This is a genomic window from Bacillus sp. FSL W8-1141, assembly GCF_038593205.1.
Lineage (GTDB): Bacteria > Bacillota > Bacilli > Bacillales > Bacillaceae > Bacillus > Bacillus altitudinis.
Genome location: NZ_CP151973.1, coordinates 3,436,682 through 3,492,722 on the forward strand (window position 1 = coordinate 3,436,682; position 56,041 = coordinate 3,492,722).

Annotated in this window: 65 protein-coding genes and 1 pseudogene (2 of these 66 cut by a window edge); 21 read left to right on the top strand and 45 right to left on the bottom strand. The window is 42.3% G+C overall.

The window, feature by feature from the left end; genetic code table 11:
* Positions 1 to 75, top strand: partial view of a S66 peptidase family protein gene (locus NSQ52_RS17670; RefSeq protein ID WP_163116002.1) — the end only. The gene continues 894 nt to the left of window position 1, outside the view; 75 of the gene's 969 nt are visible here — the last part of the coding sequence; its start codon lies beyond the left edge, outside the window; it ends in the stop codon at positions 73 to 75.
* Between the two features lie 526 nt (positions 76 to 601).
* On the opposite strand, the gene argS is transcribed toward NSQ52_RS17670, so the two are convergent.
* The 5 genes from argS to speE form a co-directional block, all read right to left on the bottom strand.
* Positions 602 to 2,275, bottom strand: coding sequence for an arginine--tRNA ligase (argS, locus tag NSQ52_RS17675; protein WP_008343507.1), 1,674 nt, complete (start codon positions 2,273 to 2,275; stop codon positions 602 to 604).
* Positions 2,272 to 2,694, bottom strand: coding sequence for a DUF1934 family protein (locus tag NSQ52_RS17680; RefSeq protein ID WP_008343509.1), 423 nt, complete (start codon positions 2,692 to 2,694; stop codon positions 2,272 to 2,274). Before NSQ52_RS17680 ends, argS begins: the two co-directional genes overlap by 4 nt.
* 124 nt (positions 2,695 to 2,818) lie before the next feature.
* Positions 2,819 to 3,166: a hypothetical protein gene (locus NSQ52_RS17685; RefSeq protein ID WP_342473673.1), complete on the bottom strand. Its 348-nt coding sequence runs from the start codon at positions 3,164 to 3,166 to the stop codon at positions 2,819 to 2,821.
* 76 nt (positions 3,167 to 3,242) lie between these two features.
* Complete coding sequence (gene speB / locus NSQ52_RS17690; protein WP_017360073.1) at positions 3,243 to 4,115, bottom strand: agmatinase; 873 nt, start codon at positions 4,113 to 4,115, stop codon at positions 3,243 to 3,245.
* Between the two features lie 69 nt (positions 4,116 to 4,184).
* Positions 4,185 to 5,015 carry a spermidine synthase gene (gene speE / locus NSQ52_RS17695; RefSeq protein ID WP_342473674.1) on the bottom strand — a complete coding sequence of 277 codons (831 nt, stop codon included), beginning with the start codon at positions 5,013 to 5,015 and terminating at the stop codon, positions 4,185 to 4,187.
* Positions 5,016 to 5,240: 225 nt separating this feature from the next.
* On the opposite strand from speE, the gene NSQ52_RS17700 reads away from it, so the two are divergent.
* A complete protein-coding gene (locus NSQ52_RS17700; protein WP_342473675.1) occupies positions 5,241 to 7,310 on the top strand; it encodes a transglycosylase domain-containing protein in 2,070 nt (689 codons plus the stop codon).
* 125 nt (positions 7,311 to 7,435) lie between these two features.
* On the opposite strand, the gene NSQ52_RS17705 is transcribed toward NSQ52_RS17700, so the two are convergent.
* Positions 7,436 to 7,954 (bottom strand): YwhD family protein, encoded by a 519-nt coding sequence (locus NSQ52_RS17705; RefSeq protein WP_007497712.1) that lies wholly within the window; start codon positions 7,952 to 7,954, stop codon positions 7,436 to 7,438.
* Positions 7,955 to 7,966: 12 nt separating this feature from the next.
* A complete protein-coding gene (locus NSQ52_RS17710; RefSeq protein WP_034738184.1) occupies positions 7,967 to 8,629 on the bottom strand; it encodes a site-2 protease family protein in 663 nt (220 codons plus the stop codon).
* Between the two features lie 107 nt (positions 8,630 to 8,736).
* Here NSQ52_RS17710 and NSQ52_RS17715 point away from each other — a divergent pair, with 107 nt between their 5' ends.
* Positions 8,737 to 8,922: a 2-hydroxymuconate tautomerase gene (locus tag NSQ52_RS17715; protein WP_008343530.1), complete on the top strand. Its 186-nt coding sequence runs from the start codon at positions 8,737 to 8,739 to the stop codon at positions 8,920 to 8,922.
* Between the two features lie 50 nt (positions 8,923 to 8,972).
* Here NSQ52_RS17715 and NSQ52_RS17720 read toward each other — a convergent pair whose 3' ends face one another.
* A complete protein-coding gene (locus tag NSQ52_RS17720) occupies positions 8,973 to 9,791 on the bottom strand; it encodes a zinc-dependent metalloprotease (protein ID WP_327859381.1) in 819 nt (272 codons plus the stop codon).
* 374 nt (positions 9,792 to 10,165) lie between these two features.
* Here NSQ52_RS17720 and NSQ52_RS17725 point away from each other — a divergent pair, with 374 nt between their 5' ends.
* A complete protein-coding gene (locus tag NSQ52_RS17725; protein ID WP_144679086.1) occupies positions 10,166 to 11,494 on the top strand; it encodes an LLM class flavin-dependent oxidoreductase in 1,329 nt (442 codons plus the stop codon).
* Positions 11,495 to 11,533: 39 nt separating this feature from the next.
* On the opposite strand, the gene NSQ52_RS17730 is transcribed toward NSQ52_RS17725, so the two are convergent.
* A complete protein-coding gene (locus NSQ52_RS17730; protein WP_008343536.1) occupies positions 11,534 to 12,418 on the bottom strand; it encodes a LysR family transcriptional regulator in 885 nt (294 codons plus the stop codon).
* A gap of 150 nt (positions 12,419 to 12,568) precedes the next feature.
* Between NSQ52_RS17730 and ssuE the strand changes: the two genes are divergently transcribed.
* The 8 genes from ssuE to NSQ52_RS17770 are packed head-to-tail and all read left to right on the top strand — an operon-like array spanning position 12,569 to position 18,083.
* The gene (ssuE, locus tag NSQ52_RS17735; RefSeq protein WP_058337044.1) at positions 12,569 to 13,120 is read left to right on the top strand and encodes an NADPH-dependent FMN reductase; all 552 of its coding nucleotides are present in this window, start codon (positions 12,569 to 12,571) and stop codon (positions 13,118 to 13,120) included.
* The gene (locus tag NSQ52_RS17740) at positions 13,104 to 14,129 is read left to right on the top strand and encodes an LLM class flavin-dependent oxidoreductase (protein WP_039165233.1); all 1,026 of its coding nucleotides are present in this window, start codon (positions 13,104 to 13,106) and stop codon (positions 14,127 to 14,129) included. Before ssuE ends, NSQ52_RS17740 begins: the two co-directional genes overlap by 17 nt.
* A complete protein-coding gene (locus NSQ52_RS17745; protein WP_024719443.1) occupies positions 14,129 to 14,383 on the top strand; it encodes a glutaredoxin family protein in 255 nt (84 codons plus the stop codon). The genes NSQ52_RS17740 and NSQ52_RS17745 overlap by 1 nt, the downstream gene beginning before the upstream one ends.
* A 34-nt stretch (positions 14,384 to 14,417) precedes the next feature.
* Complete coding sequence (locus NSQ52_RS17750; RefSeq protein WP_008343543.1) at positions 14,418 to 14,981, top strand: GNAT family N-acetyltransferase; 564 nt, start codon at positions 14,418 to 14,420, stop codon at positions 14,979 to 14,981.
* 13 nt (positions 14,982 to 14,994) lie between these two features.
* Positions 14,995 to 15,756 (top strand): amino acid ABC transporter permease, encoded by a 762-nt coding sequence (locus NSQ52_RS17755; RefSeq protein WP_008343545.1) that lies wholly within the window; start codon positions 14,995 to 14,997, stop codon positions 15,754 to 15,756.
* A gap of 17 nt (positions 15,757 to 15,773) precedes the next feature.
* A complete protein-coding gene (locus tag NSQ52_RS17760) occupies positions 15,774 to 16,616 on the top strand; it encodes a transporter substrate-binding domain-containing protein (protein WP_058337045.1) in 843 nt (280 codons plus the stop codon).
* A 16-nt stretch (positions 16,617 to 16,632) separates the two neighbouring features.
* Positions 16,633 to 17,343, top strand: a complete 711-nt coding sequence (locus NSQ52_RS17765; protein ID WP_135009577.1) for an ABC transporter permease subunit — start codon at positions 16,633 to 16,635, stop codon at positions 17,341 to 17,343.
* The gene (locus NSQ52_RS17770; RefSeq protein ID WP_144679082.1) at positions 17,340 to 18,083 is read left to right on the top strand and encodes an amino acid ABC transporter ATP-binding protein; all 744 of its coding nucleotides are present in this window, start codon (positions 17,340 to 17,342) and stop codon (positions 18,081 to 18,083) included. The genes NSQ52_RS17765 and NSQ52_RS17770 overlap by 4 nt, the downstream gene beginning before the upstream one ends.
* Positions 18,084 to 18,187: 104 nt before the next feature.
* Here the strand turns inward: NSQ52_RS17770 and NSQ52_RS17775 are convergent, their stop codons facing one another.
* The 3 genes from NSQ52_RS17775 to NSQ52_RS17785 all read right to left on the bottom strand — a co-directional run bounded on the left by NSQ52_RS17775 (position 18,188) and on the right by NSQ52_RS17785 (position 20,412).
* Positions 18,188 to 18,688, bottom strand: a complete 501-nt coding sequence (locus tag NSQ52_RS17775) for a YwgA family protein (RefSeq protein ID WP_007497715.1) — start codon at positions 18,686 to 18,688, stop codon at positions 18,188 to 18,190.
* A gap of 30 nt (positions 18,689 to 18,718) precedes the next feature.
* Positions 18,719 to 20,020: an HD domain-containing protein gene (locus tag NSQ52_RS17780; protein ID WP_007497716.1), complete on the bottom strand. Its 1,302-nt coding sequence runs from the start codon at positions 20,018 to 20,020 to the stop codon at positions 18,719 to 18,721.
* Positions 20,021 to 20,190: 170 nt separating this feature from the next.
* Positions 20,191 to 20,412: a DUF1450 domain-containing protein gene (locus NSQ52_RS17785; RefSeq protein ID WP_003215259.1), complete on the bottom strand. Its 222-nt coding sequence runs from the start codon at positions 20,410 to 20,412 to the stop codon at positions 20,191 to 20,193.
* Positions 20,413 to 20,654: 242 nt separating this feature from the next.
* Here NSQ52_RS17785 and NSQ52_RS17790 point away from each other — a divergent pair, with 242 nt between their 5' ends.
* A complete protein-coding gene (locus NSQ52_RS17790; protein WP_045033901.1) occupies positions 20,655 to 21,455 on the top strand; it encodes an RsfA family transcriptional regulator in 801 nt (266 codons plus the stop codon).
* Positions 21,456 to 21,490: 35 nt separating this feature from the next.
* Here the strand turns inward: NSQ52_RS17790 and NSQ52_RS17795 are convergent, their stop codons facing one another.
* From NSQ52_RS17795 to pta, 20 genes and pseudogenes are all read right to left on the bottom strand, one after another.
* Positions 21,491 to 21,724: a DUF5970 family protein gene (locus tag NSQ52_RS17795; RefSeq protein ID WP_008343557.1), complete on the bottom strand. Its 234-nt coding sequence runs from the start codon at positions 21,722 to 21,724 to the stop codon at positions 21,491 to 21,493.
* Complete coding sequence (locus NSQ52_RS17800) at positions 21,721 to 23,997, bottom strand: glycosyltransferase (RefSeq protein ID WP_342473679.1); 2,277 nt, start codon at positions 23,995 to 23,997, stop codon at positions 21,721 to 21,723. Before NSQ52_RS17800 ends, NSQ52_RS17795 begins: the two co-directional genes overlap by 4 nt.
* 103 nt (positions 23,998 to 24,100) lie before the next feature.
* The gene (locus tag NSQ52_RS17805; RefSeq protein ID WP_047945776.1) at positions 24,101 to 24,586 is read right to left on the bottom strand and encodes a tetratricopeptide repeat protein; all 486 of its coding nucleotides are present in this window, start codon (positions 24,584 to 24,586) and stop codon (positions 24,101 to 24,103) included.
* A 35-nt stretch (positions 24,587 to 24,621) separates the two neighbouring features.
* Positions 24,622 to 25,467, bottom strand: a complete 846-nt coding sequence (locus NSQ52_RS17810; protein ID WP_342473680.1) for a biotin/lipoate A/B protein ligase family protein — start codon at positions 25,465 to 25,467, stop codon at positions 24,622 to 24,624.
* A gap of 236 nt (positions 25,468 to 25,703) precedes the next feature.
* Positions 25,704 to 26,099 (bottom strand): SMI1/KNR4 family protein, encoded by a 396-nt coding sequence (locus NSQ52_RS17815; RefSeq protein ID WP_144679079.1) that lies wholly within the window; start codon positions 26,097 to 26,099, stop codon positions 25,704 to 25,706.
* A gap of 32 nt (positions 26,100 to 26,131) precedes the next feature.
* Positions 26,132 to 26,407, bottom strand: a complete 276-nt coding sequence (locus NSQ52_RS17820; RefSeq protein ID WP_008343569.1) for a hypothetical protein — start codon at positions 26,405 to 26,407, stop codon at positions 26,132 to 26,134.
* Between the two features lie 65 nt (positions 26,408 to 26,472).
* Complete coding sequence (locus NSQ52_RS17825) at positions 26,473 to 26,745, bottom strand: hypothetical protein (RefSeq protein WP_017368246.1); 273 nt, start codon at positions 26,743 to 26,745, stop codon at positions 26,473 to 26,475.
* Between the two features lie 114 nt (positions 26,746 to 26,859).
* Positions 26,860 to 27,195: a hypothetical protein gene (locus tag NSQ52_RS17830; protein WP_024719455.1), complete on the bottom strand. Its 336-nt coding sequence runs from the start codon at positions 27,193 to 27,195 to the stop codon at positions 26,860 to 26,862.
* Between the two features lie 14 nt (positions 27,196 to 27,209).
* Positions 27,210 to 28,916, bottom strand: coding sequence for a T7SS effector LXG polymorphic toxin (locus tag NSQ52_RS17835; protein ID WP_342473681.1), 1,707 nt, complete (start codon positions 28,914 to 28,916; stop codon positions 27,210 to 27,212).
* 84 nt (positions 28,917 to 29,000) lie between these two features.
* Positions 29,001 to 29,327, bottom strand: coding sequence for a hypothetical protein (locus tag NSQ52_RS17840; protein WP_342473682.1), 327 nt, complete (start codon positions 29,325 to 29,327; stop codon positions 29,001 to 29,003).
* A 12-nt stretch (positions 29,328 to 29,339) separates the two neighbouring features.
* Positions 29,340 to 29,735 carry a hypothetical protein gene (locus NSQ52_RS17845; protein ID WP_342473683.1) on the bottom strand — a complete coding sequence of 132 codons (396 nt, stop codon included), beginning with the start codon at positions 29,733 to 29,735 and terminating at the stop codon, positions 29,340 to 29,342.
* An 11-nt stretch (positions 29,736 to 29,746) separates the two neighbouring features.
* Positions 29,747 to 29,983 (bottom strand): annotated as a pseudogene (locus NSQ52_RS17850) (T7SS effector LXG polymorphic toxin); the annotation flags it as partial.
* 68 nt (positions 29,984 to 30,051) lie between these two features.
* A complete protein-coding gene (locus NSQ52_RS17855) occupies positions 30,052 to 30,330 on the bottom strand; it encodes a YwqI/YxiC family protein (RefSeq protein ID WP_008343583.1) in 279 nt (92 codons plus the stop codon).
* Positions 30,331 to 30,334: 4 nt separating this feature from the next.
* Positions 30,335 to 30,733, bottom strand: coding sequence for a DUF5082 family protein (locus NSQ52_RS17860; RefSeq protein ID WP_041507929.1), 399 nt, complete (start codon positions 30,731 to 30,733; stop codon positions 30,335 to 30,337).
* A 171-nt stretch (positions 30,734 to 30,904) separates the two neighbouring features.
* Positions 30,905 to 31,171 carry a hypothetical protein gene (locus tag NSQ52_RS17865; RefSeq protein WP_327878511.1) on the bottom strand — a complete coding sequence of 89 codons (267 nt, stop codon included), beginning with the start codon at positions 31,169 to 31,171 and terminating at the stop codon, positions 30,905 to 30,907.
* Positions 31,172 to 31,184: 13 nt separating this feature from the next.
* Complete coding sequence (locus NSQ52_RS17870) at positions 31,185 to 32,519, bottom strand: TRAP transporter large permease subunit (protein WP_135009571.1); 1,335 nt, start codon at positions 32,517 to 32,519, stop codon at positions 31,185 to 31,187.
* Positions 32,520 to 32,562: 43 nt separating this feature from the next.
* The gene (locus NSQ52_RS17875; RefSeq protein ID WP_342473686.1) at positions 32,563 to 33,441 is read right to left on the bottom strand and encodes a prephenate dehydrogenase/arogenate dehydrogenase family protein; all 879 of its coding nucleotides are present in this window, start codon (positions 33,439 to 33,441) and stop codon (positions 32,563 to 32,565) included.
* A gap of 11 nt (positions 33,442 to 33,452) precedes the next feature.
* A complete protein-coding gene (locus NSQ52_RS17880; RefSeq protein WP_146270936.1) occupies positions 33,453 to 34,124 on the bottom strand; it encodes an RraA family protein in 672 nt (223 codons plus the stop codon).
* Positions 34,125 to 34,265: 141 nt separating this feature from the next.
* Positions 34,266 to 35,117 (bottom strand): MurR/RpiR family transcriptional regulator, encoded by an 852-nt coding sequence (locus tag NSQ52_RS17885; RefSeq protein ID WP_041507933.1) that lies wholly within the window; start codon positions 35,115 to 35,117, stop codon positions 34,266 to 34,268.
* A gap of 136 nt (positions 35,118 to 35,253) precedes the next feature.
* Complete coding sequence (pta, locus tag NSQ52_RS17890; RefSeq protein ID WP_008343597.1) at positions 35,254 to 36,225, bottom strand: phosphate acetyltransferase; 972 nt, start codon at positions 36,223 to 36,225, stop codon at positions 35,254 to 35,256.
* A 239-nt stretch (positions 36,226 to 36,464) separates the two neighbouring features.
* Between pta and hemQ the strand changes: the two genes are divergently transcribed.
* Both hemQ and NSQ52_RS17900 read left to right on the top strand, forming a co-directional pair.
* The gene (hemQ, locus tag NSQ52_RS17895) at positions 36,465 to 37,235 is read left to right on the top strand and encodes a hydrogen peroxide-dependent heme synthase (RefSeq protein WP_342473689.1); all 771 of its coding nucleotides are present in this window, start codon (positions 36,465 to 36,467) and stop codon (positions 37,233 to 37,235) included.
* A 67-nt stretch (positions 37,236 to 37,302) separates the two neighbouring features.
* Positions 37,303 to 38,463: an MFS transporter gene (locus NSQ52_RS17900; RefSeq protein ID WP_342473690.1), complete on the top strand. Its 1,161-nt coding sequence runs from the start codon at positions 37,303 to 37,305 to the stop codon at positions 38,461 to 38,463.
* Positions 38,464 to 38,478: 15 nt separating this feature from the next.
* Here the strand turns inward: NSQ52_RS17900 and NSQ52_RS17905 are convergent, their stop codons facing one another.
* Entirely contained in the window at positions 38,479 to 38,958 is a 480-nt protein-coding gene (locus tag NSQ52_RS17905; protein ID WP_342473691.1) for an Lrp/AsnC family transcriptional regulator, read from the bottom strand.
* 145 nt (positions 38,959 to 39,103) lie between these two features.
* On the opposite strand from NSQ52_RS17905, the gene NSQ52_RS17910 reads away from it, so the two are divergent.
* From NSQ52_RS17910 to NSQ52_RS17935, 6 genes are all read left to right on the top strand, one after another.
* Positions 39,104 to 40,336 carry an MFS transporter gene (locus tag NSQ52_RS17910; RefSeq protein WP_251210548.1) on the top strand — a complete coding sequence of 411 codons (1,233 nt, stop codon included), beginning with the start codon at positions 39,104 to 39,106 and terminating at the stop codon, positions 40,334 to 40,336.
* Positions 40,337 to 40,485: 149 nt separating this feature from the next.
* The gene (locus tag NSQ52_RS17915) at positions 40,486 to 41,091 is read left to right on the top strand and encodes a bacilysin biosynthesis protein BacA (protein WP_047945786.1); all 606 of its coding nucleotides are present in this window, start codon (positions 40,486 to 40,488) and stop codon (positions 41,089 to 41,091) included.
* A 1-nt stretch (position 41,092) separates the two neighbouring features.
* Positions 41,093 to 41,800: a cupin domain-containing protein gene (locus NSQ52_RS17920; protein WP_173408379.1), complete on the top strand. Its 708-nt coding sequence runs from the start codon at positions 41,093 to 41,095 to the stop codon at positions 41,798 to 41,800.
* Positions 41,797 to 42,558, top strand: coding sequence for an SDR family NAD(P)-dependent oxidoreductase (locus NSQ52_RS17925; protein WP_008343608.1), 762 nt, complete (start codon positions 41,797 to 41,799; stop codon positions 42,556 to 42,558). Before NSQ52_RS17920 ends, NSQ52_RS17925 begins: the two co-directional genes overlap by 4 nt.
* A gap of 15 nt (positions 42,559 to 42,573) precedes the next feature.
* Positions 42,574 to 43,995, top strand: a complete 1,422-nt coding sequence (locus NSQ52_RS17930; protein WP_274660493.1) for an ATP-grasp domain-containing protein — start codon at positions 42,574 to 42,576, stop codon at positions 43,993 to 43,995.
* 14 nt (positions 43,996 to 44,009) lie between these two features.
* Positions 44,010 to 45,206 carry an aminotransferase class I/II-fold pyridoxal phosphate-dependent enzyme gene (locus NSQ52_RS17935; protein ID WP_274660492.1) on the top strand — a complete coding sequence of 399 codons (1,197 nt, stop codon included), beginning with the start codon at positions 44,010 to 44,012 and terminating at the stop codon, positions 45,204 to 45,206.
* 15 nt (positions 45,207 to 45,221) lie between these two features.
* On the opposite strand, the gene NSQ52_RS17940 is transcribed toward NSQ52_RS17935, so the two are convergent.
* The 12 genes from NSQ52_RS17940 to NSQ52_RS17995 all read right to left on the bottom strand — a co-directional run.
* Positions 45,222 to 46,013, bottom strand: coding sequence for an SDR family oxidoreductase (locus tag NSQ52_RS17940; RefSeq protein WP_342473694.1), 792 nt, complete (start codon positions 46,011 to 46,013; stop codon positions 45,222 to 45,224).
* 92 nt (positions 46,014 to 46,105) lie between these two features.
* The gene (locus NSQ52_RS17945) at positions 46,106 to 46,561 is read right to left on the bottom strand and encodes a dTDP-4-dehydrorhamnose 3,5-epimerase family protein (RefSeq protein WP_008343612.1); all 456 of its coding nucleotides are present in this window, start codon (positions 46,559 to 46,561) and stop codon (positions 46,106 to 46,108) included.
* A complete protein-coding gene (gene rfbD, locus NSQ52_RS17950) occupies positions 46,554 to 47,408 on the bottom strand; it encodes a dTDP-4-dehydrorhamnose reductase (RefSeq protein ID WP_039165197.1) in 855 nt (284 codons plus the stop codon). The genes NSQ52_RS17945 and rfbD overlap by 8 nt, the downstream gene beginning before the upstream one ends.
* Positions 47,409 to 47,411: 3 nt before the next feature.
* Positions 47,412 to 48,377 (bottom strand): dTDP-glucose 4,6-dehydratase, encoded by a 966-nt coding sequence (gene rfbB, locus NSQ52_RS17955; RefSeq protein WP_024719470.1) that lies wholly within the window; start codon positions 48,375 to 48,377, stop codon positions 47,412 to 47,414.
* Positions 48,374 to 49,114 carry a sugar phosphate nucleotidyltransferase gene (locus tag NSQ52_RS17960; RefSeq protein ID WP_041507940.1) on the bottom strand — a complete coding sequence of 247 codons (741 nt, stop codon included), beginning with the start codon at positions 49,112 to 49,114 and terminating at the stop codon, positions 48,374 to 48,376. Before NSQ52_RS17960 ends, rfbB begins: the two co-directional genes overlap by 4 nt.
* Positions 49,115 to 49,116: 2 nt before the next feature.
* On the bottom strand, positions 49,117 to 50,145 hold the full coding sequence (locus tag NSQ52_RS17965; RefSeq protein WP_327871977.1) for a glycosyltransferase: 1,029 nt from the start codon (positions 50,143 to 50,145) through the stop codon (positions 49,117 to 49,119).
* Entirely contained in the window at positions 50,142 to 50,882 is a 741-nt protein-coding gene (locus tag NSQ52_RS17970) for a glycosyltransferase family protein (RefSeq protein WP_342473697.1), read from the bottom strand. The genes NSQ52_RS17965 and NSQ52_RS17970 overlap by 4 nt, the downstream gene beginning before the upstream one ends.
* The gene (locus tag NSQ52_RS17975; RefSeq protein WP_342473699.1) at positions 50,872 to 51,996 is read right to left on the bottom strand and encodes an N-acetylneuraminate synthase family protein; all 1,125 of its coding nucleotides are present in this window, start codon (positions 51,994 to 51,996) and stop codon (positions 50,872 to 50,874) included. Before NSQ52_RS17975 ends, NSQ52_RS17970 begins: the two co-directional genes overlap by 11 nt.
* Position 51,997: 1 nt before the next feature.
* The gene (locus NSQ52_RS17980) at positions 51,998 to 52,873 is read right to left on the bottom strand and encodes a GNAT family N-acetyltransferase (RefSeq protein WP_342473701.1); all 876 of its coding nucleotides are present in this window, start codon (positions 52,871 to 52,873) and stop codon (positions 51,998 to 52,000) included.
* Positions 52,870 to 54,048: a DegT/DnrJ/EryC1/StrS family aminotransferase gene (locus NSQ52_RS17985; protein WP_342473703.1), complete on the bottom strand. Its 1,179-nt coding sequence runs from the start codon at positions 54,046 to 54,048 to the stop codon at positions 52,870 to 52,872. The genes NSQ52_RS17980 and NSQ52_RS17985 overlap by 4 nt, the downstream gene beginning before the upstream one ends.
* 21 nt (positions 54,049 to 54,069) lie before the next feature.
* Entirely contained in the window at positions 54,070 to 55,482 is a 1,413-nt protein-coding gene (locus NSQ52_RS17990; protein WP_268372578.1) for a CDP-glycerol glycerophosphotransferase family protein, read from the bottom strand.
* Positions 55,483 to 55,488: 6 nt separating this feature from the next.
* Positions 55,489 to 56,041 carry the 3' portion of a glycosyltransferase family 2 protein gene (locus NSQ52_RS17995; protein ID WP_039165390.1) on the bottom strand. Its footprint extends 218 nt past the window's final position, so only the last 553 of its 771 coding nucleotides appear in the window; its start codon lies off the right edge, out of view — the gene reads right to left on this strand; its stop codon occupies positions 55,489 to 55,491.

Consider the following 56,041-nt stretch of genomic DNA (forward strand, 5'->3'; position numbering starts at 1 on the left):
TTCACCTTGCCGATTGGCGGGAGTGCCGAGCTCTCCTGCGACGGCGGACAAATCCAATGGCGTGTTCATGCATAAATAAAACCTAAAAAGCACCCACATATGAGGGTGCTTTTTAGGTTTTATTTCTTTTTTAAAATTTTTTTAGAAAAAGTGATCCAACCCTTCATCCCCTTCGTTAAGTAGATGTAAAAAGAAAAGAGAGGAGGCAAAAACATGTTCTCTGATGTACTTAGCCAATTATTCGATTCTATCTCTAACATTATTAATACACTTGGATAATCCCATTAACGCACACATACTACATGCTTGCCGAAGGGAGGATACAAACTATGTTCTCTGATGTACTTAGCCAATTATTCGATTCTATTTCTAACATCATTAACACACTTGGGTAATTCCTATGACACGCACATACTACATGCTTTCTGAAGGGAGGATACGCTCTATGTTCTCTGATGTACTTAGTCAATTATTCGATTCTATTTCTAACATTATTAATACGCTTGGTTAATGTTCAAAACCCGCTATCTCTCGAGAATAGCGGGTTTTTTATATAAAGAAGCCCCGCTCATAAAATAGAGCGGGGCTTTCCTTCATTCCACTACATCTTCTCTGGCGCAGATACGCCGATAAGTTTTAATGCATTCGCAAGCGTGATTTGTGTTGCTTTCATGAGCGATAGACGTGCTGTTGTTTTTGTTTCATTTTCAACATCAATGACCTTTTCGGCATTGTAGAAGCTGTGAAGGGCTGATGCTAGATCATAGATATAGTTTGTAACGCGGTGCGGAATACGTTTTTCTGCTGCTTCTGCTACAACTTCTGGGAAGCTGCCGATGATTTTCAGAAGATCGTATTCTTTATCCGACTGAATGTGAGAGAAATCTGCTTTTTCAAGGTTTGGCTCGTAGCCTTTTTCTTCCCCTTGACGAAGCATGCTGCAAATTCTCGCATGTGCATATTGTGCATAGTACACAGGGTTTTCGTTAGACGTAGAAATCGCTAAGTCTAGGTCAAAGTCCATATGTGTCGCCGCACTTCTCATCGCAAAGAAATAACGAGTAGCATCTAAGCCCACTTCTTCAATCAAGTCACGCATTGTGACGGCTTTACCTGTACGTTTACTCATCTTCATCTTTTCACCGTTTTTGTAAAGGTGAACGAGTTGAATGATTTCGACCTCCAGTTTGTCCGCTGGATATCCGAGTGCTTGGATCGCCGCTTTCATTCGAGGAATGTAGCCGTGATGGTCGGCCCCCCAAATGTTGATGAGCTGGTCAAAACCTCTGTCTAATTTGTCTTTATGATATGCGATATCTGGAAGCAAGTACGTAAAGCTGCCATCTTTTTTAATCAGGACACGGTCCTTGTCATCACCAAAATCAGTTGAACGTAACCATGTTGCGCCGTCTTCTTCAAAGACATAGCCTTTAGCGCGAAGTGTTTCTAGCGCTGGTTCGATTTTTCCGTTTTCATATAAAGACGTTTCAGAATACCACACATCAAATGGGACACGGAAATTCTCTAGGTCGACACGTAGTTTTTCTAGTTCATATTTTAAACCGTACTCACGGAAAAATTTCATACGCTCTTCTTCTGATTCATGCACGAAACGGTCACCAAATTCATCCGCAAGTTTCTGCCCGATGCCTTTGATGTCTTCTCCTCTGTACCCGTCCTCTGGCATTTCTTTTTCAAGACCGAGCGCCTCAAAGTAACGTACTTCTACAGATAGAGCAAGGTTATTGATCTGATTGCCTGCATCGTTGATATAGTATTCACGGCTCACGTCGAAGCCTGCTTTATCAAGGATGTTGCAAAGAGAATCTCCTACAGCTGCGCCACGGGCATGTCCAAGGTGAAGGTCACCTGTTGGGTTGGCTGAGACGAATTCGACTTGCACTTTTTGACCGCCGCCTGTATTCGTTTCGCCATAAGCCTCTTTTGCTTCAAGAACTGCCGGAATCAGTTTCGTTAAATATTGATTGTTCATATAAAAGTTGATGAATCCTGGACCTGCAATATCCAGTTTTTCAATTGACGCTTTGCCTTTATCAAACGCATTGACGATGTCCTCGGCGATTTGACGAGGTGCTTTTTTCGCAATGCGGGCAAGCTGCATCGCCATATTGGTGGAATAATCACCGTGAGTTTTGTCTTTTGGCACTTCCAAAAGAACATCCGGCACCTGGCTTTCATCAGCAAGTCCTGCTTTGACGACTGCCGCAATGATTTCTTCTTTTAACGCATCTTTGACCTGTTCTGCGATATTCATGAACGTAAATCCTCCTTATATGAAATCGATAATGTATGTAAATGCTTTTGATCTTCACCTGTCAGCATATCGTACGTAATGTGTAGAAGCCCATTGTCTACATCAAGATCAATACCATGTGTGTGTACATCGAGCTGAAGTGTGCCAAATGGCATCGTGTAATGTGTCACGGTCGTTTCTCCAGTGAGAAAGCGCTGCTTCATTTGAATTGCACCTGATCTCATGACAAAAATTTCTTTTTCACTTATTTTGACAACAGTTTTTACTTGACCCATTTCATGTTCTTCATGGTAAGTGAGATACGTTTTGTCATTCTTCTCTTGATACGTTCCAGTTGTTCGGAATTCGATCGTTTCAGCCGGTTCCGTCTCTGGTTTCATCACTGACTTTACATGAATTGAAATTTGGTTTTGTGTCATTTTGCACTTCCTTTGCTAAGACCCGTTTAACTAAAATAGTATACCATAATCCCGATTGCCTATCATCCCATCATTTCTCATCTTCGTGTGGATGAAACCCCCTTTTTGATCTTCACATGTCTCTTTAGAATAAAAGAAAAATGAAGCTCACCCCTATCACGAGTCCAGTCTTGAGCCCTGCGCTTTTTCGATTGATGAGATAAAACAGTGCTTGGATACCTGAACTTGCCAAAAATGCCTGAAAGAAATCAAATGGGAGAAGATGCCCTTGCTTATAAACAAACTGCATCAACAGCGCTATGCCAGTAAGATAGAAAAAGCCTCGATCCTGAAACAGATGAACCATCTCATCTTTTGCCTCTTTTTTCGAGGTGAACGTGGGCGTACTCGCTGCAAGCTCTCTTTTCAGCGTAAGAAAGCCTGCCGCTAACACACATAAAGCGAGTAATACCATCAATACAGAAGAAAACACGACCTGCCTCCTTTATCATGTCACCAATGTAAAAAAAGAGCTTGTCCATATGAGATGACAAGCTCCTCTATCAATGTTATTTCACAAATCCAAGCAGCATTTCACGTAAAAGTTTGCTTGCTGTATTCGCCGTTTGATCGGAATGATCATATACAGGCGCTACCTCTACAAGGTCTGCACCGACGACATGCACATCAGAACCAGCAATGGCATGAATAGATGCCAGCAGTTCTTTTGACGTAATACCGCCAGCATCTACCGTTCCTGTACCAGGTGCATGAGCTGGGTCAAGTACATCAATGTCAATCGTCACATACACTGGACGCCCTTTTAGCTTTGGCAATACTTGCTTCAATGGCTCGAGTACTTCAAATTTAGAAATGTGCATGCCTGCTTCTTTTGCCCATTCAAATTCTTCTTTCATCCCAGAACGGATGCCGAAAGAGTATACATTTTCAGGTCCAATAAGTCCTGCAACTTTACGAATCGGTGTCGAATGTGAAAGCGGCTCACCCTCATATTCCTCACGAAGATCTGTATGTGCGTCCATATGGATGATTGCCAAATCAGGGTATTTCTTATACATCGCACGGAAAACCGGCCAAGACACAAGATGCTCGCCGCCCATTCCTAATGGAAACTTCCCTTTTTCTAAAATGCTGTCGACATACTCTTCAATTAAATCTAAGCTTTTCTGTGCATTGCCAAATGGAAGCGGGATGTCGCCAGCATCAAAGAATGGCACCTCGTGCAGTTCACGATCTAAATAAGGACTGTATTCCTCTAATCCAATGGATACTTCACGAATACGGTTCGGGCCAAAACGTGAGCCGGGACGGTAACTGACGGTCCAATCCATCGGCATCCCGTATAAAATGACTTTCGCATCTTCCCATGTCGGATGACTTCCAATAAACACTTTTCCTGAATAAGCCTCGTCGAATCTCATGCAAGATTCCTCCTTTTACGCTTCAAAAAATGCGCAAACGGTCATTTGCGCATTTCCACTTCGCTTGATTTATTTGATTAAGTCGCTCACAAATTTCGGCAGAACGAATGCCGCTTTGTGCAATTCTTTTGTGTAATATTTCGTATCGATATCAAAGAAGCGGCTGTCTTCTACAGCAAGTGGATCATACTTCTTAGAACCGATAGTAAATGTCCAAAGACCGCTTGGATATGTTGGGATATTCGCTGTATATAGCTTGGTAATCGGGAAAATTTCTTTTACATCACGCTGTACATTTGTAATTAACTCAGGTGTGAACCAAGGGTTGTCCGTTTGTGCAACGAAAATACCGTCTTCTTTGAGTGCTTTTGAGATTCCTGCATAGAAACCTTTAGAGAACAGGTTCACAGCTGGTCCAACTGGCTCAGTTGAGTCAACCATGATCACGTCATATTCGTTGTCGGCTTCCGCAATGTGCATAAAGCCGTCTCCGACTTTCACCTCTACACGAGGATCTTCTAGTTTCCCAGCAATTGAAGGAAGGAACTTCTTCGAGTATTCAATGACCTTGCCATCAATATCAACAAGTGTCGCTTTTTTCACACTTGGATGCTTCAGGATTTCACGAATGACACCACCGTCTCCTCCGCCTACGACAAGAACATTTTCCGGATTTGGATGAGTGAAAAGAGGAACATGTGCCACCATTTCGTGGTATACAAACTCATCTTTCTCTGATGTCATCACCATACCGTCTAAAAACAGCATATTACCAAACTCTTCTGTTTCCACCATTTCTAAATGCTGAAAATCTGTTTGTTCTGTGTGAAGGGTTTTGTTCACCTTCAATGTAATGCCAAAATTCTTCGTTTGCTTCTCTGTATACCAAAGTTCGCTCATCGTTCATCTTCCTCTCATCCAATAATAAACAAACATCTATTGTTAGCGCCTTTTATCGGCTATGACTATATCGATTGTCCAAGAAAAAAGTATAGTGGATTCGTATCAAATTGTAAAGAACCGCATGAGATAACTTCATTTTTAAAGCACACCCTTGCAGTCGCCTGTTTAAAACGGTTTTCTTTGTCCCATACTGATAAAAAACCGTCAAAATGGGGGCTTTGCATGGACACAATCATGAGTAATAAAAAAATCCGCATGACCGTGAAAACGATTCGGGCCTGTTTTTTTATCGGCTTGCTCGCTTTTCTATTTGCTGGCACAGTCTTTTTGACGATTCTTTTACTAGCTAAGTGGCAAGGCGCTCCCTCTGTTCAAGTTCCCCAATCCACGACCATTTATGCAGCCGATGGGTCTAAACTTGGCGAATCGAGCTTTGGAGAAAAGAGATACTGGGTTCCGTTAAAGGACATGTCCCCTCATATACAGCAAGCAGTGGTCGCGATTGAGGATAAAACCTTTTATCAGCATCACGGCTTTGATGTGAAACGAATGGCAGGTGCTGCGGTGGCAGATATTCGTGCAATGGCAAAAGTACAAGGCGCCAGCACAATCACCCAGCAATACGCACGAAATTTATATTTAGATCATGATAAAACATGGAAGCGGAAGTGGAATGAAGCCTTTTACACCATCCGCTTAGAACAAAACTATACAAAAGATGAGATATTGGAAGGATACTTGAACACCATTTATTATGGCCACGGCGCATACGGTGTGGAAGCGGCATCCCGCCTTTACTTTGGGAAAAAAGCGAAGAACTTAACTTTAGCTGAATCTGCCTTGCTTGCCGGTATTCCAAAGGGCCCTTCTCTCTATTCCCCTTATGTGAATGAGGAGAAAGCCAGCGTAAGAAAGAATATGATTCTGAGGCAAATGCAAGAGGATGGCATGATTACGAAAAAAGCAGCTGCTGATGCCAGCCAGGAAAAGCTGTCCTATCGCCCGCTCAAACAAAAGCAGCTGCAAGCAAAGCAGGCCCCGTATTTTTATGATGATGTGATTCGCGAACTGAAACAAACGCTGGGCTTAACCGAGGAACAAATTGAAACGTATGGTCTTCATATCGAAACGACCTTACAACCTGAATTACAAAAAATCGCTGAAAAGACTTTAACCAACATCATGGATTCTGAATCAGGTATCCAAATTGGTTTTACCGCCATTCATCCCCAGACAGGTCATGTCCTTGCCCTCATCGGGGGAAGAGATTACGAGAAAAGCCCATTCAATCGGGTCACACAAGCGAAAAGACAGCCGGGTTCAACAATGAAACCGCTTCTCTATTACATGGCTTTGCAAAATGGGTTTACACCAGCAACCGTGATGCGCAGTGAAGAAACTGTTTTTGAACTGGATGAACAAGGAAGCGGCGCCGCTTATTCACCAAGCAACTATCACGGCTATTATGCCAATGACGGCATTACGATGCTTCAGGCTTTGGCTCTATCTGATAACATTTATGCGGTCAAAACCCATCTATTTTTAGGAATGGAACAGCTTGTACGTGCAGGCAAAACGTTTGGGATTCACGAAAAACTAGATCAAGTGCCTTCACTTGCGCTAGGTACTTCACCTGTCAAACCAATCGAAATGACCAATGCTTACGCGATGCTTGTCAATGGAGGAAAACGTGTCAAGCCAACCTTTATTACGAAAGTAACGGACGCAAAGGGCAACGTACTCTTTGAGGAGAAACAAAAACGAGAGCAAGTACTAGATGAAAAAGCAGCATTTGTCACCACTGACATGATGTCAGGGATGTTCAATCATCAATTAAATGGCTATACAAGTGTCACAGGTCGTACCATTTCAAAAGATCTTACCAGAACGTATGGAGGGAAATCGGGGACGACAGGCGCTGACAGCTGGATGATCGGCTTCTCTCCCCAGCTCGTCACAGGTGTGTGGACCGGCTACGATAAAGGACGCACCATTGACTCGGTCAAAGAAACCGCCTATGCGAAAAAGATATGGGCTTCCTTTATGGAATCAGCCCTCTCAAACCAACCAGCCTCCTCCTTCATGCCGCCAGACGGTGTAAAAGGCGTATATATCAATCCAAAAACCGGTGATCTCGCAGGCCCAGGATGCGAATCAAAGGTATTTACCTATTTTATAGAAGGAACGGAGCCGACCGGTGTCTGCTATGGTGCCGAGAACAAAGCTTCTGAGCAAGACAAAGCTCAAGATCAACAGCCTAAGAAATGGTGGGAAAAGTGGCTGAAACGTTAAAAATGGACATGAAAAACCCCGAGATCTGCATCTCGGGATTCTCCATGTCCTAGCCTTAACACCAGTTTACTGAAAAAACGCTTGGAATTGGTATCCATTCATCATTCTTCACAAAAATTTCACAATTACTCAGGAACAGCCAATCCTTCTTTTAATTCATCTGTGGATGCTTCCCATAACGCTTCATTGTGACTCTTCAAGAAATCAGCGAGCACCTTTTTCGAACCATCATCCATATGACTGACAACGATTTTACGCTTCATGGATTTATCCATTAAATTCACATGCTCAGGAAGTGACTTATATCCTCTGCGGATCGAGCGGTCAACCGTCATTTCACAAGCTGTGACTCCTGCATAATATGGCCCTTCTTCTCTACGGTCAATCGTCACCCATACGAGCCAATACGGTTTTCCGTTAGGTACCTCTTCTTTGGTTTTTAAAAATTTAATTCCTTTTTCGACGGCACTTCTTGCATGCATCGCACCAATATCAATGACGGCTTCCTTTTCCTCCACATCAATGATCACCGGCGAGATATTATCAAGGCTGAGGGCACCTGCCCCAAAACCTCCATGCCCATCCGTTGCATCTGTTTTTTTAATGATATTAAAACCAATTGGTTTCTTCTTTTTACCTTCCATTCATTAGACCTCCTAAAGCAGCGGCTTCAAAATAAGATTAAACCAGTATATGATTTGATCCCGCATTCCGATCAATGGAACAAAAACAAACTGACCTAGCGGTGTGATGACGAAGATGAGGAAAATGATGATTCCATACTGTTCGAACTGCGTCATCTTCGCACGGATGCCGGGACTGACAACATCCTCAATAATACGATATCCGTCCAGCGGCGGAATCGGTAATAAGTTAAATAGGAACAAAATCACGTTCAAGTTAATAAAGATTTGGAAGAAATAATCAACCCCCGGCTCAAAGCGCATGAGCGACTCCCCGCCAAATTTCTGAAGAAGCGCATACACACAAAAGCCCAAAAATGCCAAAACCAAATTGCTTAAAGGTCCTGCGATCGACACACATATCCCTGCGAGACGTGGGTTTTTGAAATGGTACCGATTCACAGGTACAGGCCTCGCCCAGCCAAACCCAGCCACAAAGATCAAGATCGTCCCGAAAATATCAAGGTGCTTCAATGGATTGAGCGTCAGTCTCCCTTGATTTTTAGCTGTCGGATCTCCAAAACGATACGCAACATATGCATGCGCCAGCTCGTGCATCGTAAAAGCCACAACAAGCGTAATGGCGACATATGGAATCAGTTCTAATGGATAAACAAGAAATTGGTCCAAAGGCATGAATCCCTCTTTCTTTCTATACAATGATTTACTTCATTCAGTATACTATAAGAAGTCCCTTAAACTAAAGGGAAGCGTAGCACTACAGGAAAAAGGAGGTTGCCATTATGCCGATTATCACCGTTCAAATGCTTGAAGGAAGAACAGATGAGCAGAAAAGAGCTCTTGTGGAGAAAGTCACAGATGCCGTTGTTGAAACAACAGGTGCAGGTGCAGAGAAAGTCTCTGTCATTATTGAAGAAATGAAAAAAGAACATTATGCTGTAGCAGGAAAGCGAATGAGCGACCTGTAAGCATATAAAAAGGACAAACACTTTTTCGGTGTTTGTCCTTTTTTCTTACCTTATCTGTACCAAGCTTTATTACGGTTCACCTGATTTTTATGAGCCGCATCGAAGAAATCGACAGTGTAAGAATAATCATAATTCATTAAGCAGACAATTCCGCTTCCTTGAGGATCATGCGGTAAGCCAAAGTTATGGCCGTATTCATGCGTAGCCGCTTTTGCTGTATTCGCTGTTCCTTGGTCAAGGTTAACAGCGAATGCACTTCCGCTTGGTGCACTATTGTAGACATAAGCGATTCCGCCAGCATCAAAGTTTGGATTTGCTGTAAATCCTGTGACAAAATCGTATCCTCTGCCATCAAAGCTGCGCTGAAGGTTAGACAAAATTTGTGATGCATTTGATCCTGAAGACGTCCAAGACCCTACGGCTTGTACGACAAAGTCCACATCATGATCACGGTTAAATGTCACATCCGCTTGCTCAATGATGCTGACAATGCGCGTCTGCCAATCACTATATTTCGCACGATACTGCGCATCAGCTACTGCATAGACGGTCACTTTCTGACTGCCTGTACTAGCTTTTGTTGAAATCGAATCTCCTGTATTTGCTTTAAAGGTTCTAGACCCTACCTGTTTACCAGACTCATCTAAAATCTTTGTTGTCACATCTCTTTCAATAGGAGGTGCCTTCGTCAAATCTTTAAAATCGTTTGCCTTTGGCAACCCTTCACTAATATGTGTTTCAAACGGCGCATGACCATGATCATGATCATGCCCATGACCTGAACTTGCAACTGGTGCTGAAGCTGAACTTACCCCCGGTAACAAACTACCTACCAATAAAAATGACAAAAAGACTGAACGCTTTTTCATTCCTATCCCTCCTTTGTTTTTCACAAGGTTATATATTCACTGAAAATTCACCATTTTCCTTCTATTCAGTCAAAAACAGGGAATTGGATATACAGGAAGAAAGTCGAAACATGTCATTTTCACTAATTTTTCGGATATTTTGACACACATTTTATCAAAAAGCAGAACTTTTGATCTGGGACATTCGCTTAGTAAACATCCATCTTTTTCCAAAGTGCTGTTATAGACCCAGCCACACCATATAAAGAAGCAAAAATTGATATTAGAAAAGATAAATTCAGACTTTACTGATACGAATTATACTTCTTTGCGATTCTCCCTTATGATGAAGAACATAAAAACAATGCTATTTCAAAACAGAAGGGACGATCCACATGTCTGAAAAAAAGCACATACAATTTGGATTGATGTTACATGGTCCAGGAGGTCATATGAATGCATGGAAGGATGAATCCGTTCCAGCAGATGCAAGTGTGAACATTGATTATTATCAAGCAATGACAAAAAAGGCAGAAGCAGCGGGTTTCCGTTTTGTCTTTGTCGCAGATGGCTTATATATTCATGAACATTCAATTCCTCATTTCTTGAACCGATTTGAACCATTAACCATCTTATCCGCTCTTGCTGCGGTCACCAAAAAGATTGGACTTGTGGGCACTGTATCCACTTCCTACAGTGAGCCCTTTACCATTGCACGGCAATTTGCATCCCTAGATAAATTAAGTAAAGGGCGGGCCGGATGGAATGTTGTGACTTCTCCACTTGAAGGCTCTGCTGAAAACCACATCATTCGTCCGCATCCTAGCCATTCACTTCGGTATGAAATTGCAGAAGAATACCTAAAAGTAGTGAACGGCCTTTGGAGCTCATGGGAAGAAGATGCTTTTTTAAGGGATCGATCAACAGGGGTTTTCTTCGATCGGGATAAACTGCACACATTAAACCATCATGGCAAACACTTTTCTGTCAAAGGTCCTTTGAATATCGAACGATCTGAACAAGGGCAACCGGTGATTTTCCAGGCAGGTGCGTCAGAGGCAGGAAAGGATCTAGCCGCAAAAGAAGCGGACGCAGTATTTACGAATGCAGACTCACTTGAGAAAGCGAAAGCATATTACCGCGACGTGAAAAATAGAGCCGCAGCGCTGGGCAGAAATCCATCTGACATCAAAATTTTCCCCGGTATCCACCCGATTACAGGGAGAACAGTCGAAGAAGCAGAAGAAAAATATGAAGCCATTCAACATCTGGTCTCTATTGAAGAAGCCCTTCATTACCTGGGCAGGTTCTTTGATCACTTGGACTTCAGTCAATTTCCACTTGATGAGCCATTTCCTGATATCGGTGATGCCGGTTCAAACAGCTTTCAATCCACAACTGAATCGATTAAAAAAATGGCGAAAGAACAAAGCTTGACCTTAAGAGAAGTCGCTCTACGAGTAACCACTCCCAAAAGTGCTTTTTTCGGTACTTATGAACAAGTGGCAGACCAACTGATCCAATGGATCGAAGAAGATGCCGCAGATGGATTTATTTTTGGCGCGCCTATTCTAGCAAGCGGTTTATCTGAATGGACGGAGCACGTCATTCCGATATTGGTAGAAAGAGGATATTACGACCCGAATTATCCAGCTCATACCCTTCGTGAAAATTTGGGTCTGCCTATCAAGAAGAATCAGTTTCTTAAACAAACAGTGAAATAAACATGAAAAGAGGGGTTAGCTCAAAGGCTACCCCTCTTTTCATGTTGGTTGATGCAGTCGATTTTCGATGAGATCAATGAATTGAAGTACGGCTCTTCCTGGCGAATCATTTGTTTTCCTCAATAGACCAACTGGCGGGGAAACATGAATGCCCTTTATTTCTAATACCTTGGTGCCTGGAAGAGTAAAGGAATGAGCAGTTCGTGTAAAAAGAGAGACACCTAATCCAGCCTGAACATAATGTTTATGGGACATGCTGCTCGTAATCTCCAACTTATTGTAATTGGTCCCAATGACATCGACGATTTGTTGTTCGATTTGAATACGGATGGGGCAATTGTGTGGCGTGAATAAAATGGTCTCATCCTTTAAATCTGTCACCTCCACTACCCCTTTTTCCGCTAATCGATGGGAAGACGGGACGAGCAGCACGATATCATCTTGAAAAAGAGGCTTATAGCTATTCTCCATCGAAGCTTCTGGTGCTCCGCAAATCGCAAAATCAATCTCATCATGCGAAAGTAAGGAACTCAACGTATTCGCATCCGCTACTTGCACAGAAAATTCTACATTCGGAAACCTTTCCTTGAATTCTGCAATAAGGGCAGGAAATTCTAAGCTGGCAGTGGGCTCAGAAACACCGATGCGAATGAACCCCGCAATGCCCACTTCTAAATCTTGGAGTGTTTTCGTCAATTTCTCATATTCATTGAGTAAAGAATTGGCTCTTTCATAAAAAAGCTGTCCTGATGCTGTTAACTTTAAGGTCTTCCCTCTTTCTAGAAGCTTCTCTCCAATTTCCTCTTCTAAATGTTTGATGTGCAAAGTGATGGTTGGCTGAGAATAATTCAGCGCTTCTGCTGCTTTTAAAAAATTTCCGTATTTCACGATCGTGGCAAAGGTGCGTATCGCTCGAATCTCCATGAAAACCCCTCTTCTCCCTGTATTTTAAATATCTGAATCGTGTATTTATGATTACTAATTATACTTTTCTATTGGTTTGCCTTATTATAATTTATATTATCAACTATTCCAAGTTGTTTAGAAGGAATTATCAGAAATGGAGGAGACGAATTGGCAAAAGTAACGATTATAGCAGGCGGGCATTCTGTCCAATCTCGGTTAACCGGTGTCCTGCAGCATATCCATCATCGTTTGGCGTTACATGGGGTTGATGTTCATGTCATTCAAGTCCACCAGCTTCCTAGCAGCGCCTTAATAGGAGCAGATTTTTCAAACGAGGACATTGTGAAAGCCATTGAGCTTGTGAATGAGAGCGACGGTGTCATTGTGTTAACACCTGTCTACAAAGCGTCTTTTTCCGGTATTTTAAAAACTTTTTTAGATCTACTTCCCCAGAAAGCATTACAAGATAAACCCGTCCTTCCTTGTGTTTTAGGAGGAACATACGGGCATTTGCTCGTCATTGAATATGCACTTAAACCGATCATTCATCAACTCGGTGCAACCGTCGTTCAATCTGGCGTGTATGTTGTGGATCAACAGGTCACAAAGCAGGATTCAAATAGCTATGTGCTTGATCCAGATGCCACAGACAGATTAAACCTCGCACTATCTCAATATCAAAGTCTAATAGGAGGAACAGCCAATGTCGCTCACCCTTAGTATTCTTGATCAAAGCCTCGTCAGTGAAAACGAGAAAGCAGAGACGGGTATTCAGCATACTGTCAGATTGGCTGAAGCAGCAGATCAGCTTGGTTATCACAGGTTTTGGGTGTCTGAACATCACAATAATTCTCAAGTGGCAGGTTCATCCCCTGAAGCCCTCGCTGGTTATCTTTTAGCAAAAACGAACCATTTGCGAATTGGGTCTGGAGGTGTCATGCTTCAGCATTACAGCCCGTTTAAGGTGGCTGAAACATTTCATGTACTGGCATCTCTAGCGCCTGGCAGAGTCGATTTAGGCGTTGGGAAAGCACCGGGAGGGTTGAACCTCTCAACACAAGCGCTTCAGGAAGATTATCAAGCGTCACGGAAAGACTTTTCTCAAAAATTAGTGGATCTCAAAACGTATCTAACTGAACAAGCAAATGAATTAAATGCTCAGCCAATTCCTAGCGTATCACCCGACATGTTCCTTCTAGGCGGCAGTATTGAGAGCGCGGAATTTGCAGCAAAACTTGGGATATCCTTTGTGTTTGCCTATTTTATTAACGGGGATGACGCATTATTAAAAGAAGCAAGAGAGACTTTTCAAAAATTCAAGACACAGAACACGCACCAGCAATTTCTTCTCGCCATCACCGTATCTGTAGCGGAAGACCACAAACAAGCCCTCTCGTACATCAAGCAAAAGGAAACAGTAAAGGTCTCCTTTTCCGATGGAAGAAAGCTTAATGTGACGTCACTAGAAGATGCAGAAAAGCTGGTGAAAGGAACAAAAAAAGAACACTACAACATTCACGTTCAAAAAACCGGTTATACCGCTGGCACAAAAGAAACCGTTCATCGCCGGCTGACTGAACTAGCCGAGACATATGATATCAACGAGTTCATTGTTCTATCTCCGATTGTAGACATTGAGGCAAGAATAGCGTCTATCACATTATTAAAAGAAGCATTTGATCATGAACTAACAGCCAAAAACCAAATAAACCAAGAGGTGAGCGTCTAATGTCAAATAAACAAAAAATCATTTTATGGAGCAAAAATGGATGCAGCTATTGTCAGGACATTCAGTCCTATTTCAACGAACAGCACATTACTTATTCAACCATTGATGTAACAGAGCATGATCATTACAGAAATATTTTAGAAGAAAAATACGGCGTCCGTTATGTGCCAGTAGTAGAAATCAGCCGTGATACCCACGTGTATCAAGCATTGCTGAATCCAGATATCGATACTTTACGAAAAGCGTTGAGCTGACATTACACACTACCCTTTTGATTGGAGGTTTGTCATGAGTCGAGATATTTTTCGCATCGCTACCGAAGAAGATGCACCGGCTTTTCTAGAATTGCTGTCCAGTGCATTTAAACCGCTTGGAGAAATGGGCATTGATTGGCCATCCACGAACGCCACACTTGAAATGGTCACAGAAAACATCAAACAATCCGTTGCTGTTGTGTTAGAACGAGACGGGCGGCTCATATCAACCATCACCATACGTTTTCCGTGGGAGAGTACTCAACCGGTCTCAGGCTATCCATTTGTTTGGTGGTTTGCCACAGCTCCTGATTTAGCCGGTCAAGGGATCGGAAATAAGCTGCTCGATTATGTAGAAAACACCTTGCTCCGGCAGACATTTAAAGCACCAGCATACACACTGGGCACTTCTGGCCGAAAGCACCCCTGGCTTCTAGAGATGTACGAACGAAAAGGCTATACAGCATATATTGAACGTGAAGCCGATAATGGCGACTTAGGTGTATTAATGTATAAAGTCCTCATCCCTGAACGGTTTGATGCCGCCATATTAGGCGCACCGCCCTCAGAAGAAAAAGTCCAAACGACTTCAACATAGGAGGTGATTCAACATGGGGGAGTTTTTCAAATGGGAGTATGTCGTCACACTCTTCCCTAAAGTATTGTCAGCCCTTCCAACAACCTTACTGATCGTTTTATTTGCCACTTTGATTGGCAGTTTTCTTGGATTCATTCTTGCTTATTTCCGAATTGAGCGTATTCCCATCCTGCATCAGCTCAGTGCAATTTATGTCTCATTTATTCGTGGAACACCTATCCTTGTGCAAATGTTTATTGTGTTTTATGGCCTGCCTGGTGTGCTTGCAACAATTGGGCTTGATATCTCCATGTGGAACAAATTGATCTTTCTGTATATTACATATGGACTCAATACAGCTGGGTATTTTTCAGAAATATTCCGATCTGCCCTATCGAGTGTCCCAGCATCTCAATATGAAGCGGCCGCCTCGATTGGACTGACGAAATGGCAGATTTATAGAAGAACGCTTATTCCTCAAGCAGGGAGAATCGCCCTTCCTAATATCGGCGTGGCCATTGTCAACTTATTACAAAATACCTCCCTCGCCTTTACATTAGGTGTGATGGACATGATCGGAAAGGTTCAAACATTAGGGGCTTTATACTATCGCGTATTAGAAGGATACTTTATTGCTGCCGTTATATTTATCATTTTAAGTATGGTGTTAGAAAAATCATTTGACCTATTGGAAAAACGGATCAATACACCGAAAACAAAAAAACAGCGACAGACGGCATTGCTTCCCTTAAAAAGAGCCGAAGCGGCCTTCACTGTAGAAAAACGTGCAAAATAAACTGGGGAGGAATTTACATGAAAAATAACAGAATATTCAGTAATAACTATATCATCGGTCTGCTTCTACTTGGTTCATTGCTGCTTGCCGCCTGCGGAAATAATGAGCAATCGGATGAAGTCAAAGCAGAAGCAAACAATAATGACCCAGATGCAAAAGAAATCGTCATTGGGACAGGGAACGCCTATCAGCCTTTCGTTTACTTAGATGAAAACGGCAAATTAACAGGCTACGAGAAGGCTGTACTAGATGAAGTGGATCAGCTGCTTCCACAATATAAGTTTAAATATGAATCCTTTGAGTTTAAAAATATTCTGCCTGCTTTAGATGCCGGTAAAGTTGATCTCGCTGCCCACCAATATGAAATCAATGACGAGCGTCAGAAGAAATATCTATTTGGAAAAGTTGGCTACACAGATTATACAAGCTATGTGGTGGTGAATAAAGCATCCGGTCATGACTTTCAAAGCCTGGACGATTTAGCTGGACACAAAGTGCACACCTCTACAGGAAGTAATTTCGCTTATCTTCTAGAGCAATATAACGCAAAGCATGATCGGAAAATTGACATTGTCTACGGGGATGGCGGGAACGAAATTTTAGTCAAAAACCTGCAGAATGGCACGGTCGATGCTGCCTTACTCACAAAGTATGACGTCAATAAGCTAAACAAACAGTTCAATGCCAATCTTGTGACATCTGGAAAGCCTGTAAACGTATCTAAAACGTATTATCTATATCAAAAAAACAATACAAAACTTCAAAAAGACATTGATCAAGCCCTGCAAAAACTGATCGATAACGGCAAGCTCGCTGAATTGTCTAAAAAAATATTGGGCGGAGACTTTACTACATCATAAGAAAGGAGCGATCTGAGTGGATTTTGACGTTGCTTTTATGTTTCAGGCCTTTCTAGCCGCACTTCATTATTTGCCAACGACGCTGCTATTAGGTTTTCTCCCGCTATTATTCGGCTCCATCTTCGGCTTTGGCATTGCCCTTATTCGTTTTTATCAAGTGCCTATATTGTCTCCATTGTTCAAATGGTTTGTGGCGATTTTTAAAGCCATTCCTGTTGTATTAATCTTGCTCGTATCTTATCTTATTTTTTCCGATTCGCTCGATCAATTGGCTGCATCTCTTTCGCTGCCCATCCGTTTTAGCGATTTAGATAGACGATGGATTGCCATTTTCGCCCTTTCTTTATATGCCGTCAGCGGGTTATCAGAGATATTTCGAAGCTCTCTTGCGTCCATCCCAAAGGGCCAATTTGATGCCGCTCTATCCGTTGGTTTCACAGGCAGACAGGTGTTGCGAAGAGTGATCATTCCACAAGTCTTTCCCATCTCTCTTCCTTTACTGAACAACATGCTCATCAGTTTAATCAAAGCCTCTTCTCTCGTCTCTATGGTATCTGTGGTCGATATTTTAAACGGCGCTTTAATCAAAGCCAATGTGAACTATCGTTATCTTGAAGCCTACATTGCTGTTGCCCTTATTTACTGGGCGCTGTGTGCCTCTATTGAAGCCATTACAGCCGGATATGAGAAATATGGACACAAAAACAAAAGGAGGCGATTGGCATGATTCACATCAAACAAGTGCATAAAGCATTCGGTCAAAACCAGATTCTAAAGGGAATTGATTTAACGGTAGAAAAAGGCGAAGTCGTTGTCATTTTAGGTCCGAGCGGCTCTGGGAAATCAACATTTCTCAGATGCTTAAATTTTCTTGAGCGTGCGGATCAAGGCGAGATCAGCATTGATCACACCAGTGTCACATTCAATCAAGCAAAACCGAAAGACATTCTGGCAATTCGCCGAAAAACAGCCATGGTCTTTCAGCAATACGACCTGTTTATTCATAAGACAGCACTTGAGAATGTCATGGAAGGCTTAGTCATTGCCCGTAAACAACCGAAAGACCATGCCTATGACACAGCACTCCAATTGCTCAAAAAAGTAGGGTTACTAGAGAAAAAAGATGCCTATCCGCATCAATTATCTGGCGGACAGCAGCAGCGAGTAGGCATTGCAAGAGCACTTGCATTGAATCCGGAGGTCATTTTGTTTGATGAGCCGACCTCCGCTTTAGATCCCGAGCTTGTAGGTGAAACACTTGACGTCATTAAACAAGTGGCACAAACCGGGGTCACCATGATCATCGTCACCCACGAGATGAGCTTTGCCTATGATATTGCCGACAGGGTCATTTTCATGGAGGATGGGGTCATTGTTGAATCAGGCACCCCAGTAGAAGTCTTTGAACAGACGAAGGAAGAACGGACAAAACAATTTTTAGCGAGATTTTCTTATCATCATTCCTAAAAAACAAGTCGATCCATGAGGTCGACTTGTTTCTGTTTCTATATGCGTGCAAAATAAAAACCAGTCTGTTCTAGCCATTGGCTATTACATACTGGTTCTTATCGTTAGTTCAATTCCTTCAACTGATCAATATACGCAAGGGCTGCCTCAAATTCTTCGTCCGTATAGCGCTGCTTGCTTTTAATGGTGAAGACCTTTTCCTTTACCTCATCTTTTGGCAGATCATCAAAGTATAAAATCGTTGAGACAAGCTCTAGAAAACGAGACGATTGCTCATTCATCTGCTGCGTCAGCACTTTGAGGTCAGGCATGTCCACTTCACACTGATCGAGAAACTCTTTCCCATTGTCCGTCAGCGAATAGCGATATTGATAGTATCCGCCCTTTTTTTCCTTCATTTCGTCCAAGAATCCAAGATTGCACAGCTCTTCAATTCTGAGCGTCAACTCCTCTGAATAAGGGCCATAAAAATGAAAATCGTATTTCTCGTAAAAAGGCAAATCTAGCTTTTTTGCTATGTAAATCATTTTTTGCAGCTTCTTCCGTCCAACGATTTCCCCAGATTCAGAGAACACCTTCATCAACTTTGCATGCTCTTTCAACAAATTCCCGACATCTCCTTTTTCAGTACTTCCTTATCCCAATCCAAGCAGCTTCATGATCGCCTTCTTTTCTTCAGCTTTTTCCGACATATCTACAATTAAGTCCATCGGGAAATAAAGTTTATGATCGGTTCTTCGTTTACCGGAAATGGCGTCAACAATATCTGACTGTCTCGACAGTTCTTTAATATGACCACTTTGCGTCAAGAGATGGATCGGCAGCCGTTCTTCTTCTTCGCCCGGTCTATAGAAGTCATAAGGCAAATCAGAGGAAGAGTCGACCACTAAATAATAGTCAGGATCAATTCCTGCTTCTTTGAACAAAGCCGTCAGCTTGAAATATTTCGTCATTTCTTCATTTGGATTAAACTCTGTATATTGGAATAAACGGCGGTTCATAAAACGGCGGCACAAATCAGCCAGCACGTGATCTTCTTCATCTTCCCACGCCTGAAAATAAAATAAGACAATGGATTCATCCAGCTTAATATAGTCCTCTGTGGTGACATTCCCTTCAAAAATCGAATAAAAATGCACAGGGGCATGTGTGAAAATATATCCCGTTTCATGCAGCTCTTTTGCACGATGGAGAATTTTCGTTAAAATGACTTCCGCACTGCGTGTCACTGGGTGGAAATAGACTTGCCAATACATTTGATAGCGGCTCATAATATAATCCTCTACGGCATGCATCCCGCTCTGTTTCATCACAATCTGATCTTCTCTTGGACGCATTACGCGTAAAATACGTTCCATATCAAAGTGACCATAGCTGACGCCTGTATAGTAAGCATCACGCTGCAAGTAATCCATTCGGTCGGCATCAATTTGACTTGAAATCAAACTGACCACCTGTTTGTTTTGATACGTTTTGGCAATGACTTCTGCTACATGCTTTGGAAAATCGTCACTGACCCGGCGCAGCACTTCATTTACTTCCGTCTGCCCTAAAATGATATCTCTTGTAAACGATTCATGATCTAAATGAAAGACCTTTTCAAAGGAATGAGAAAACGGACCATGTCCAAGGTCATGAAGCAGGGCGGCACTCAGTACAAGCTCACGCTCCCCTTCATCCCATTCGGGTCTTCCTTTAAACACATCATCCACAATTCGTCTGACAATCTCGTATACACCGAGTGAATGATTAAATCGGCTGTGTTCTGCCCCATGAAACGTTAAATAAGTGGTGCCTAGCTGTTTAATTCGTCTAAGGCGCTGGAACTCTCTCGTTCCGATTAAATCCCATATCAATGCATCCCGTACGTGAACATAGCGGTGCACAGGATCTTTAAATACCTTTTCTTCGGATAATTTCCCTTTTGGATACGCCATCGTTTCGTCCCTCTTTTTTTAAGACGTGTTTCTATTATATCGGGTAACTTTTCCCGAAAACATCCTTGAATTTGCTGGCGAATGTGTTCTCATAGATTGAACGGACGTAAAAAGCCCGACCTGACAGGGACGGACCTCTTTTTAGGTCGACTGAACACATTCAGTGACATTTATTTGACTTTTTTTTGAACCTTTTCGAGTAACTCATCTTCTGTTGGTGCGGATAATGGGCGATTGTTCACAAACGCAAAAGCCTTTTTTCGTCCTGGACCGCAATACGATTGACAGCCAATCTCAATTTTTGCATCAGGGTCAACCGATTTAAGTCGAGGCAATAACGTTTTTAGGTTCGTCGCATCACAATCGTCACATACGCGAAACTCATTAGCCATGTTCTTACGCTTCCTTTCAATGATGAAACTTCATTCTATATGAAACAGTTGGACAACTAAGATTGAATAATATACCACCCAACATTGTACATCGAAGCGACTGGAGTTGCAAGAAGCTTTGTCAGCACAGAGACGTATTCACATAAAAGCTAGTATTTTCCACTATCCTTTTAGCAAACTTGTATAAACCTTCTTCAACTTGGCTAATCTAATACCATCAAATCTTATGGGGGTTTAAACACATGTCAAAACAAAGACAAGATGCTTGGTCAGAGGAAAATGATCTCCTTCTGGCAGAAACCGTCTTACGTCACGTCAGAGAGGGCAGTACACAGCTGAACGCATTTGAAGAAGTGGGAGACAAGCTAAACCGTACCTCAGCGGCATGCGGATTTAGATGGAATGCTGTCGTGAGGCATCAATATGAAAAAGCATTGGCACTTGCCAAAAAACAGCGTAAACAACGCATGCGTGCACTCGGCAATGGGCAGCCTGCGAAAAAACGTTTGCTCTATCAGCCGCAAGTTGAAGAAACGATCACACAGGAAGAGTTCTCTCAAGAACTGGAACCTGCGCAAGAAGAAACGTTTGCACCTGCAGCCGAAACAGCCGAACAGCTTCAGTTTGTGGATCAAAGCTACAATGAAGAGTTAGCTAGTTTATCACATTTATTGTCACAGGCTTCTCAAGTGACAGAGAAAAAGCCAGAAACCAATCCATTTGGGCAGCGCCAAGAGCTAACCATTGAAGATATCATTGATTTCTTACGCCGCTATGAAGGCAATGGGCAGCAATCTTCTGCCTTACGCATGGAAAACAGCCGGTTAAAACAAGAAAACAATGAACTTTCACATAAAGTGTCGCAGCTAGAAGCTGAAGTGAAAAAGCTTGAAAAGGATCAGCTCACGATTCAAGAAGATTATGAAACACTCGTCAAAATCATGAACCGTGCAAGAAAACTAGTTTTGTTTGAAGAGGACGACAGTGCCGCACCAACCTTTAAAATGGATCGTAACGGCAACCTTGAAAAAATGGCTGAATAACCAAAAAGTGCTCCCCACCTGCGGGAAGCACTTTTTTAAATATCCAAAAATAGCATCACGCTAAAAAGGACATTGATCAAGAAGACGAACATAAAAATGTACCTGACTTGCCTCACCTGAAAATCACCAAAGATAAAAATATAAAGCCCTGCGATACCAAGCGTCAGTACAGGCTGAAGAAACGGCACGAAAAGCGAAATGCCGTAACCGGCTCCTATGATGACAGGAAGCCATAGTAAATAGAGGTAACCGCCATTTTTAGATTTCAAGAAACCACTCCCTCTCTTTCTTCTATCTGCTTGATTTCAGGCTGAACAAACTTGAGTCCGGCCATTGTACGTCTGCGTTTTTGTGATGTCCAAACCGCAATCGCCGGCTGATCCGTTAGAGACTCTGTGTCAATGGTGATCAGCACTTTCCCATTTAATTCAATTGAATCTTCAAACTCAATTTTGCACCCAGATAAACTGATATCATGTATGATCACCGGCACCTTCTCTTCTAGTCGGTCCTCATAGGCGATCGTGCCTGTCACACCTTGCAAAGGCCTTCTCATCCATTTGCGCCGCAGAGCCTTTGGTACCTTCTCCGTTTCTCTTAAAAAGCGGAGAAACGTCCGAACAGCATGAGATTTTTTCTCACGATCCGTCATCGCTACATGCTCTCGTGTGAATAAGAAACGGATCAGTGATAAATACTCTGATTTTTTTGTGTCAGTAAAAGCAACACCAACCATCAGCTTGTCTCCCTCTGGATAGCTCCAAACCACATCACACGACACGCTTTCATTCTCTGAAAAAAACAATTGCGTTTGTCCTTGATAAAGAGAAGACGCTTGGTCCAATGGAATGGACAGACGTGCACCTGAATCACTCATATCTAGTAGAAAACAAGCAATCGACTGATCTTGATGATCAGAACGAAGATGCCCCTCTTTTTCAATGACAAACCGCTCTGATTTCCGATAACGCGGTCGATCAAACGCCACAAGCAGTGCCATGAATAAGCCTGCACCGTTATAAAGCACCCAAAAAATATTAATCAACAGGAGATCAGCGTTCATCGTCCCATTTACCTTCACATCGTAACCTATTTTCACAAGGGCAAGCAATGAGAGCAGCAAGAAGATCAGATGGGGAATCATCGTTTTCAAATGAAAATGTCTTTTGTCCGTTTGAATTCCCTTCGGTGTCACCAGAAATTCAACACGTTTTTTCAAGAACAGTTCACTGAGTGCCACACCAGCTAAGTGGAATGCCATAGAGCTTTCATAAATATGACTCCAAAACATACTTCTTTTTTGATTCGACACAAGTTTAAACGCTAAATACGAGCTAAAGAACGCCGGCAGCCAAAACATGAAAACGGACTGGAAATCTGCCCAGAAACTTTGAATACCAAACAATAAAAACAAAATCGGTGTGAGAATATAAATCATTTTAAACAAACCGTTAAACCAATACACAATGCCATCTAAATAAAGAACACGCTGCATAAGCGTTAAGCCGCGCACCTTCAAAGGATTAAACTTACGGGCACACTGAATGTTCCCTCTCGACCAGCGATCTCTTTGCTTTAACAGATCAAGCCAGCTTTCAGGTGCCAGACCGACGGCTAATACTTCTCCGACAGACACAGATTTGAATTTCCCTTGGAGAAGCATTCCTGTTGCCATGTCTTCTGTAATCACTCCAGTAGCAAATCCGCCAATTTCATCTAATGCCGTTCTTCTAAATACCGTATTACTCCCAACATACATGACGGCATTAAACCGATCCTTACCAGCTTGGAGAGTTTGCATGAAAAAGTCCTGCTCATTTGGAATTCGATCTTTCGAGAACATATTATATTGGAAAGGATCTTCGTTATAAAACGCCTGTGGAACTTGAACAAACGCAGTTGCTCCATCATGAAAATAGGGCACTGTTTTTTCTAAAAAGGAAGGAAGAGGGACCATATCTGCATCAAGTGTCAGAATCAGCTCTCCATCCGTTTGAGACATCGCATGATTTAAATTACCTGCCTTAGCAAATCTGTTATCTGTTCTTGTCAGATAATGAACACCGAACGCAGAAGCAAGCTGCGCTACAGCTTCCCTATTGCCATCATCACATAAATAAATTTGAACGCTTTCCTTCGGATAAGAGAGATTCAAACAACCTGCAACAGTGCGTTTCAGCACCTCAATTGGTTCATTATATGTAGCTATGAAAATATCAACTGTTGGCAGCCTTTCAAGATCACTGAGCATGACTTGTTTCCGGTTTGAAGGCTTCCAAACAAGTGTATAAAACACAAGCAACTGGATAAACCCAATGCATTCACAGACAACAAGCAAAATGCCCATGACAACATTAAAAGTACCTTCATGCGGCAATGTAAAGAAGAGACGCCAGCAAATATAGGCAGCATTTGTTAACACACATAGCACAATGATGACTTTTTTCACAGTAGAGGCCATTGGCTGGATACGATATATCATATACAACAGAGACAAAATACAAAGCATAAACAGCGGGTAATACGTGGTGATGAATGACAATACATTTTCCTTCTTTCTTATGTCATAAAGGACTATCACATATAAAATGTCACAACAAAGGAGGGGATTCTTCCATTAGATTGTCCCTCCATTTCTATATAAATCATTTCCACAATCGATCTAACTGATTTGAATAAAAATCAATGGCCCTTCGATAACTCAAAATAGCAGGATCATTTGTCGTCTCAGTTAAACAGTTCAGTAATATTTCCATTGCTTTGCTATGTTCATTTAAATTATACAAAGTCATGGCATAAAACGTTTGAATGGCTTTATTATGCGGATAAGCTTCCATCGCATGGAGGAATATTTGTTTTGACTTTTCATATTCCCCTAAGGTTCTGTATGTACTTCCTAATCCTAAGAAAGCATCTTCTCTTTCTTCTGAAGACAAACCTAGTTCAATGGCCCTCTCATAAAAAAAGACAGCTTGTTTTTCCTTCCCTAACACATCATAACTCCAAGCACATTGATAGTGAATGGAGGCATGATCTGGATACTCTTCTACAAGACGGATGAGCATGTCATTGGATTCTTGAAGATGTCCACTTTCTCGAAGTTCAATAGCTTTCAGAAGTTTCGTTTCCATTACATCACCCCTATTTTTAAGATGGGACGATATGTTTACGAGAACACTTTCTCATTTCGCTCAATCATCCGTGTCATGTTCTTCTCAAACTCCAGTTGTTCCTCGGTCGTCAACCCTGAAGCAGTCAGTTGCTCGCTCAGCTTTTGAAGTTCTTCTAGTAAAAGACGCATGAGAAGCGCACAATCAATGGGCTCTCCAGTTAATTCTGATAGGGATGCCATCGTATCAGGCTGTATATCAGGGAATACCGCTTTCACCTCATGCCTTCTATCCTTTAAGGCCGCCTCATAAAAACGGCGAATCAACTCAGCTCGTTTTCGACCGCTTCCATCTGCACACAAATAGATTTGCACAGCGACCCCTCCGCGTAATCTACGCTGAGAAATGCCGGCAAATTTCTTTCCATTGATGCTCAAATCGTAGCTACCTGGACAATAAGAGCCGACAATTTCATAGGCTTCAATGTCCACCTCATACATCGACAGCATCCGGCGGATCAATTCCACCATCGCATCATATCCACGGTCAATATCAATGCCCTTCTTTTGTTCCGCAAAGATTAAAGACACATTTAGTACGCCTTCATCCAGCACAACAGCAAGACCACCTGAATTCCGCACAATGACGCGATATCCCTCTTCCTCAAGAAGCTTTACACCATCTTGGAGAAATGGAAGTCTTGTATCCTGAATCCCAAGAACGATCGTATTGTGGTGCACCCAAGAACGCGCTGTCGCTGATGAGAGTCCTTTCCCGACCGACGCACAAAGCGTATCATCCATCGCAAAAGATTGCTTCGGGTCCACATAAAGACCAAGGCTCGATTGATCTATGATTCGCCATGTCGGCTGCGTCAATAACTCAATAGGTTCATTTTTCATGTCCTGCATATCCTCTCGTTCATAAACTGTGTTTATTATAACATGGAGGGTGAATGAGCGAGAAAAAAGCTCTATGACAAGGAACGTCACAGAGCTTTTCAACTGGATGCTTTGGTTTTCTTGTTCTTCCTTTTCGTGATGAAATAAACAGCTGCAATCAAAACGACAGGAACCCCAACCACGAGGCCCGCAGCGATCAATGTGTTCCACGGCAAATCGATCATCTCCTTAATAGACTAAACTTCTATGAAACAGCCGTGACTTACCCAGCTTAACAAGTCTTCAGCCACCAATTCCGCATGCTGAGGATCCATCACACCAGCATCGACGATCCACACTTTTTTCTCCTCTTCTGCCTGCCGCATGAGAAGTACTCGCCCACCGCCATCGTCACCAATGGCTACATAGCCGCTGGCATAATGATGGACTTCCCATGTTTTATTGCGTTCCACTATGTCCTCAGTTCCGTATAGTAGAACATCGCCTTCGACGGAACATCCATTTGTCTGTTGTAGTAATGCTTTATATGTATGGGGCAGAACCATGTTTAGCTCGGATTCTGCCTCTTTGATATGTATATCACTTGCTGGTTTGTTTATGACCAGGTTGGGAATCTGAGAAAAACGAATCATTTTGAAAGCCTCCTAAAAGGATGTACAAGCGTTTATTCAGCTGATTTTGGCATAATTCTTTTATACACCCGCAGGAGCACTTTTAATAGAAAATAGAAAATGATGACATCGAGTATAAAACCAAAAAATAGAAATTCAACACCATAATTTGAATGCAGGACTAGCCAATCAATGGGAAATCCTCGATAATCCGAACCGGCATGTGGGACATAAACCCCTCTCATAAAAGCTGTCCCAATGACGAGAAGAACACTGATGCTTAATAGCCAATTGACTGTTTTTTTGTTGATGTGTTTTTTCTGATTCATACGAATTCCTTTCTGTGTTTTTGTATCGCTTTCTAATACAAAGACTTCTACATATCACTATATAATCAATACAACAATTCTTTTAGTAGACTTTCCGCTTTATGTAATTCATCTAAAAATGGATTTAGATAATCATTATGACTATCCAAGTAAGCCCTAACTCCGCCAATGATAAAGACTTTTTGGAGATCATCATTGGCTTGCATGATTCTTTGGGCATTCTTGTATCTTCTATATATTAATTCAAGTACACCTTGATTGATCTCTTGCGAATATTCTTTTTCTAGGATGTTGATGACCGTTTGGATTTGTTTCGTTAGTTCTTGTTTTTTGTGCATTTTGTTCTCCTATTTACAGCTTTTTGGAACAAAAACAAAGCCGATGCTCGAATCGTTATATTTCGAATATACAAAAGACCCTCTTACAGAGGGCTCTTATTACACCTATTGTTTTTATTCTTCAAGGGATAATTCCCATAACTTTTGACCGTTTGCTAAATACACTGCATTAGGTGGATCATCATAAAGGGATATTTCTACTAAAGACCTTTCTTCTCCTATCAACCAATCATACACTCTGCTTTCTTTATTTGGAGACGATATGATGTTCTCTACTCTAAAAGCAACGGCATAATATTCAACGTAATTGATATCATCATCCTCTAACCCATTATCAGTTTCGTAAAGTGTGTCTGGTTTCCCTATGATCTTTAATCCGTTACCCCACTCTAATATCAGCTCTTCCCCGCCGTAATCATCTAATGTTTTTATTAAAGGGTTATAGTCCATAAGTATCCACCTTTTTAATTTAATTCTAATGGTTTTGAAGGTACGATATGAGCACCATCTTTTGAATAATGTATTGTGCCTCTAGTAGTCTCTATATATTGTTGAGTTTTCATATCATAAGTCTTTCCTATCTTTTGACCAAAATCTATAACTTCTCTCCCATTTTTTAGAAATTCCCCTCTACCAGCGTATTTATCAAGCAATTCTTGTGCCTTTTTATTATCTCCGTAAAAAATGCTTTTCTTTTTTCCGTTTGCTACTTCTTGCTTGTAATTTGGTGTTTCCGGAATATGTTTTTCTTGAGCTCCTGATTTTACTTTTGCAGGGAAACCATTCACTTCACGGTAAGGTCCTTTAGGTACGGATTGTTTACCGTAAGCAGGTGTTTTAACCCTCTTCACATTCTTCCCTTGCTCCAACCTAAAAACATATTTCCCAACCTTCACTATTTTCGTGATTGGGATGATAGAGGCTGCGGATAAAGCTTGGTCTGTGCTGCTGATGTTTCGGCTGGTTTCTGGGTCTTTGCCAGTAACGGCTCGGTAGCCGTCGTAGATGCCGCTGTATTCTAAAATGATGTTTTCGGCGGTTGAAACGACCTCACCGTCTAGTATACGTTTGGCATTTCCGCGGCTCCGGCTTTCTGGGATTTTATCTACTTCTTCTATTCTAACTTCACCGTTTGCGATATACGTTCGAATGATTTGTTTATTGGCGTAAACGGTGTATCTCCCGCCTATAAAATTAATGTCCGACGGATCTGTGACAACTTCATCAGCGATGTCGAATTCTTTTAGCTTTTTGATGCCTTTTACGTTGAATAGTTTACCCTTTATGACCCTAATGTCTCTATGAATCTTGTTTTTCCCGTTCACGGCTTCCCTTTGCAATGGCGTAAGCGATGGATCGTTTACTGTGATTTGTTTACTGATGTTTTTATGGGTGTCATTCCGAACAACCGTCTCCACATTCGCCTGTTGTTTCTCTTTCAGTTTCTTCAGCATGATTATCATTGGATTGTCTTTTAGGTTGTCTATTTTGTCGCTCAATCCACTGATGGTGCTGTTCACTTTTTCTTCTTTTCCATCTTTGAAAATAGATCCTTTTTGATAGCTCGTGATGTCGATTTTTGGGCCGGTGAACATGGTGCTTAGCGTGTTGATGAATTGTTTCATTGTTTGAAGGGAGCTTTTTGTTTCATGTAAAGCACTCGTCTGCTCCCTGTCAAATGCATGAAGCAGACCAATGGTTCTTGACGTCTCAAGCCATGCCTTTTGATAGTTTTGCTGAAAAGCTGATTCATCTACACTTGGCAAGTGAACAATATGACCAACTCTGCCAATGGCGTGGTTCACCTCTGATACGATTTCAGAAATTGTTCGTTCAGCTTTTTTTAAGCCTTGATCAAGTTCGTGTTCAATAAATGCTTGTGATATAAAGCCGTGCTGATTTGATTCAAGGGCATGAAGCGCCTGCTTTGTGTTTTTCAATGCAGCGCTATAATCCTCAATGATGACCTGAAAAAATTGCAGGAAGGGAATATGGCATTCTGTATAAAAGGAGCGGATGGCTTGTCCCGTCTCTCCCTTTAGTGCGCCATCAAGTGAGATGATCTGTTGGATTTGTTTTTCTATGGAGCTAATCTGTTGTGATTGCTGTTTTAATGTATTCAGCGTTTGGTCAATTCCGTTTATTATCGCAAAAGCATCAAGGGTTTTCATTACGTTCTCCTTTATTTTCTTTTACTGCTGGAAGCAAGCGCCTTGTCCGTTTCGATCATGGTGTTCACCGCTCATATTAGATGTTTACTTAACGATACATTCAGGTGAAAATTTCACAAAAACAGAGTTTGTACCATCATGCATCATTCTTTTTAATTCCTTACCTAATGAATAATTAGAATCTGGTTCTGTTTGCAATACACAAACAATATTTCCCCCCTCATCTTGAGTAAGACAGGTTAATTGTAAATATTCATTGTTATCATAAATAAAAGAAACGATGTAATCATAGAAATTACCTTCTAGGTTATCCTTATTTAATTCCTCCTTAAAAACTCTAACTACGGTTCCAGCCCAAATTTGAGTATCATCTTCAACTTCCTGAACAGATATCCAATCATTATTCATCATTCTATTACATCCCTACTTTAATCCTACTTTCACTCCACCATCATGAAATATTTCAATAACATAACCAGAAGATGGTGAAAAAATCCATGTATCAAAACTGACTGCAGTAACATCATCTATAGCTTCAAAAACTTTATCTAAAGTAGATTGAATAATTGGTAACGTCCCTTCATCCCAAATTACATAAACAACATCATTATACTCATCCATTTTTTGATTTAAAAAGGATTGTATCTCATCAAACGTATTCACTTCAGCATAAGAAGATAAATTCTTCCATTCAATTTGCCCCCAATCAGAAAATGGAAATGAACTTTCAAAATGGCTTAATATTTTCTCCCTACTATTATCATATAAAACGTGTACATTCTCACCAAGTGCCTCAATACATTCATCAAATAATCTCATATAAAATCTCCTTATCTATTCAAGTGTTTTAATAAAGATTTAAAAGTACCTTCGTTACCTTCAAATGGTATAGCGATTTTCTTTGCATTAGCTCCTTTACCATTACGAAAATCTTCAATATTTATATGTGGTCCCTTATTAGGATCATAATCTAATCTCCATCTTACTTTTCCGTCAGCAGACTGCCTACCAACAACTTTACCATACCCAGCACTCGACTTAAGCGTACCTGTATATGGTTGTGCATTGGGTCGGGTTATTACAGGAAGAGATCCAATAACAGATGATAAAGTCGCAGGTATGGATCGTTTCTCCTTTATTTTCTTTTACTGCTGGAAGCAAGCGCCTTGTCCGTTTCGATCATGGTGTTCACCGCTTGTTCTGTTTGTACAAGTTGTTTCTGAAGAATGTCTATGTAGGATGTACTTAATTCGTTCAGCTGCTGATTGATTTTTTCTAATGTGTCTGCCGTCAGGAGCTGATTTCTTCCTTTGATGGTTGTTGGAAGTGTTGCATTCATTTGAGCGCCTGATTGTTTTGCATGCTGTAATACTCGTTTGACCTGACTGGCATCTATTTTAATTTCTCTGCTCATGTGACTACCCTCTTTTTTCTTCCAGTTGTTTTTGCTTTTCTTTCTCTATTTTTCTTTCAACCGAATGAATTTCATGTTCTAATGAATGGATCTCTGATTTTAAGTCGCTGATTTTCTCATCAATTCGATTCAATAGATTGGTTAGCTGTACACTTTTTATCTCTTGACTGGCGGATGCCATCTCGTCTCGAATGTCATCAAACGTATCTGCGAGATGGCCAAACCATGTATGTGATGTCAGATCTGGATGAGTCATTTTCTTGTTAGCATCTGCCAGAGCAGACTTTGCTTCTTTGATTTCTTTTCGACACATGTTCAGTTCTATGATTTGTTCTTTTTTTATGGATATGTCTGCCTTTAACGAATACAAGGCTGTTGTATAACCGATGATAGCTCCAGACATCGTCAAACACCTCTATTCCTCAAATAGTCCTCCGTTATGTTACCATTTACTAGCACAAGAGGCATATGATTGAAAACGAATTCAATAAAAAATGAATCGTATGTATTGGGTTTTTATACCTAATTCACATAAAAAAAGCTGAATCCTTCGATAGGATCCAGCTTTTGATGCTTATTTTAAAGTCTCACCGACTGATGCTGAGTCATGATCGTTACATGCAGCGTCTTTCTTCTCAGGGATATAATGGAGTGAAAACCCGACAAGGCTAAAAAAGGCACTTAACACCAGTGTTGGGTTTTTAAATAGGTTCGTACTAGCAATGATCATATCTCCCTTTTGCAAGAGAATTCCTAGTATTTGACCGAATACCAACAACGTTCCTGACGTTAGGAATAGGACAAGCAGCACTTTAAATAAGAATTCCATCAATACTCTCATCTGTTTCTCCTTTCTATACGGGAAGTATCTCCATTCCAATGAGCCAGCCAATGCCAACGATCGGAAGCATATAATAGAGGATCAGTGGGATAAAGGTTTTTTCTGGTCTGGCCCCTGCTAGACCAGAAGCGATAAATATGGACCCTGATGCAGGCGGGGAAGCGCCTTCTGTTGATGAAAAAGCAAGAATGGCAACTACAGCCACAACTGGGTCCACTCCAACTGAGATTAAAGCTGAAAATGAGACAAGCCCAACCGCTGTTAATGTCGCTGTTGAAGATAGAGGGCCTGCCACCAGTGTGACAAGAACACCCACAATGAGCACCATGAGCCATTTCGGAATGGCAAGTACTGATGTGATTTGCGTCAAATCTTCTGCGAGTCCTAATTCAGCAAGCACTTGACTAGCAGCCACTGCAAACAGCATCAAGGCGCCAATCGTTGTGAATTTAGGAATGGCTGATTTGAAAAATTGAGACCAATCTAAAGCAGACGCCTTGCTTCTTCCAATTGTTAAACTAATCAGCATCATGAGAATCGGAATCCATGTAATTAAAGATATTTGATCCATTGCCTCTGGTCCGATGTTTGGGTTACTTTTTAAATAGTTTGCCAGAGGACCAATCGTGACAATGATAGGAATCAAGGCACCGAAAAAAATAAAGATCGACTTCCACCCTTGTTTCACAGCTTCCCAGAAAGGAAGAATATCATCTGGCGGCATGGCCTGGATTTTATTCTTTTTCACCAGAAGATACACCAAAATAAATCGGTATACGACTTGATACAGTCCTCCTATTAGAAGGGCAATATATAAATCTCCCTCAGATACAAGGGCGGCAACTGGTGCAAACCCAAGCATGATAAACATGGAAGAGTTCGGAGGCAGTGCCGCTCCAAGTCCGCCATTCCCTGCTAGAATCGTGGCCGTATGGGTCCGGCTCCACCCGGATTTAATCATCCAAGAGGCCGTGATAGAGCCAGTCGCAGCTGTGTTTGCAGAATTTGAACCTGAAAGAGCGCCTAAGACTGCTGAACCTAACGTACTCATATAAGCCGCTCCACCAGGAAGTTTGCCTACAACCGAATTTAGGATTCGTAAGAGTGCATGAATTAATTCCAACTTTTCGATTAAATAGGCCATGAATACAAATGCGACAGCTGCATAAAGCACCTCATATGTGGATGCAAATATTAAACCATCCCAGAAAAGTCTTAACGCATCCAATCCGCCAAATAATGTGGTTGCAATAAAGCCTAATAGCATGGCTTCTCCCATATTCCGCTTCACGACGACATTCCATATAATGATGACAGCTATGAATACAATCAACGCAATAAAACCCATATCGTTTCTTCGCCTCCCCTTTATTAAATAAAACGCTTACAATTCATTCCCCTGGCTGCATCACGTCAATGACTTCTTCCCAGCTAGCAGGTTTTACCCCGTCAAATCGTTCAGCAAAGTGAAAGTCTGCTAATTTCTCAAGCTTCTTTTGTGCTGCCCGAGACATACTGGCATCAATCTCTGCTTCATCTAGCATTTCAATAGAGCCAAGAAGCTCTACTGCCCGTCTTTTTGCATGCAATGCACTCCCTGTCACAAGACGATTCATGGTCTCTTCAAAACTTTTACTATCGATTGTATCGCTTAGTGAAGAAATCACTTGATGTTCCACATTATATTTTTTAGAAATTTCCAAAAATTCAATCAAGAGACCGACAATCCCCTTCATATAAATGCTTCTGATTAGCTTTAGTGCCGAAGCATCTCCTGGCTGGTCACTAATTTTTGTGATATTCATGCCATAAGCATTCATGACTTTCATGAATTGGTCAATTCCACTGCCGCTTGCCGTGATCGGAACCTTGTGTTTGTTGACTGGAAGAGACCCTAGCATGGCGGCATCGACAAATAGCGCTTCTTGCTTTTCAATTTCGTTTGCTACTTGTTTTTTGATGTCTGGTGTTGATGCCGATACATCTACATATAATTGATTCTTTTTCAAATTTTCCAATACAGATTGTGCCACTTCTAAGGTTTTATTCGCTGGTACAGCTGCAATCACAAGATCAGATTTCTCAATGAGTTCGCTAATACTGCTCGTTAATTGAACGCCTGTTTGCGATGCTTTTTCTTTCAACGAGCCAGCTAATTTCTCATTTTGTAATAGGACATCATACGCATAAAATTGATTTAATCCTTCTGTTTTCAATCCCGTTGACAGCTCATATGCCGCTTCACCATATCCGATAAAGCCTATTTTCATCACCGATTCCCCTATTCCTGAAATTTTTTCATTCTGCCTTCCAGCCATGCCGGTGCTAAGAGACTGATGTCTTGCTTTCCTTCGTCCACATACTGTTGAATCGTTTTTAATCTCTGATGTTCATACGCTTGTTTCTCTTCCGCTAGCGTCAGCAGGTGTTCCGCCTTTTCCTTTGGAACGATGACGACTCCATCATCGTCAGCAATGACTAAATCACCTGGGGCTACTTTGACACCGCCGCACGAGATGGTTTGATTCAATTCCCCAGGACCATCTTTATAAGGTCCGTTTGGCATAAATCCCTTACTGTAGATTGGCAAAGCCAGCTCCTCTAAAGCAAGTTTGTCGCGAACGAGCCCGTCAATCACGATTCCTTCTATTCCTACAGCCTTTGCTGAATGTGCCATCAATTCCCCTAAATAGGCATGACCCTTATGGTCTTTCCCGTCAACAATCAGTACATCTCCTTCTTTAGCAGAGTAGATCGCTTGATGAAGAAATAAATTATCCCCTGGCCGTAAGCTAACAGTAAAAGCTGTGCCGACTACATTCATGCCTTTCGCAACTGGTTTGATTTGATGATCCATCGCGCCAGTGCACCCCATTACGTCTGACAGCAAGGTCGAGTTAAGCTTTTTTGCCCTAGCGATAAGATCATTTGACACGAAATGAACAGTACTCATTGTTTCCATCATCCCCTTTGAGTTATATTCATTACACTTATTTTTATTAAAGTAATATTTATTACTTTTGTGATATGATCATACCACCTCGTTTTCAATTAGTAAAGCGCTTTCAAAAAATAAAAAATGAGTTCCACACGACTAATGTGTTGTGTGGTAACTCATTTTCGTTAACATATGATTGATTTGATCTAAACGTGGTTTTGTTCTTTCAGGATCATTCATCGCTAAGGCACTTAAAATGTAATCGACGATAAAGATAGCAGATACGACAGAGTTATGAGAGCCGACACTTGCTGAGGAACATGGTAATACATATTGTGCATATTTGGTTAGTGGAGAGCTGTAACTGTCTGTGATTAAAAGCACTTCCACCCCATAAGACTTCGCTGCTTCCATCAAATCTTTCATACGCTTTGCATAGCGCGGATAGCTGACAGCTATAATGAAATCACCCGAGTTGAAATGAACCAAATCATCCACCCAGTCACTTTGATCTGCATCAATGTATTGGCAATTCCCCAATAACCGATTGATTCCGAGTGACAGATACTCACCAACAGGTCTTCCACTTCGAACACTTGTACACAAAACGTGGCGTGCGCTGGCTATTTTCCCAACAATCTGCTGAAAGGTTTCTTCCGTGATATTGTCTAGTGCGTACTGGATATTTTGAAATTGAAGTTCTACATGGTCATGCAGGAGCTTATTCTTATTTGAATGCTTGAGATTCGCTTCCAGTCTCGTTTGAGGGTCGGCTTTATGCTTCATAGCTGATTGAAGCTCTTTTTGGAACTCAGAAAAACCGGAATACCCCACAGCAGCAGAGAATCGCATGATCGTCGCTGTACTCGTCCCGACTTTTGACGCCAATTTATCGACAGTTAAAAAAGCGACTTCCATTGGATTTTGTACGATATAATCTGCAATTCTCCTCTGCGCATCGGTTAAAAATGCGACCTTATGCTGAAGTTTATATATTAAATCCTCCATTATAGCACCTGCCTATCCTATCGGCTTTATCTACGATTCGTGTTTTCTTTTCACTCTTTATTGTACACATTTGGACAAAATAAAAAAACAGCCAGCACGAATCTATCGTACTGACTGCTCTAGTCGAGATGCTATTTTATAGTGCTTGAGCTGCTGTAATAAGCGCAAGATTGTAAACGTCTTCAGCATTACAGCCTCTTGAAAGATCGTTTACTGGCTGATTTAGACCTTGCAGGATTGGACCTACAGCTTCAAAGTTACCTAAGCGCTGGGCAATTTTGTAGCCAATGTTTCCTGCTTCAAGGCTAGGGAAAACAAATACGCTAGCATCGCCTTTGATGACGGAATCTGGTGCTTTTTTCGCTGCCACTGAAGGAACGAAAGCTGCATCGAATTGGAACTCTCCATCAAGAACAAGCTCAGGTGCTTTTTCTTTTGCAATGCGAACCGCTTCAGATACTTTGTCTGTTTCGTCTGATTTTGCTGAACCTTTTGTAGAGAAGCTAAGCATTGCTACACGTGGTTCGATGTCAAACATTTTTGCTGTGTTTGCACTTTCGATCGCAATTTCAGCAAGATCTTGGCTGTCTGGTGCAATGTTGATCGCACAATCAGCAAACACATATTGCTCTTCGCCGCGAGCCATAATGAAGACGCCAGAAGTTTTCTTTACGCCTTCTTTTGTTTTAATGATTTGAAGTGCTGGGCGCACTGTGTCAGCAGTTGAGTGTGCTGCTCCGCTTACAAGGCCGTCTGCAAGACCTTTATACACAAGCATTGTACCGAAGTAGTTTTCATCCAGTAATGCTTTTCTCGCTTGCTCTTCTGTCGCTTTGCCTTTACGTCTTTCGACGAAAGCTTGTACAAGATCTTCAAAACCTTCATATGTATGAGGATCATACACGTCAACACCATCAAGTGTAAGACCTAATTCTTTTGCTTTTGCTTCTACTTCTTCTTTCTTACCTACAACAATTGGCTGCAATACTTTGCCATCTGCTAGTTTTTGAACGGCTGTTAGAATGCGTTCGTCCATTCCCTCAGGAAAAACGATCTTAACTCCTTTACCTGCAACCTTTTCCTGAACTGTTGAAAAAATATCTGCCACTTCAATACCCTCCTTGATTTTACAAAAAAAGCGTTCTCTTTTAAGCATACTCTTCTTCTAAATAAATTCAAACTACCAACTTACATTATAGCGCTTACAATTTAAATTCTTATTTTTCAAACTAATTAAATCAATTTCTAGAAAAGCGTTTTCGTCGTTCAAGTTTTGATCACATCTTCATTTGGACAAACTATGTTATAGTTGGAACAGATGGAAAACTGTAAATAGGAGTGAAAGAAATGAGCGAACAACATACAACAAATGAAGCAGCTCAAACACTAGATGGCTGGTATGCACTGCATGATTTTAGAACGATCGACTGGACAGCTTGGAAGCTGCTGACAAGCGATGAGCGTCAAGCTATCATTCATGAGTTCACAGGTCTATTAGAAAAATGGAAAATAGCTGAGCACAATCAGGCTGGAAGCCAAACAATCTATAGTATTGTCGGCCAAAAAGCAGATATTATGCTCATGATTTTACGTCCGACCATGGAAGAACTGGGTGAAATTGAACTTGAATTTAACAAGACACGACTAGCAGAGTTTACGATTCCAGCTTATTCTTACGTGTCAGTTGTTGAACTCAGCAACTACTTGGCAGGAGGCGGAGATGGCGGAGACCCTTACGAGAACCCGCATGTACGTGCGCGCCTCTATCCTGAGCTTCCTTCTTCTCAATATGTCTGTTTCTATCCAATGGATAAAAGACGTTCTGGCAATGACAACTGGTACATGCTTTCAATGGATGAACGCAAATCCCTTATGAGAAGCCATGGCTTAATTGGCAGAAGCTATGCTGGGAAAGTAAAACAGATCATTACAGGTTCTGTTGGCTTTGATGATTATGAGTGGGGCGTCACTCTTTTCTCTGATGATGTGCTTCAATTTAAAAAATTGGTTTACGAAATGCGATTTGATGAAGTGAGTGCACGTTACGGCGAATTTGGTTCCTTCTTTGTTGGAAACCGATTAGCAAACGAGCAGCTAGCGTCTTATTTCCATGTATGATAAACTCTTAAGGCTTCGGATCTCTCCGAAGCCTTTTTATGTATTTGTTTAGAAAGGTGATCTCATCATGAAAAACTTCCCCATCGCTATTTTTGCGTTAACGCTCGGTGCGTTTTCGATTGGCATGACTGAATTTGTGATCATGGGAATTTTGCCAAATGTCGCAAATGATCTTCATGTATCTATTTCTGCTTCAGGTCAGCTGATTACCGGATATGCACTCGGTGTCGCAGTTGGCGGCCCTATTTTAACGTTATCAACTGGAAAAATGTCGAGAAAACGTCTCCTCATTCTATTAATGATTCTTTTCGTAGCAGGAAATGCTGTAGCCGCTGTATCGACTTCTTATGGTCTCTTGATGGCTGCACGTATTTTAACGTCATTTGCCCATGGTACCTTCTTTGGTGTCGGCGCCATTATGGCTGCACGGCTTGTTCCTAAGGAGCGAAGCGCAAGTGCGATCAGCTTCATGTTTACAGGACTGACAGTAGCCAATGTACTGGGTGTGCCATTTGGCACCTTTATCGGAAATCAATTCGGCTGGCGCATGTCATTTCTCGTTATTGCTGTCATTGGTCTCATTTCCTTAATCGGTATTATCAGTTTAGTACCAAATCAATCGAAAGAAGAAGTATTAGATATTCGAAATGAAATATCGGTGTTGAAAAAGCCGCAGGTCCTCGTCTCCTTTGCGATGACGATATTCGGTTTTGCGGGTGTGTTTACCGCCTTTACGTATATCAGCCCGATCCTGCTGCAAGTGACTGGCTTTCAGGAAAACGGGGTCACCCTCATTCTTGTCCTCTTTGGGCTTGGGGTCACCATTGGGAATTTAGTCGGTGGAAAACTTGCGGACTGGAAGCTGATGCCGAGTATTATCGTCACATTGATCTTGCTGATGGCTGTCCTGTTGTTATTCACATATACATCTGCCTTTAAAGTGCCTGCCGTGCTGACGATTTTTGTTTGGGGAATCATTTCATTTATTCTCGTTCCTACCTTGCAATACCGCACGATGAACATGGCACATGAAGCCCCGACACTCGCATCAACGCTCAGTCATTCTGCCTTTAATATTGGAAATGCCGGCGGTGCAGCGCTTGGCGGTCTTGCTATCGAAATCACACATTTACAGCTTGTCCCGCTCTTTGCGGCAGGTGTAACATTCATTGGATTGATCATTACGATCATGAGCTATCAGTCAGATAAACGAATCAAAAGGACCTGAGGGCAGGTCCTTTTTCTATTTCACCACGGTCATTTCTGGCTCTTCTATTTGTTTCACACGTTCCTGTACCGGATGGGTAAAGGAATGCTCTGATAAAACAATATGAGAGACCGTTTTTGTAAAACCAGACACATCTTGAATAAACGCTTCAATTTCTTCAAGAGAACAAACAGACAGCTTAATGAAAAAACAGGACTGTCCTGCCACTCGATAAGCAAAGAACGCACGTGGATGCTGGTTCATAAATGTCACAAAACGCTGATACTCCCCATTTAATACGGTGACTTCCAGTAAACAGTCTATCATCAGACCGAGCTTTTTATAATTGACTTGAACAGAATACCCTTCGATAATCCCTGCATCCTCTAGTTTTCGCACTCTTTCTGCTACCGCAGGCGCCGATAAATTCACTCGTTTGGACAATTCCCTCATTGATAAGCGGGCATCTTCTCTCAATTCGTTTAAAATATGCACATCCACATCGGTGATTTTCATTCGTTACGCTCCTATCCCAAAATCGTTCCATTTGAAAAGTATTTTATGATGATACTTATGATACGAAATGTAAAATAAAACTAAATAATGGTAGAATTTATTTTAACGGAATTGAATGAAAAAGCAAGTATGGAGGGATCACTTGATGAAAGAATCTTTAGACAGCCAGGCTTCTAAAACATTTCCCATCACACTTGCCATTGCACTCACACTTGGCGTTTTTGCGGCGGGATCGGAGGAACTGGTGATTTCACCACTGCTGCCTGATTTATCAAACTCCTTTCAGCACTCTCTTGATGTTCTCGCTCTTTCCATCAGCATTTATGGGTTAGCTGTGTTGGTTGGAGCTCCGCTGCTCGTTCCTTTAGGGGACCGATATTCAAGAGAGCTGTGTTTGATGATTGGGCTGTCTTTCTTTTTGATTGGAACAGTGATGTGTGCTGCTGCCCCAAATTTGGCCGTGTTTTTTGCAGGTCGTGCTATTTCTGGGCTGGCAACTGGTGTATTTGTGCCAACAGCCTATGCTCTTGTGGGCGACCGGGTTCCATACGAATATCGCGGCAAAGTGATGGGACTTATTGTTTCGAGCTGGTCTCTTTCTCTTGTCCTTGGTGTGCCCATTGGCGCCTTTATCGGCCAGAGTTTAAACTGGCGCTGGACGTTTTGGATTTTCGCTATGATGAGTCTCATTGTCCTGCTGCTCGTCATCCTTGAATCAAGAAAACAAGTCAGAGCAGCTGATCCGAAGGCACCTCAAGCTAGTGAGAAAACAGGCGCTTTATGGGGAGCTTTGAAAATCGATCGTGTGCCTGCCTATTTGACTGTGACGTTTTGCAATATGCTTGGATTTTACGGCATGTACTCGTTTTTAGGTGCTTATCTGCAAAGTCTGTTTGATGGCGGACAATCAACAGCTGGACTTCTTATTATGGCTTATGGCGTCGGCTTTTCTATGAGTATGTTTACTGGAAAATTAGCAGACTGGTTCGGTAAAACCCGTTCCCTTGTCCTCGTGCTGGGTGGAATTGCGCTTGTTCTAGCCTTGCTTCCTTATGCGCCATTCTCGTGGATGTTGCTGATTTTCGCCCTATTTATTTGGGGTGCTATGCAAAGCTTATCTGTCACGCTTCTAAGCACCGTTCTAAGCGACTGCTCTCAAACCCATCGCGGGAAAGTGATGGCTTTTTACAGCCTAGCCTCCAACCTTGCTGTTATGCTCGGTTCCGCACTGATGGGACCCGTTTATGTCCATTTCGGATATCATACGGTAGGTCTTGTCTGTGCATTGATCACACTTGTTGGTTTTATCATCAGCTTCGGCAGCTATAAACGAGAACGTGCCTTACAGAAAAAACAGCCAACTACTCTTGAAACGTAAGCACATTTCACTGCACATCTCGATATGTGCAGTTTTTTAGATCAATTTTTAATATCATCATATATTACATTTTTTATAAAATTTGTTGACAATTACCAATTTTAAATTTTATAATCTAGTAAAATTTTGAAAAAGATTGGATGGTAAACATGATCCTAAAGAATGATGATGTGTTTCATTTCAAAGAAGAGCCAAGCCCTTCACCTAAGATGTTTACAGTCAACACTCTAGGCCCTAAGGGGACAAGCAGTGAATACGCAGCAAAACATTTCATCTCTCAATCCACCACTACACTCGGTACTCATACGAAACTATCCCTTTATGACACATTCGAAACTTGCATTGAACATACTCTCTCTCAACCACTTCAATTTACTCTCGTCCCACACGCATATGAAGGCATCAAACACTTCTACATGAGACCAGATCTACAGCTTTTACAAATTTTCAGATGTGACACGCCCATGTATGGTTTGGCTGTCAGACCTGATTTCCCATTCAATGAACAAATGCTCCACCATTTAAAAATTGTCTCACATCCTGCACCTGTCAATTTAATTCAATATTTCATTCACCAAAATGCTGAATTTGAACTTGTTAATTCTACAAGTACTGCCGCGCAGAAAGTAAGAGACGGCGAATTTGATTTTGCTTTAACGAATGAGGTGGCAAGAGCCACATATGGCCTCATCTTCATTCGAACGTTTAAAAGTATACCCATGAGTTGGTCCATATTCGGAAAAGGAGAGATGTAAGATGCAAACTGAACAAAAGACGCAAGAACGATATTTTCCTCAAGCGAAAAAATTAGAATGGGATAATGGCGTTATCCAATATTCCACTGTAAGAGGCGGTACGGAAGTGTTAATTTCATACGTCCCTCCCCGCACGATCATTGAACCTCACGAACACCCCGAAGCACAAATCGGTATTGTGTTAAAGGGCGAGCTTCAAATGACTGTCGGCCAATCGACTCAACTGCTCACCCCATTAGAATCAGCCTATATCGCACCACCGTTTGTCCCTCACGGCGCTTCAAATCTGACAGATGAAGAAGTGATCGCCATTGATATTAAGAGATTAAAGGATGACGAAGATTATACAGCTCCCCCCACTTATTTCTTAGACATTTTCAAAACACGGGATTTACTCCCTGGCATGGAAGTGACTTTTTTTGTGGAGGATTGGATGGAGCTGATGATTGCCAATATTCCTGGAAACGGCGGAGAAATGCCTTTTCATAAACATAGAAATGAACAAATCGGCATTTGCATCAGCGGAGGGTATGATATGACGATCGAAGGCTTTACAGAAAAGATGGAATTTGGCACCACCTATTTCTGTGATCCAAGGGAAGATCATGGGGCCATCAATCCAAAGCCAGAAGCATCAAAGTCTATTAATCTCTTCTTCCCTCCTCGCTATAATCGCTTAAAACCAAAGGCATCTAAGGTGAAGAAATGAAGCTGGATGGAAAAGTTGTCCTCATTACAGGGGGTGCGTCGGGGATTGGGCTTGCTGCTGTCAAGCTCTTCCTCGAGCATGGAGCAAAAGTAGCTGTCGCTGACATCAATGAAAGCAGCGGCAACCAACTAATTGAATCATTGCCGCATGAGCACCTTGCATTTTTTAAAACAGATATTACGAAGGAGTCTGACTGTCACCAAACCGTTCAGAGCGTGCTGAGCCGATTCGGTGCCATTGATGTCCTCATTAACAATGCAGGCATCGAAATTGTCTCACCTATTCATGAGATGGCACTGGAGGATTGGCATCGTATTCTTCAGGTCAACCTGACCGGCGTCTTTCTCATGAGTAAGCATACTTTGCCGCATATGCTTGAAAAGAAGAGTGGAAGTATTATCAATACCGGATCTGTCGGAGGTCTTGTGGGCTGGCCTGACATTCCGGCATACAATGCAACAAAAGGCGGTGTCATTCAGCTCACCAAATCAATGGCCATTGACTATGCCGCTCATCAAATCAGGGTGAATTGTATTGCCCCTGGCATCATTGATACACCATTAAACGAGAAGTCCTTTTTAGACAACCACACAGAAAGTCTCGAGATCGTCAAAAAGGAAAAGGCAAAGGTGAACCCTATGCTGCGGCTTGGAAAACCTGAAGAAATTGCTGGCGTGATGCTCTTTCTCGCCTCTGATCTATCCAGCTATATGACTGGAAGTGTCGTCACAGCAGACGGAGGTTACACCGCTAGATAAAAAGGAGTGCTTTCATTGAGTAAAAAAACTGTACTTGTCATTGCTGATCTAGGTGGGTGCCCGCCCCATATGTTTTATGAAAGCGTGGCGGCATCGTATCATATCGTTTCTTATATCCCGAGACCCTTTGCGATTACAAAGGGACATGCCGAGCTAATCGAAAAATACTCCATTGCGGTCATCAAAGACCGTGATTATTTTGATACACACCCTTCTTTTGAACACCCTGATTCTATTTACTGGGCACATGATGATTATCCAAAATCAGAAGAAGAAGTTGTGGAAGACTTCATTCGAGTGGCTTCCTTTTTCAAAGCAGATGCAATCACCACCAATAATGAATTATTCATTGCACCGATGGCAAAGGCCGCTGAACGTCTTGGGCTGCGAGGTGCCGGTGTCAAGGCAGCCGAAATGGCGCGTGATAAAAGCCAAATGAGGGCTGCATTCAACGCCTCTGGCGTCAAAGCGGTGAAAACTCAGCCTGTCACGACTTTATCTGATTTCCAAAAAGCCGTTGAGTTTATCGGAACACCGCTCATTTTAAAGCCTACATATTTAGCCAGTTCTATTGGCGTCACCTTGTTTCATGACAAGGCTGGAAGTGATGATCTGTTTTTACAAGTACAATCGTATTTGGAAACCATACCAGTCCCAGACGCTGTCACGTATGAAGCACCGTTTGTCGCTGAAACGTATTTAGAGGGTGCTTACGAAGATTGGTATGAAGATGAAGGATATGCTGATTATGTCAGTGTAGAAGGGCTGGTCGTAGAGGGCGAATATCTCCCTTTTGTCATACATGATAAAACCCCTCAAATCGGTTTTACAGAAACGGCTCATATCACTCCGACGATCTTAGACAATGAAGCAAAGCAAATCATCATTGAAGCAGCAAGAAAGGCAAATGAAGGACTAGGTCTTGAACATTGTGCAACCCATACAGAAATCAAACTCATGAAAAATCGAGAAACTGGACTGATCGAATCAGCGGCTCGATTCGCTGGCTGGAATATGATCCCGAATATTAAAAAGGTCTTTGGCGTCGATATGGCCAAGCTATTGATTGATGTATTAGTTGATGGTAAAAAGGCTGTACTGCCAAAACAGCTGTTTTCTGGACATACATTTTATGTAGCGGACTGCCACCTGTACCCCCAGCATTTTAAAGAGAGTGGGCATATCCCACCTGAAGCCACACATATCACCATTGATCATGTGTCTATTCCAGAGGAGGCATTCGTTGGAGATACTGCGATTGTCAGTCAATCATTCCCTGCCAAAGGGACTATGGTGGATCTTGCTTTATTTGAAGCTTTTAATGGAATCGTATCTCTTGAATTAAAAGGATCATCCTCACAAGACGTTGCCGCGTCCATCCGCAACATTCAGAAACAGGCAACGATTCAGTTAATGGATGAATTAGTGAAGGGATAGAAAGAGAGGCTGCTGTGGTGAAAATGTTAGCATCTAAAATGATTGAACGGCTGCCTGAACAAAAATTCGGCACCGTCTTTGAAAAAATTGCTCAAAAGACAAAAAACGGAGCAAACATCATGAATCTAGGTCAGGGAAACCCTGATCTACCAACTCCTCCCCATATCGTGAGTGCCCTAAAGGAGTCAGCGGGTGTTTTGCCATTTCAACAATATGCCCCTTTTAGAGGCTTTGACTTTTTCAAACAAGCCATTGCAGATTTTTATAGATCGGAATTCGGTGCTGAGATTGATCCGCAGAAGGAAATTGCTCTTTTCACTGGCGGAAAAACGGGACTGTATGTCATGAGTCAGTGTCTTCTTGATCCAGGAGATATTGCACTCGTTCCCGATCCAGGATACCCTGAATATCATTCAGGCATTTTGATGGCGGACGCCAAGCCATACAGTATCAAACTTGAAGAGAAAAATGGTTATTTACCAGATCTCTCCTCAATTGATCGTGATGTAGTCAAAAAAGCAAAAGTACTGTTCTTGAATTATCCAAATAACCCCACGGGTGCTGTCGCAAATGAGGCATTCTTTGAAGAGGCTGCTACCTTTGCGGCCGCTCACGAACTGTATGTTATTCATGATTTCGCCTATGGTTCATTTCATTACGAACAAACACCCGTGAGCTTCATGAATACTCCTCTCGGGAAAAGTGTAGGCGTCGAATTATATTCTCTATCAAAGACTTTTAATATGGCAGGATGGAGAGTCGCTTTTGCTGTTGGAAATGAGGAGATCATTCATGCCATCAATACCTTCCAAGACCACGTGTTTGTCAGTATGTATGGCGGATTTCAACATGCAGCGACTGCTGCCTTGCAAAGTGATGACTGTCATATTCAATCATTAAGAGCGATATACCTTGAACGAATCAATTTCTTCATCCGGCAAGCGGCGAGAAAGCTTGGCTGGACAATCAAACGTCCACCCGGCGCCTTTTATTTATGGGCTCCGATTCCTGATGACTTTGAACATTCTCATGCCTTTGCTGACTATTTACTCGAACATGCCGATGTTGTCGTCACGCCTGGAGGAGTATTTGGAGCCAATGGGAGCCGTCATGTACGCATTTCAATGGTTGCCCCGATTGAAGAGCTTGCTCTCTTTATCGACCGTCTGTCCATCCTCCCCATTCGATTTCATCAAAAAACCCGCCTATAGCGGGTTTTTTTCAGTTTATATACTTTTCATCGTTCCACCGTCTACGGAGATTTGTTGGCCTGTGATATAAGAAGCTTCCTCTGATGCCATAAAAGCTGCCAATGACGCCATCTCACTCGCTGAGCCTACTCTTTGCATTGGGATACCTGATGCGACAGCTTGTACAGCCTGCTCTCGTGACACTCCCTGCTTCGTCATCATATTGCCGATAAATTGTTCATACCGATCGGTTGCAATAAAACCAGGATTTAAACAATTCACCGTAATACTAGACGACGCAAGCTGTGTGGCTGCATTTTTACTGGCATTAATAATCGCTGCATTCATCATACTATTCGTAAACATTTGTTCACCAGGTTCCTTCCACAGGTTCCCGACAATTTGAATGATCCGTCCATATTCATGTCTTTTCATCAATGCTACTGCACGCTTCATTGTATCTACGTAGGCGATGGCTTTTTGGGAGAAAGCAGCCAGCATCTGGTCAGTTTCACATGAATCAAATGTATCTGGTTTTCCTCCTGGAATGTTATTGATCAGCACATCGAGTCTGCCAAACTCCTTTTCTATTTCTTCAAAGGCTTCCGACCTCACCGCTTCAACCGACATATCTCCACAGAATAGAGACAGCGGTTCCTTTGTTTCTGTCATATCTTGAATGTGCTGTTTCGTCTGTTCAAGTGAGGCTATATTTCTAGAGTTGATGATCACCTTCATATCGCTCTGGGCGGCAAGTTTTATTGCGATTGCCTTTCCAATGCCTGTACTTGCCCCTGTGACAAATGCAATTCTTTTAGACAAACTCATCCACATCCCTTTTCATCAATATACATAAAATGACACATACAGAATGTATTTCAACAAAAAAAGACCTTTCTCCTGCGAAAGGCCTCTCTTCTCTATTTAAATGTCGTTTCCCAATTAAATCCGATCGCCTCATCATTCCACGCAATTCTCTTCTCATCTGGGTTTTTTGGATCGTACGATTCTGTTGTAAAATACACAATCTGCAGCGGCGTCTCTCCTAATACGCGGTAGCCATGGGCAACTCCCTTTGGGATGAGGAGCAGCATCGGATTATCTTCTCCCATATAATACACATCGGTTTGACCCTTTGTCGGGGAATCCTCTCTCAAATCGTATAAAACGACCTGTGCATGACCTGCTGGGAAAAACCAAACATCGTCTTGTTTTTCATGATAATGAAAGGCTTTGATCACTCCTGGGAAACTTTTCGACCACGACGCCTGCCCAAATCGCTTCAGCATCGGTTCGTCATCTCGAATAAGCTCTGCGAAAAAGCCGCGATCATCACAATGTTTCATGAGTTTTTTCGTTTGAACACCATCAATCATGCTGCTCGAATCTCCCTTCTTTCTGCAAGTATTCGTGAAGTGCATCCTTCCAATGTCTTGGCTTCCAGCCTGTCGCTTCAATCGCTTGCAGGTCTAAAACAGAGTAGGCGGGCCGAGGTGTTTGGAAACCATACTCTTCAGTGGAAATGGGCTCAATTGTCGTAGACAGACCGCTTGCTGCCACAATTTCTGTCGCAAAGTCAAACCATGAACAGCTTGCTCGGTTACTGACATGATAAATACCTGCTTTCTGGTCAAACAAGTGAATCAAAGCTTCTGCGGCATCCTTTGTATAAGTAGGAGACCCTAACTGATCATTGACGATGCGCAAATGATCCTTCGTTTCAGCCAGCCGAAGAATGGTATTCACAAAGTTATGTCCCTCATGTCCATAAAGCCACGATGTCCGAATGATCTTCACTTCATCTGACACAAGATGAATCAATTCTTCTCCAAGTTTTTTACTTTTCCCATAAATGGTTTGCGGATCTGCTTGTGCATCAACTTGGTAAGGGGTATCCGCTTGCCCATCAAACACATAATCTGTGCTGACATGTAATACATCAGCCCCTACGTTCTTAGCCTCAAGCGCTGTATAGTAGGCGCCAATCCCATTCACAAGATAGGCTTTTTCCGTTTCTGTTTCGCATTGATCCACAGACGTATAAGCAGCCGCACTGACAACAATATCCGGACGGAAATGTCTCATTGCATGTCTGACTGCCTGTTGATCTGTGATATTCAGCATACTCCTTGTTAAAGCAATGACTGTGATGTCTTTTTCTTTCAGCTGTTTCGTCAATTCTTTCCCTAATTGGCCGCCTGCACCGGTGATTAAAACTTTCATCGGTCACCCTTCTTCACTTTGATCATATTTTGCACGATACCAATCGATCGTTTTTTCGATACCTTTTTCGAATGAAGTTGCCTGCACCCAGCCAAGCTCTTCTTTTAGCTTACTGGCATCAATGGCATACCGCCTGTCATGCCCTTTCCGGTCTTGAATAAACGCGATTTGGTCATGAGAGATGCCTAGATGTGTGAGAATGGTTTTGGTTAAATCAAGATTTGTTTTCTCGTTGCCGCCGCCAATATTGTACACCTGACCGGCTGTTCCGTTTTCTACTACTTGTTTTACGGCTCTCGCATGATCCTCTACATACAGCCAATCGCGGATCTGCTGGCCGTCTCCGTATATCGGAATCTTTTCACCATTGACCGCTTTTCTAATAATGGTTGGGATTAATTTTTCTTCATGCTGATAAGGTCCGTAGTTGTTGCTGCATCTTGTGATCATGGCGGGTAGTTGGTGGGTGTGGATATAAGATTTCACAAGCAGGTCTGAACTTGCCTTGCTTGCTGAATAAGGATTATTCGGTGAGAGTGGTGTTTGTTCTGTGAAAGCAGGATCATCCGGCTCCAAATCTCCATATACTTCATCTGTCGAAATATGAATAAGTTTTTTCGCCTTTCCCTTTAAAACAGCTTCAAGCATACGATAGGTACCAAGGACATTTGTTTGGATAAAGGGTTCTGCTGACTCAATACTGCGATCGACATGTGATTCTGCTGCGAAATGAATGATGGCATCATAGGCTTCATCAAATACTTGATCCAGTTCGTCTTGCAGCGTAATATCTCCCTGAACAAAACGGAAATGAGGCAGCTTTGATAAATATTCCATCTCCTCTGGATGACTGGCATATGTTAATTTATCAAATACGGTAAGCCGGACATCGGACTCTTGAAGCAGCAGCTTCACAAAATTCAGTCCAATAAACCCTGCTCCACCTGTAATTAAATAAGACTTCGTCATTCGTATCCCTCTTTTTCCTTCATCGTTTCAAACATTTTTGTAGATGCTTCGTGGAGAGATTCATGTGTTCCTGCATCAATCCACCACCCTTTTAACATATCATAGGTCAGCTGGCTATTTGAGATGTAGAGATTATTCACATCAGTAATCTCTAGTTCACCTCGATCTGACGGCGAGATTTCCTCGATATATTGAAAGACGTCTTGATCATAAAAATAGATGCCCGTGACGCAGTAAGATGACCTCGGGTGCTCTGGCTTTTCTTCTATTGATAAAATTCGGTGATGAGCAGTATCAATTTCTGCAATGCCAAACCGTTTTGGATCTGCCACCTCTTTCAATAAAACCTTGGCTCCGCTTTCTTGCTGCCGAAAGGCGTCGACAAAAGGGCGTAATGAATCTTCAAAAACATTATCACCAAGCATCAGCACAAATTTTTCCCCTTGAGCAAAGGGCTTTGCATAGGATAAACCATCGGAAATACCAGACGCTTCTGGCTGTACTTGATACACAATGTTCATCCCAAGTTCACGATCATCTTCCAGTAACTTTTGAAACAACGGAATTTGTTCTTCCTGTGAAATCAGCATCACATCTACAATTCCTGCTTCTTTCAGTTTGAATAATGACCAATAAATCATCGGGTATGGACCAACCGGCAGCAAGTGTTTGTTGAAAATCTTCGTTAATGGTGCCAGCCGTGATCCTTTTCCTCCTGCTAAAATAACTCCCTTCACATCTACACATCCTTATGTTCTTTTTGGTGTGAATTCATGAGGTGTATAAGAATGTTTTTCACTCGTTCGATTCCTTTTCCATCAATGAGTGAACGTCCATTAAGATGAATGCTTCTGCGGAGAAAATAGCTGTCAGACAGTTTTTGAACAGCTTGCAACAGGTCTTTTTCTTCCACAAGGTCACCTAATCCAAGGTGAAAACAAGCGCCCTTTTGCGCAAACATGCTCGCTGTCACTGCTTGGTGGTCTACTTGCGATAGGACAATGCTGGGCACCCCGATACAAATTACCTCATATAACGTCATACCGCCTGCTACGATAGCCACATCAGCTTCTGATAAAAGAACCGGTAGTTGATCTGTATGTTGAATGAATTGGATATGTTCCGCCTCTACTTGCTCTTTGATGTGAGAGGCTTTTCCTGCGACCGCTAAAATGTCTAGGTGATTTGTTTGAAGAAGCGCCGATACAGCCTTTGATAACAGGCCGCACGGATCACTTCCGCCAAGGCTGATGACCACCTTTTTACATTCTTTCCGAACCTCATATGTGTCTTTGAATCGATTAATCTCGTGATCTAACAATAAATAGGGCGTTCCATGATAATAAGCCGTGCCATTAACCTGCTCGTGCTTCCCGTCCAGACCGCCATAAATGCCGTTTATGACCGTGTCTGCAAGCTGACAGGCTTCCTCTCTTTTTTCCTCAAATAAGACCAGCCTCGCACTATCGCAGGAATCTTTGATCGTTTGAAGAAACTGAAGATCACAATCAAGGACATCTATGACTAAAAGGTCAGGCTTTAGCTTTTTGATGTCTTGTTGGATTTGTAGAAGCGCATTCGACTCATGCACCATCTGAACGTGCCACTCTGGGTGCGAAAGCATTTCTACACAAATCTGATCATTTGTATAGAAATATAAGTCGTTCCCTTCCTGAAGCAGTTCTTTTGCCAAACGTTTCATTCTGGCGACATGACCCATTCCTCTTAAAAAACCCCCATAAACAACAATCATGATTTTTTTGTTCATTCAGCATCCTTCTGTCTCACAGATTGATTCAAACGAACAATGTCTGGATGTTGTTCACAGATGGAAATGAGCTCAGCTGTCGGCACAGCAATAGAACCACCAGCTTTCTCTAATAAACAGGTAGCAAACACATAATCTTCTTCTGTATCAATCGTGAATCGATAAGCAGGATATGCAAGTTCTTTGGGCGGTGTGAATAATTGAAGGTGAAATTGCTCGGGATGCTTTCTGATATACAGCGTGACATGCTCACGTTCTGAATAAGTGAGGGGAAATTTGTCGATTTCACATAAAATAGATGCCTCAATCATTTCCCCGGAAATACCGAGTGGTGTTCCGTTCGTATATGTGTAATCAGCCTTTTCCTGTCTATGTTTTTCAAGCATTTTCGACAAAAGCAAAGGATCTATAAATGGATTGTCTCCCGTTAAACGTACAACCGTTTTAGGTTCAAATTGGCGAACAATCTGCGCAAACCGCTCAAGCACATCTGCCTCACTGCCTCGAAACACCTTATAACCCTTTGACATACAGTATTGAGCCAAATAGTCATCCTCTGGTTCGACCGTTGTGGCAATCATAAGGTTTTGCATTTTGTGATGGTAATCATCTGATTGCTTCACCCGCTCCACAATCAAATCAATCAGCGCCATGCCGCCGATCGGTTTCATCACTTTTTTGGGCAGTCTTGTTGATCCCATCCTAGCCTGAATGACAAAAAGCACATCATGCATCATCACGAGACTCCTGCGTGAGTACGTCTTTCCACGAAACGCCTGTATGAGCTGGGATGTCTCTCACAGCCTTTGTGCCAAGTAAAATCGGTATATATCGCGGATGCAACCCCTGATTTTTTTGTCCAGGGCGCAGCACAGCTACATTTTCTGACGTGAGGGTCTCTCCCTTTGCAATGCCTTTGGTCGTAAAAATTCCTCGATACGCAAATTCTCGAATCTGCCCTTCAATGGCTGTTGTCGTTTTATAAGAACTGCCAAGAAGCTCCTCTGGTAATGAATGAACGTCTATTTCCGCTTGATTCCGCTGCTTTTCTGCTGCTCGAATGTGCTGAACCATTTCCTTTAATTCTTCAGGATTAAGAGCAAATGAATGATCCGCTCCGGGTAATGTTTTATCTATTGTAAAATGTTTTTCAATCATTGCTGCCCCGAGCTTCACAGCGGCTACTGGCGCTTCCGTCGGGTGTTCACTATGATCTGAAAAGCCAATGACTGCTTCAGGGAAAGCGGACCTTAAGGTTTGAATTACCCGCAGGTTCGTATATGCTCTAGGTGCTGGATACTTTGCCACACAATGCATGATGGCGACTTGCTTATTTTGCTGGCTCGTAATCGTTTCGTATGCTTCATGAACATCAGCAATGGTGGCCCCAGCTGTTGAAAAAATGATCGGCTTGTGAAAAGAAGCCGTATGACGCAAAAGAGGCAAATGGTTGATTTCATAGGATGCCAGTTTAAAAGCAGGCGGATTCGTTTGATTCAATAAATCAGCCGATTCTTCATCACACACGGTGCTTAAAAACATCAGTCCTTTTTCCTTACAACGTCTCAATAAGACAGGCAGCCATTCTGGCGGCAGCTCCATTTGTTCCACTAAAGAAAAAATAGACACTTCTTCTCCTTTGGCCGTTTCGTATAACCCCGGTTCCTTTTGATACATCCGATCCGCTTGAAACATTTGAAACTTCACCGCATCAGCCCCTGCTTCTTTTGCCACATCAATTAAAGCAAGTGCCTGATCCAGCTTTCCATCATGGTTAATGCCTGCCTCTGCAATGATAAAGACAGGCGCATCATCTCCCACTTTGCGATCTCCGATATAGAAATGCGCCATCTTACCTCTCTCCTTTTTTCGGCCACACATGGTAATACAAAAAGGCATTTGTTGTCCTAAACCCCATCTTTTCGTACAGCTGGATGGCTGTCGTATTATGAAGCTGTGTCCCCGCAGAAATGAAGTGATGCCCTCTGTGATGAGACACTTTCATCATCTCAATAAACAGCTTTTTTCCGATCCCTTTTCCTTGAACATCCGGTCTAATCGCAAAAAGCTCAAGCCCCATCTCATGCCCCTTTGTCATACCTTGAATCAAGCCAACCACTTCATCATTTACCTTGGCAACGAGGTTGATATCTGCGCGTCCGAGTAGGTTGTTTCTCATCCACTCCTGATAAAAATGCTGAACAACACGCTGGTCTAAATATGGATCAAGGGCATAACGGCTTTTCACAAAAGCCCGATCACCTAGTAAGACCGCCTCATCGTAATCCTTTTCATCTGGCACACCCATCACCACATCTTGATCTGATGATGGCATCTCCATCAGGGCAGGCGGTGCCTCAAGCCTAGTGAGACCACCGACATAATACACATGAGATAGTTTTTGAACAATGCGGTTTTTTTCAAGATCAGCCGCCTCAAGACGTAAAAAGAAAAAATCACATTTTTCTGTTCTCATCCAATTGATGAATCTCTCCATCAATTCTTTAAAGAGCAGCGCTGATTCAGCTTCCACAAACTTCACATGAAAAATATGCTTATCAAAAATGCCGCTCTCCCATTTGGACCATTCGTATAACAGCAGTGCTTTGAGCTTAGCGCCGCTGACAAGAGCAAACTGCTTGAATCCTGTCATGCGTCCCGCTTCATGACCATATGTTTTCAGCCAAGCTGCCAGCACCTGATCGTCTATTGCATGAACGACTTTCATGAAGAGGCCTTCTTGTCTTTTAAAATTGACACGACTGCGGTGACGACATCCTGCACATCTTCATCTGTCATACTTGGATAGAGTGGGAGCGAAAGCGTTCGTTTGTAATAAGTAAGTGCCTCAGGGAAATCTTCTGGTGAATGGTTGTAGGTCTCTTGATAATATGGATGCAAGTGAACGGGAATAAAATGAACACTCGTGCCGATTTTATATTCCTTTTGCAGCTGATCAATCATGTCATCGCGTGTGATCAGTGCTGCTTTTGGATCAACTTGCAGCACATATAAATGCCACGCATGTCTTCCCTCATCATGTACAGGCGGCAAGATGAGACCAGCTTCATGTTGAAATGCATGATTGTATGTCTTCGCAATCTGTTCTCTGCGTGTCTGCATCTCCTTCAACCGGCTTAGCTGAACGAGCCCTAACGATGCTTGCACGTCAAACATGTTCATTTTATAGCCCGGTTCCTCGACCTCGTAATACCATGTTCCCTTTTCTCCATAACGATTCCACGCTCCCTTACTCATCCCGTGAAGCGCCAGCCTTCTGATTCTAGCCGCAAGTGCATCATCATTTGTCGTCAGCATGCCACCTTCACCAGTCGCTATGTTTTTCGTTGCATAGAAGCTAAAAGCGGTCGCATCACCAATTGATCCAATCGGTTGATCATGATAGGTCGTATAGAGGGCATGAGCGGCATCCTCCAACACGAACAAATCATATTTTTTGGCAATCGTTAAAATTTGGTCCATATCACACGATTGACCAGCAAAATGTACAGGGACAACCGCTTTCGTATGTGGTGTAATGGCCGCTTCTAATTTTTTCGCATCTAGATTGAGTGTCGCCGGATCAATATCCACGAAAATAGGGGCTGCCCCCGTATGGATGATCGTATTGGCTGTTGCGCAGAACGTCAGAGGCGTTGTGATGACCTCATCACCAGCTCCAATGCCTCTCGCCTTTAACGCTAAAAATAGAGCAGCTGTGCATGAATTGACTGCTATTGCGTGCTTCGCTCCAGTCAGCTGCCTAAACTCTTCTTCAAACTGTCTAACTTTTGGTCCGGTGGACAACCAGCCGGACTTTAATGTTCCAATGACTTCATCAATTTCTTCCTGTTCAATAAAAGGCAGTGCATAAGGAAGAAATTGTGCTCTCTTTTGTCCCATATCGCTTGCACACCCCTATCTTCATCTCTGAAAATCCACGCCTGTTTTTGTTTTGAGCAGAGAAAGCAGAACATCGGTCGATTGTGCATGCGGATAATGCTCTTGAATGAAACGAGCACCTTGCTGTTTCGCCAGCTTCATTTCTTGTTCATCCGATAAAATACGGATCGCTTTCTCGGCCAACTCAATAGGGTTTTCCATGTAGCAGCTGCCAAGCGACTCGTAATAAGGGTATCTTCTGCCTTCTGTCATTTTTCCAATCAGTACACTCTTTTTAAAGAGCATTGCTTCCAGACCAACTGTTGATGTGAGCGTTATGACCATATCCATATACGGCAGGAGGTCATACAAGTCGATCTCTTTTTTAATTAATCTCACATGGTTCCCCGCACGTTCAATCGCTGTGTAGTCATTTAATCGATTTCGAGCGATTTCCCACGGATGCGGCTTCATAATCAGCTGAATATCTTTCCGTTTTGCAATTGTTTTAAGAACATCACCGTAAAAGGCTTCTGAAAACGGCTGTGTTGCCACGAGCACAGTCTTTTTGGCGGGATTGAAGTTCAATTTACGAAAGACCATTTCCTGTTGAAGCGGTGTTCGCTCCTGCACCAAATCAAATCTCGGGTGACCTGTGATCTCCACCTGCTCAGGCTGACAGCCTTTGTCTACATACCAGTCCTTTTCATATTTTCCAAACACTCCGTGGCAGGTGGTGAAAATCGGTAAAAAGGCTTCGTCTCCCATGAGCGCACCGTGCTGAAGACAAATACTTGTGAGATGGCGCTTCACGGTTTGCAAGGCGAGCACACGGCTATATGCATCCTCCGTCGTACCAACTACGACAGCTGTGATTGGCTGCATCTCAAATAGCGTTTCTATTTGGTCAATCACATCAATAAATTGCACAAGGTCCTTCCGAAGCTTTTCTCTAAAAAAGACATTGCCAAAGACAGGATGCTGGGCGTAAGGTTTCAATAGAGCATTTGCTTTTTCAATATATTCAACATGGGCTTCTTTATTAACCTCTCCGGCTAATTCCGGCTTGCTGATCACCGGTAATCCGAAATAATCAGCCTTCTTCCAGCGCGCGAGCACCACTGTTTGGTTCGGATGGAACCGCGTGTAATTTTGTTCAGTAAAACGCAGGTGTTCAAAGTGAAGCAGCACCTTTCCATGACTCGGACGATAAGGGATACGCTTGATTTGCTGTTTATGCTGATCAAAAAATGGCTGAATGTCTTGCGGCTTTGGGCAAGTCGTTGTCAGCTCTTCACCAAACGCCTCATCTTCCATACGTTCCCTCACTTCAGGGCTGATGTATTGATAAAAATTACTGATTAATCCAAGGGGGATGTGGCGATAGGTTAAGTCTTTCATCAGATTCACATACTCAAAGTACACCTGCCAATAATGATGAATATAATGCGACACTTAAGGTCACCTCCCATGTCTTTGCTTTAATATATGACGGAGCTCCCTGCAGGTAGACTGCGGAGGAAGTGCTTGAATAAAATCGCTTTTCTCATCTTCTGCCAACTGATAATGAATAGACTGTTCTGTGATGTAGTTTGTATCCAATACCTCATCAAAAGGGTAGAACGGATAAAAGTGATTTAATCTAAAAAAGAACCGCGCATCCCCTATTCGATAAAAATGCGGACTCTCGTCCCAGTAGGATCCAAACTCAGCTTGAATCTTTGTTAAAATGGATGCACGATGTACAACTGAACAGTGATCAATAGCACAAGGTGCATTCCACTGCACCGTTTGCGCAGGTCGAATCGTTTCCTTTACTGGCTCTTTTTCGCTATTTAAATAGATAACTTTTGAACTAGAATAGACAATATGTTCATTCGGACGAGCATCTAAATAATTCGTGAGCTTCTCTAAACGGTCTGGTGCATAGACATTGTCATCTGTGGCATAGGAAATATACTCGCCCTTTGCCTGTTCTAATGCTTGATTAATGAGGACGGCATAGCGTGTTTTC

What these genes read in the sequence shown, in the direction of transcription:
- argS (WP_008343507.1), bottom strand. Translation starts at nt 2,275, where the DNA reads ATGAATATCGCAGAACAGGTCAAAGATGCGTTAAAAGAAGAAATCATT.
- NSQ52_RS17680 (WP_008343509.1), bottom strand. Translation starts at nt 2,694, where the DNA reads ATGACACAAAACCAAATTTCAATTCATGTAAAGTCAGTGATGAAACCA.
- speB (WP_017360073.1), bottom strand. Translation starts at nt 4,115, where the DNA reads ATGAGATTCGACGAGGCTTATTCAGGAAAAGTGTTTATTGGAAGTCAT.
- speE (WP_342473674.1), bottom strand. Translation starts at nt 5,015, where the DNA reads ATGAGCGAACTTTGGTATACAGAGAAGCAAACGAAGAATTTTGGCATT.
- NSQ52_RS17700 (WP_342473675.1), top strand. Translation starts at nt 5,241, where the DNA reads ATGGACACAATCATGAGTAATAAAAAAATCCGCATGACCGTGAAAACG.
- NSQ52_RS17705 (WP_007497712.1), bottom strand. Translation starts at nt 7,954, where the DNA reads ATGGAAGGTAAAAAGAAGAAACCAATTGGTTTTAATATCATTAAAAAA.
- NSQ52_RS17710 (WP_034738184.1), bottom strand. Translation starts at nt 8,629, where the DNA reads ATGCCTTTGGACCAATTTCTTGTTTATCCATTAGAACTGATTCCATAT.
- NSQ52_RS17715 (WP_008343530.1), top strand. Translation starts at nt 8,737, where the DNA reads ATGCCGATTATCACCGTTCAAATGCTTGAAGGAAGAACAGATGAGCAG.
- NSQ52_RS17720 (WP_327859381.1), bottom strand. Translation starts at nt 9,791, where the DNA reads ATGAAAAAGCGTTCAGTCTTTTTGTCATTTTTATTGGTAGGTAGTTTG.
- NSQ52_RS17725 (WP_144679086.1), top strand. Translation starts at nt 10,166, where the DNA reads ATGTCTGAAAAAAAGCACATACAATTTGGATTGATGTTACATGGTCCA.
- NSQ52_RS17730 (WP_008343536.1), bottom strand. Translation starts at nt 12,418, where the DNA reads ATGGAGATTCGAGCGATACGCACCTTTGCCACGATCGTGAAATACGGA.
- NSQ52_RS17740 (WP_039165233.1), top strand. Translation starts at nt 13,104, where the DNA reads ATGTCGCTCACCCTTAGTATTCTTGATCAAAGCCTCGTCAGTGAAAAC.
- NSQ52_RS17745 (WP_024719443.1), top strand. Translation starts at nt 14,129, where the DNA reads ATGTCAAATAAACAAAAAATCATTTTATGGAGCAAAAATGGATGCAGC.
- NSQ52_RS17750 (WP_008343543.1), top strand. Translation starts at nt 14,418, where the DNA reads ATGAGTCGAGATATTTTTCGCATCGCTACCGAAGAAGATGCACCGGCT.
- NSQ52_RS17755 (WP_008343545.1), top strand. Translation starts at nt 14,995, where the DNA reads ATGGGGGAGTTTTTCAAATGGGAGTATGTCGTCACACTCTTCCCTAAA.
- NSQ52_RS17760 (WP_058337045.1), top strand. Translation starts at nt 15,774, where the DNA reads ATGAAAAATAACAGAATATTCAGTAATAACTATATCATCGGTCTGCTT.
- NSQ52_RS17770 (WP_144679082.1), top strand. Translation starts at nt 17,340, where the DNA reads ATGATTCACATCAAACAAGTGCATAAAGCATTCGGTCAAAACCAGATT.
- NSQ52_RS17780 (WP_007497716.1), bottom strand. Translation starts at nt 20,020, where the DNA reads ATGGCGTATCCAAAAGGGAAATTATCCGAAGAAAAGGTATTTAAAGAT.
- NSQ52_RS17785 (WP_003215259.1), bottom strand. Translation starts at nt 20,412, where the DNA reads ATGGCTAATGAGTTTCGCGTATGTGACGATTGTGATGCGACGAACCTA.
- NSQ52_RS17790 (WP_045033901.1), top strand. Translation starts at nt 20,655, where the DNA reads ATGTCAAAACAAAGACAAGATGCTTGGTCAGAGGAAAATGATCTCCTT.
- NSQ52_RS17805 (WP_047945776.1), bottom strand. Translation starts at nt 24,586, where the DNA reads ATGGAAACGAAACTTCTGAAAGCTATTGAACTTCGAGAAAGTGGACAT.
- NSQ52_RS17810 (WP_342473680.1), bottom strand. Translation starts at nt 25,467, where the DNA reads ATGAAAAATGAACCTATTGAGTTATTGACGCAGCCGACATGGCGAATC.
- NSQ52_RS17815 (WP_144679079.1), bottom strand. Translation starts at nt 26,099, where the DNA reads ATGATTCGTTTTTCTCAGATTCCCAACCTGGTCATAAACAAACCAGCA.
- NSQ52_RS17820 (WP_008343569.1), bottom strand. Translation starts at nt 26,407, where the DNA reads ATGAATCAGAAAAAACACATCAACAAAAAAACAGTCAATTGGCTATTA.
- NSQ52_RS17825 (WP_017368246.1), bottom strand. Translation starts at nt 26,745, where the DNA reads ATGCACAAAAAACAAGAACTAACGAAACAAATCCAAACGGTCATCAAC.
- NSQ52_RS17830 (WP_024719455.1), bottom strand. Translation starts at nt 27,195, where the DNA reads ATGGACTATAACCCTTTAATAAAAACATTAGATGATTACGGCGGGGAA.
- NSQ52_RS17835 (WP_342473681.1), bottom strand. Translation starts at nt 28,916, where the DNA reads ATGAAAACCCTTGATGCTTTTGCGATAATAAACGGAATTGACCAAACG.
- NSQ52_RS17840 (WP_342473682.1), bottom strand. Translation starts at nt 29,327, where the DNA reads ATGATGAATAATGATTGGATATCTGTTCAGGAAGTTGAAGATGATACT.
- NSQ52_RS17845 (WP_342473683.1), bottom strand. Translation starts at nt 29,735, where the DNA reads ATGAGATTATTTGATGAATGTATTGAGGCACTTGGTGAGAATGTACAC.
- NSQ52_RS17855 (WP_008343583.1), bottom strand. Translation starts at nt 30,330, where the DNA reads ATGAGCAGAGAAATTAAAATAGATGCCAGTCAGGTCAAACGAGTATTA.
- NSQ52_RS17860 (WP_041507929.1), bottom strand. Translation starts at nt 30,733, where the DNA reads ATGTCTGGAGCTATCATCGGTTATACAACAGCCTTGTATTCGTTAAAG.
- NSQ52_RS17865 (WP_327878511.1), bottom strand. Translation starts at nt 31,171, where the DNA reads ATGAGAGTATTGATGGAATTCTTATTTAAAGTGCTGCTTGTCCTATTC.
- NSQ52_RS17870 (WP_135009571.1), bottom strand. Translation starts at nt 32,519, where the DNA reads ATGGGTTTTATTGCGTTGATTGTATTCATAGCTGTCATCATTATATGG.
- NSQ52_RS17875 (WP_342473686.1), bottom strand. Translation starts at nt 33,441, where the DNA reads ATGAAAATAGGCTTTATCGGATATGGTGAAGCGGCATATGAGCTGTCA.
- NSQ52_RS17880 (WP_146270936.1), bottom strand. Translation starts at nt 34,124, where the DNA reads ATGAGTACTGTTCATTTCGTGTCAAATGATCTTATCGCTAGGGCAAAA.
- NSQ52_RS17885 (WP_041507933.1), bottom strand. Translation starts at nt 35,117, where the DNA reads ATGGAGGATTTAATATATAAACTTCAGCATAAGGTCGCATTTTTAACC.
- hemQ (WP_342473689.1), top strand. Translation starts at nt 36,465, where the DNA reads ATGAGCGAACAACATACAACAAATGAAGCAGCTCAAACACTAGATGGC.
- NSQ52_RS17900 (WP_342473690.1), top strand. Translation starts at nt 37,303, where the DNA reads ATGAAAAACTTCCCCATCGCTATTTTTGCGTTAACGCTCGGTGCGTTT.
- NSQ52_RS17905 (WP_342473691.1), bottom strand. Translation starts at nt 38,958, where the DNA reads ATGAAAATCACCGATGTGGATGTGCATATTTTAAACGAATTGAGAGAA.
- NSQ52_RS17910 (WP_251210548.1), top strand. Translation starts at nt 39,104, where the DNA reads ATGAAAGAATCTTTAGACAGCCAGGCTTCTAAAACATTTCCCATCACA.
- NSQ52_RS17915 (WP_047945786.1), top strand. Translation starts at nt 40,486, where the DNA reads ATGATCCTAAAGAATGATGATGTGTTTCATTTCAAAGAAGAGCCAAGC.
- NSQ52_RS17920 (WP_173408379.1), top strand. Translation starts at nt 41,093, where the DNA reads ATGCAAACTGAACAAAAGACGCAAGAACGATATTTTCCTCAAGCGAAA.
- NSQ52_RS17925 (WP_008343608.1), top strand. Translation starts at nt 41,797, where the DNA reads ATGAAGCTGGATGGAAAAGTTGTCCTCATTACAGGGGGTGCGTCGGGG.
- NSQ52_RS17940 (WP_342473694.1), bottom strand. Translation starts at nt 46,013, where the DNA reads ATGAGTTTGTCTAAAAGAATTGCATTTGTCACAGGGGCAAGTACAGGC.
- NSQ52_RS17945 (WP_008343612.1), bottom strand. Translation starts at nt 46,561, where the DNA reads ATGATTGATGGTGTTCAAACGAAAAAACTCATGAAACATTGTGATGAT.
- rfbD (WP_039165197.1), bottom strand. Translation starts at nt 47,408, where the DNA reads ATGAAAGTTTTAATCACCGGTGCAGGCGGCCAATTAGGGAAAGAATTG.
- rfbB (WP_024719470.1), bottom strand. Translation starts at nt 48,377, where the DNA reads ATGACGAAGTCTTATTTAATTACAGGTGGAGCAGGGTTTATTGGACTG.
- NSQ52_RS17965 (WP_327871977.1), bottom strand. Translation starts at nt 50,145, where the DNA reads ATGAACAAAAAAATCATGATTGTTGTTTATGGGGGTTTTTTAAGAGGA.
- NSQ52_RS17970 (WP_342473697.1), bottom strand. Translation starts at nt 50,882, where the DNA reads ATGATGCATGATGTGCTTTTTGTCATTCAGGCTAGGATGGGATCAACA.
- NSQ52_RS17975 (WP_342473699.1), bottom strand. Translation starts at nt 51,996, where the DNA reads ATGGCGCATTTCTATATCGGAGATCGCAAAGTGGGAGATGATGCGCCT.
- NSQ52_RS17980 (WP_342473701.1), bottom strand. Translation starts at nt 52,873, where the DNA reads ATGAAAGTCGTTCATGCAATAGACGATCAGGTGCTGGCAGCTTGGCTG.
- NSQ52_RS17985 (WP_342473703.1), bottom strand. Translation starts at nt 54,048, where the DNA reads ATGGGACAAAAGAGAGCACAATTTCTTCCTTATGCACTGCCTTTTATT.